43 protein-coding genes and 3 pseudogenes are annotated in these 44,528 nt (G+C 37.7%); 5 read left to right on the top strand and 41 right to left on the bottom strand.

Annotated features, from left to right (window positions below; all coding sequences use genetic code 11):
- Positions 1-270 precede the first annotated feature (270 nt).
- Positions 271-504 carry a DUF3892 domain-containing protein gene (locus J7E77_RS19925; protein ID WP_214716649.1) on the top strand — a complete coding sequence of 78 codons (234 nt, stop codon included), beginning with the start codon at positions 271-273 and terminating at the stop codon, positions 502-504.
- 405 nt (positions 505-909) lie between these two features.
- Here J7E77_RS19925 and J7E77_RS19920 read toward each other — a convergent pair whose 3' ends face one another.
- The 9 genes from J7E77_RS19920 to J7E77_RS19880 form a co-directional block, all read right to left on the bottom strand.
- Positions 910-1,272, bottom strand: a complete 363-nt coding sequence (locus tag J7E77_RS19920) for a P-II family nitrogen regulator (protein ID WP_214716648.1) — start codon at positions 1,270-1,272, stop codon at positions 910-912.
- A gap of 21 nt (positions 1,273-1,293) precedes the next feature.
- Positions 1,294-2,514, bottom strand: coding sequence for an ammonium transporter (locus tag J7E77_RS19915; RefSeq protein WP_214716647.1), 1,221 nt, complete (start codon positions 2,512-2,514; stop codon positions 1,294-1,296).
- 434 nt (positions 2,515-2,948) lie between these two features.
- The gene (locus J7E77_RS19910) at positions 2,949-3,470 is read right to left on the bottom strand and encodes a hypothetical protein (protein ID WP_214716646.1); all 522 of its coding nucleotides are present in this window, start codon (positions 3,468-3,470) and stop codon (positions 2,949-2,951) included.
- 197 nt (positions 3,471-3,667) lie between these two features.
- Positions 3,668-5,008, bottom strand: coding sequence for a TrkH family potassium uptake protein (locus tag J7E77_RS19905; RefSeq protein ID WP_214716645.1), 1,341 nt, complete (start codon positions 5,006-5,008; stop codon positions 3,668-3,670).
- A gap of 180 nt (positions 5,009-5,188) precedes the next feature.
- A complete protein-coding gene (locus J7E77_RS19900; protein ID WP_214716644.1) occupies positions 5,189-6,766 on the bottom strand; it encodes a Na+/H+ antiporter in 1,578 nt (525 codons plus the stop codon).
- Positions 6,767-7,266: 500 nt separating this feature from the next.
- A complete protein-coding gene (locus J7E77_RS19895) occupies positions 7,267-7,680 on the bottom strand; it encodes a CBO0543 family protein (protein ID WP_214716643.1) in 414 nt (137 codons plus the stop codon).
- A gap of 218 nt (positions 7,681-7,898) precedes the next feature.
- Positions 7,899-9,002 (bottom strand): Ger(x)C family spore germination protein, encoded by a 1,104-nt coding sequence (locus tag J7E77_RS19890; RefSeq protein WP_214716642.1) that lies wholly within the window; start codon positions 9,000-9,002, stop codon positions 7,899-7,901.
- Complete coding sequence (locus tag J7E77_RS19885) at positions 8,999-10,099, bottom strand: GerAB/ArcD/ProY family transporter (RefSeq protein ID WP_214716641.1); 1,101 nt, start codon at positions 10,097-10,099, stop codon at positions 8,999-9,001. The genes J7E77_RS19890 and J7E77_RS19885 overlap by 4 nt, the downstream gene beginning before the upstream one ends.
- A 4-nt stretch (positions 10,100-10,103) precedes the next feature.
- Positions 10,104-11,651 carry a spore germination protein gene (locus J7E77_RS19880; protein WP_214716640.1) on the bottom strand — a complete coding sequence of 516 codons (1,548 nt, stop codon included), beginning with the start codon at positions 11,649-11,651 and terminating at the stop codon, positions 10,104-10,106.
- Positions 11,652-12,177: 526 nt separating this feature from the next.
- Between J7E77_RS19880 and J7E77_RS19875 the strand changes: the two genes are divergently transcribed.
- Positions 12,178-12,594, top strand: a complete 417-nt coding sequence (locus tag J7E77_RS19875; RefSeq protein ID WP_374102992.1) for an MFS transporter — start codon at positions 12,178-12,180, stop codon at positions 12,592-12,594.
- Positions 12,595-13,227: 633 nt separating this feature from the next.
- Here J7E77_RS19875 and J7E77_RS19870 read toward each other — a convergent pair.
- From J7E77_RS19870 to J7E77_RS30800, 20 genes and pseudogenes are all read right to left on the bottom strand, one after another.
- On the bottom strand, positions 13,228-14,226 hold the full coding sequence (locus J7E77_RS19870) for an NADP-dependent oxidoreductase (protein WP_214716651.1): 999 nt from the start codon (positions 14,224-14,226) through the stop codon (positions 13,228-13,230).
- A 620-nt stretch (positions 14,227-14,846) separates the two neighbouring features.
- Positions 14,847-15,425 carry a TetR/AcrR family transcriptional regulator gene (locus J7E77_RS19865; protein WP_214716638.1) on the bottom strand — a complete coding sequence of 193 codons (579 nt, stop codon included), beginning with the start codon at positions 15,423-15,425 and terminating at the stop codon, positions 14,847-14,849.
- Between the two features lie 640 nt (positions 15,426-16,065).
- A pseudogene (locus J7E77_RS19860) lies at positions 16,066-16,200 on the bottom strand (carboxymuconolactone decarboxylase family protein); the annotation flags it as partial.
- A 145-nt stretch (positions 16,201-16,345) separates the two neighbouring features.
- Positions 16,346-17,116 (bottom strand): 3-oxoacyl-ACP reductase, encoded by a 771-nt coding sequence (locus J7E77_RS19855; RefSeq protein ID WP_214716637.1) that lies wholly within the window; start codon positions 17,114-17,116, stop codon positions 16,346-16,348.
- 12 nt (positions 17,117-17,128) lie between these two features.
- Entirely contained in the window at positions 17,129-18,148 is a 1,020-nt protein-coding gene (locus J7E77_RS19850; protein ID WP_214716636.1) for an ABC transporter substrate-binding protein, read from the bottom strand.
- Entirely contained in the window at positions 18,145-18,900 is a 756-nt protein-coding gene (locus tag J7E77_RS19845) for an ABC transporter permease (protein ID WP_214716635.1), read from the bottom strand. Before J7E77_RS19845 ends, J7E77_RS19850 begins: the two co-directional genes overlap by 4 nt.
- Positions 18,897-19,643: an ABC transporter ATP-binding protein gene (locus J7E77_RS19840; RefSeq protein ID WP_214716634.1), complete on the bottom strand. Its 747-nt coding sequence runs from the start codon at positions 19,641-19,643 to the stop codon at positions 18,897-18,899. The genes J7E77_RS19845 and J7E77_RS19840 overlap by 4 nt, the downstream gene beginning before the upstream one ends.
- 14 nt (positions 19,644-19,657) lie before the next feature.
- Positions 19,658-21,106, bottom strand: coding sequence for an acyl-CoA reductase (locus J7E77_RS19835; protein ID WP_214716633.1), 1,449 nt, complete (start codon positions 21,104-21,106; stop codon positions 19,658-19,660).
- A complete protein-coding gene (locus J7E77_RS19830) occupies positions 21,103-22,191 on the bottom strand; it encodes a LuxE/PaaK family acyltransferase (protein WP_214716632.1) in 1,089 nt (362 codons plus the stop codon). The genes J7E77_RS19835 and J7E77_RS19830 overlap by 4 nt, the downstream gene beginning before the upstream one ends.
- 447 nt (positions 22,192-22,638) lie before the next feature.
- Positions 22,639-22,989 (bottom strand): annotated as a pseudogene (locus tag J7E77_RS19825) (prolyl hydroxylase family protein); the annotation flags it as partial.
- A gap of 110 nt (positions 22,990-23,099) precedes the next feature.
- Complete coding sequence (locus J7E77_RS19820; protein WP_214716631.1) at positions 23,100-23,669, bottom strand: dihydrofolate reductase family protein; 570 nt, start codon at positions 23,667-23,669, stop codon at positions 23,100-23,102.
- Between the two features lie 456 nt (positions 23,670-24,125).
- Positions 24,126-24,662 carry a cyclophilin-like fold protein gene (locus J7E77_RS19815; RefSeq protein ID WP_251028130.1) on the bottom strand — a complete coding sequence of 179 codons (537 nt, stop codon included), beginning with the start codon at positions 24,660-24,662 and terminating at the stop codon, positions 24,126-24,128.
- Between the two features lie 80 nt (positions 24,663-24,742).
- Entirely contained in the window at positions 24,743-25,486 is a 744-nt protein-coding gene (locus tag J7E77_RS19810) for an SDR family oxidoreductase (RefSeq protein WP_214716630.1), read from the bottom strand.
- A gap of 50 nt (positions 25,487-25,536) precedes the next feature.
- A complete protein-coding gene (locus J7E77_RS19805) occupies positions 25,537-26,715 on the bottom strand; it encodes a MalY/PatB family protein (RefSeq protein ID WP_308160710.1) in 1,179 nt (392 codons plus the stop codon).
- Positions 26,705-27,565, bottom strand: coding sequence for a DUF3737 family protein (locus J7E77_RS19800; protein WP_214716628.1), 861 nt, complete (start codon positions 27,563-27,565; stop codon positions 26,705-26,707). The genes J7E77_RS19805 and J7E77_RS19800 overlap by 11 nt, the downstream gene beginning before the upstream one ends.
- 112 nt (positions 27,566-27,677) lie before the next feature.
- A complete protein-coding gene (locus J7E77_RS19795) occupies positions 27,678-28,211 on the bottom strand; it encodes an MFS transporter (protein WP_308160711.1) in 534 nt (177 codons plus the stop codon).
- Positions 28,212-28,421, bottom strand: a complete 210-nt coding sequence (locus tag J7E77_RS19790) for a hypothetical protein (RefSeq protein WP_214716626.1) — start codon at positions 28,419-28,421, stop codon at positions 28,212-28,214.
- A 373-nt stretch (positions 28,422-28,794) separates the two neighbouring features.
- Complete coding sequence (locus tag J7E77_RS19785) at positions 28,795-29,199, bottom strand: cupin domain-containing protein (protein WP_214716625.1); 405 nt, start codon at positions 29,197-29,199, stop codon at positions 28,795-28,797.
- Between the two features lie 35 nt (positions 29,200-29,234).
- Positions 29,235-29,327: pseudogene (locus J7E77_RS31815) on the bottom strand (oxidoreductase); the annotation flags it as partial.
- A 165-nt stretch (positions 29,328-29,492) separates the two neighbouring features.
- Positions 29,493-29,840 carry a carboxymuconolactone decarboxylase family protein gene (locus J7E77_RS30800; protein WP_308160709.1) on the bottom strand — a complete coding sequence of 116 codons (348 nt, stop codon included), beginning with the start codon at positions 29,838-29,840 and terminating at the stop codon, positions 29,493-29,495.
- Positions 29,841-30,222: 382 nt separating this feature from the next.
- On the opposite strand from J7E77_RS30800, the gene J7E77_RS19770 reads away from it, so the two are divergent.
- The gene (locus tag J7E77_RS19770; protein ID WP_214716624.1) at positions 30,223-30,762 is read left to right on the top strand and encodes a TetR/AcrR family transcriptional regulator; all 540 of its coding nucleotides are present in this window, start codon (positions 30,223-30,225) and stop codon (positions 30,760-30,762) included.
- A gap of 466 nt (positions 30,763-31,228) precedes the next feature.
- Here J7E77_RS19770 and J7E77_RS19765 read toward each other — a convergent pair whose 3' ends face one another.
- The 5 genes from J7E77_RS19765 to J7E77_RS19745 form a co-directional block, all read right to left on the bottom strand.
- A complete protein-coding gene (locus J7E77_RS19765) occupies positions 31,229-32,092 on the bottom strand; it encodes an aldo/keto reductase (protein WP_214716623.1) in 864 nt (287 codons plus the stop codon).
- A gap of 388 nt (positions 32,093-32,480) precedes the next feature.
- Positions 32,481-33,113: an NAD(P)H-binding protein gene (locus J7E77_RS19760; protein ID WP_214716622.1), complete on the bottom strand. Its 633-nt coding sequence runs from the start codon at positions 33,111-33,113 to the stop codon at positions 32,481-32,483.
- A 43-nt stretch (positions 33,114-33,156) separates the two neighbouring features.
- Positions 33,157-33,696 (bottom strand): FAD-dependent monooxygenase, encoded by a 540-nt coding sequence (locus tag J7E77_RS19755; protein WP_214716621.1) that lies wholly within the window; start codon positions 33,694-33,696, stop codon positions 33,157-33,159.
- A 548-nt stretch (positions 33,697-34,244) separates the two neighbouring features.
- Positions 34,245-34,985, bottom strand: coding sequence for an MMPL family transporter (locus J7E77_RS19750; protein ID WP_214716620.1), 741 nt, complete (start codon positions 34,983-34,985; stop codon positions 34,245-34,247).
- Between the two features lie 151 nt (positions 34,986-35,136).
- Positions 35,137-35,997: an MMPL family transporter gene (locus J7E77_RS19745; protein ID WP_214716619.1), complete on the bottom strand. Its 861-nt coding sequence runs from the start codon at positions 35,995-35,997 to the stop codon at positions 35,137-35,139.
- A gap of 515 nt (positions 35,998-36,512) precedes the next feature.
- On the opposite strand from J7E77_RS19745, the gene J7E77_RS19740 reads away from it, so the two are divergent.
- On the top strand, positions 36,513-37,394 hold the full coding sequence (locus tag J7E77_RS19740) for a processed acidic surface protein (protein ID WP_214716618.1): 882 nt from the start codon (positions 36,513-36,515) through the stop codon (positions 37,392-37,394).
- Here the strand turns inward: J7E77_RS19740 and J7E77_RS19735 are convergent.
- From J7E77_RS19735 to J7E77_RS19705, 7 genes are all read right to left on the bottom strand, one after another.
- A complete protein-coding gene (locus tag J7E77_RS19735; protein ID WP_180247642.1) occupies positions 37,386-37,535 on the bottom strand; it encodes a hypothetical protein in 150 nt (49 codons plus the stop codon). The two genes, J7E77_RS19740 and J7E77_RS19735, sit on opposite strands and share 9 nt — an antisense overlap.
- Before the next feature lie 464 nt (positions 37,536-37,999).
- Positions 38,000-38,740 carry an esterase family protein gene (locus tag J7E77_RS19730; protein ID WP_214716617.1) on the bottom strand — a complete coding sequence of 247 codons (741 nt, stop codon included), beginning with the start codon at positions 38,738-38,740 and terminating at the stop codon, positions 38,000-38,002.
- Positions 38,731-39,927: an ATP-grasp domain-containing protein gene (locus tag J7E77_RS19725; protein ID WP_214716616.1), complete on the bottom strand. Its 1,197-nt coding sequence runs from the start codon at positions 39,925-39,927 to the stop codon at positions 38,731-38,733. The genes J7E77_RS19730 and J7E77_RS19725 overlap by 10 nt, the downstream gene beginning before the upstream one ends.
- Before the next feature lie 158 nt (positions 39,928-40,085).
- Positions 40,086-40,916, bottom strand: a complete 831-nt coding sequence (locus J7E77_RS19720) for an alpha/beta hydrolase (protein ID WP_214716615.1) — start codon at positions 40,914-40,916, stop codon at positions 40,086-40,088.
- 32 nt (positions 40,917-40,948) lie between these two features.
- Positions 40,949-41,371 (bottom strand): DUF7878 domain-containing protein, encoded by a 423-nt coding sequence (locus tag J7E77_RS19715; RefSeq protein WP_214716614.1) that lies wholly within the window; start codon positions 41,369-41,371, stop codon positions 40,949-40,951.
- 187 nt (positions 41,372-41,558) lie between these two features.
- Positions 41,559-42,272: an NAD(P)H-dependent oxidoreductase gene (locus J7E77_RS19710; protein ID WP_214716613.1), complete on the bottom strand. Its 714-nt coding sequence runs from the start codon at positions 42,270-42,272 to the stop codon at positions 41,559-41,561.
- Positions 42,269-43,147, bottom strand: coding sequence for a DMT family transporter (locus J7E77_RS19705; RefSeq protein WP_214716612.1), 879 nt, complete (start codon positions 43,145-43,147; stop codon positions 42,269-42,271). The genes J7E77_RS19710 and J7E77_RS19705 overlap by 4 nt, the downstream gene beginning before the upstream one ends.
- Positions 43,148-43,276: 129 nt before the next feature.
- On the opposite strand from J7E77_RS19705, the gene J7E77_RS19700 reads away from it, so the two are divergent.
- Positions 43,277-44,146, top strand: a complete 870-nt coding sequence (locus tag J7E77_RS19700) for a LysR family transcriptional regulator (RefSeq protein WP_214716611.1) — start codon at positions 43,277-43,279, stop codon at positions 44,144-44,146.
- Positions 44,147-44,528: the final 382 nt, after the last annotated feature.

Raw genomic sequence — 44,528 nt, 5'->3', positions numbered from 1 at the left:
ATCTACAGGAATGCTAACCTGCTTTGTTAGTACAATAAGAAAAAGGAATTGCTACCGCGACCCCATTTTAAATTAATACACGCGTTATTGTAAATGAAACTATTCACAACTTATAAAAGCGTCCGCTACTACGAATTGATTACATTATAAAATAAGGTCCGCAATCATTGGGCTAAAGATTTACACAGCTAATCTTCGGCTGCAAGGTTCATAAAATATGAATTTTTTTATTTTTTTAAGTCATCCTACTTATATATAGGAGGCGAAATAATGGAAAAACGTCAAGAATCTGTCATCGCCGTCCGTAAGAATGGAGATGACGATATTATTGAATTAAAGTTGTCAAACGGTCAAGTTGTTGATTACAAAGAAGCACAACAGATGGCAAAAAGTGGGATGATTGTAAACGTCAATGTTTTCAAGGGTGGCGATGGAGAGGAACATCTTCGGAGCAATCCGGACGGTGATCCGACCAACAACCTTGATAATCTCCCTCAGTTCTGACGGAAATATTAAAAATGAGTCTTTTAGTAACGGGTTCTGTTATGAAGTACAAAATTCCAATTAGCGGTTAAAATCACGGGAGAATTAACAATTAGGATTAACAAGAAAATTAACAAAATAATCGGCATATAAAAATATGCTCAGGGCATATAAACTCTGAGCATTTTTCTATATTTTGGCTTATTGAATTATAGCACCCGATAGTTTAAGTACAAATATTTCACAATCTTGTTGCCGGAGCCTCTTCCACATAATTTCCATTTTTTTATAAGGGATATAGTTATTAGACCGTCATTTTTATTTACTTACCAATTATCCAAAAGAAATTATTGATCAAACTAGACTACACCTTTAATACAATAAATAAAGCCGCCTAATATGGCGGCTGTCGGTAAGTAGAAATTACTATTTAGTGTTTTGTAGTGCATCATAACCTTCTTCACCAGTGCGTATTTTAATAACATTGGCGATTTCATATACAAAAATTTTCCCGTCACCTGGCTGTCCGGTATTTAACACTTTTCGTGCCGTATCAATTACTAACTGTACAGGAACCTTGCAAACCACGATTTCAACCTTTATCCGTTCGTACATATTAACATCGAATTTCCTGCCCCGGTATGTTTCGGTATACCCTTTTTGAAAACCTGCACCCAGAGCATGGGTTACTGTAATTCCACTCACTTCGATTTGAGCCAGGGCTTGTTTCAATTCTTCAAATTTTGTTGGACGTGTAATAATTTCAATTTTTGTTAGAACTTCGCTCATACGATCACCCTTTTAGGAAAATTATGCTTCGTGATAGGCTTTTTCTCCATGCAGTGTAATATCTAATCCGAGAGATTCTTCATGTTCATTTGCCCGGACAGGGACGAAGACTTTTACAACTTTAATAATTATATATGATACTATCCCAACAAATAGATATGTTGCAACAATTGCAATTAACTGCTTTAATACTAAGCTTGGATCTCCATAAAATAATCCATCTGCTCCGGCTGCATTCACGGATTTTGTGGCAAACAAACCAGTCGCAATTCCACCCCATGTTCCGCCGATTCCATGCAATCCAAACGCATCTAGAGCATCATCATATCCGAATTTTTCTTTTACCCAGAAGACTCCCCAATAACAAATCGAACCTCCAAGGAATCCAATAAGAATAGCGGAAGCCGGTGTAACAAATCCTGCAGAAGGGGTGATCGCAACAAGTCCTGCCACTGCACCTGAGATAGCTCCAAGCATCGTAGGTTTTTTATTTATCAGCCATTCTATTACTAACCAGCCAATGATTCCAGCTGCAGCTGCCGTATTCGTATTGATAAATGCGTACATCGCCACATCATTAAGGGTTAAAGCACTCCCAACATTAAAGCCAAACCATCCAAACCAGACTAAGGCTCCTCCCAAAATTGTAAGTGGCAGGTTGTGAGGAGTCGTGGTGACAGCATCTTTTCTTTTCCCAAGAACGATCGCAAGCACCAGTCCGGTAACACCGGATGTAATATGCACGACGTTTCCTCCGGCAAAATCGAGTGCTCCGAGATTACGAATCCATCCTCCTACTCCCCAAACCCAGTGGGCTACAGGAGAGTATACCAAAATGGACCATATGACTGTGAAGATAGCAAATGCAGAGAAACGCATACGCTCTGCGAAGGCACCTGAAATAAGCGCTGCCGTTAAAACGGCAAAGGTTAGCTGGTACATCATAAACAGATTATGAGGAATTGTTGCACTGTAATCATTATTAGGTTTAAAGGTTACACCTTTTAATCCCACCCAATCGAGACCACCAATAAATGGATTTCCATGCGTTGAAAAAGCAAGTGAATAACCAAATAGAATCCAAATAATAGAAACAATTGCAATTGAGCCAAAGCTGTACATCGCAGTGCTTAACACGTTTTTACTTTTTACCATTCCTCCATAAAAAAGAGCAATTCCGGGTGTCATAATCCAAACGAGAATCGTTGATAAAAACATAAATACTGTATCCGCCATCTGCATGTTTTTCATCTCCTTAGTAAAATCTTTATGTCAGGTTTTATAACATGTCTTTGTTAATAAAGATATCATATTACACAACCTCTTAATTTTCAACAAAATTTTTAGATAATTCTCATTGTTAAATTCATACATGCTAGGTTATGTAACATTGACAGTAATATTCAGGAACCGAACAATGCATCTGATTGTTAACCCAGTGTATTAATTGAGTGGACCAAATGTTTTTTTAGACAAATGGGGGATCTTTTTTATTCTCTTCATTACCATTCCCACAAATTTTACATACCTGTTCCATATGCCACACTCCTAAATTACATTTATATTGATATTTTTTCCTATCCCCTCCTTTTTAATCGTTTATATCAATAACATCTATTAATAATAAAAAAGCCCAATGAATAAATCATTGAACTTTTGCATTAATTAATATGGTATCAATCCTTTAAATGAAACGGAACAGTTGAAACCACCACATCTTTTCTATTCAAAAGTATTAAACGGATACGAAATGCTGATTGATTGTGTAAAAGACGGTGCCACCACTTATGGGTAATAAATTCAGGTAATAGCACCGTTAATTTCTTCTCATGTTTATAATGGTGGTCAATCCGCTCTATAAATTCAATTAATGGCTTAACTAATGTTCGATAACGTGAGGTAACTACAAATAATCGAACATCTGGATTCCATTCTTCCCTTCTTTCTTCCATTTTTTTAGCATCTTCAGAAGAAAAGGCTACATAAAAAGCTACAACATTTGGAGTAAGTGATTTTGCATATGAAATTGTCGAGACAACCACCTTATGAATACCGGCAACAGGTATAATTATTATTGTATCGGTACTTTGAATAGGCTCGGCTAAATCAAATTTTAATTGTTTGCCTACACTGTCGTAATGTTTACTAATTTTTGTAATTCCCATAACATTATAGGAGTTATAACAACAACAATTCAAGCGCCTTCTTCAAATTTGGTAATACTGAATATAATTACAACAAAGAAAGTTACTACGGCACCTATTCCATTAATAATTGCTTTCCTTTGCTATCCTTGTGATTTATCTCTACGCCATTTCAAGACAAGACCTATTTGTGCCATCATAACTTTGTTTTGTCATTTTTTAACATTCGCCCCAAAAGAAATAATTTTCATCTAGCCAATTAATATTTTTTCTTCTGCATATCTTACCTTGGCTTCTTTTCGTGTATTCAAAAGTGCAAAAGCCATGGTTAAAGGTCCTAGTCTTCCAATAAACATCATAAGAGTAATCAATAATCTTCCTACTGGCGATAGATCAGCTGTTAAACCTGCTGATAACCCAACCGTACCAAAGGCAGAAATGGTTTCGAAGAGAATTAAACTCATGTCTGCATCTTCTGTATATGCCAATAAGAAGAAAATCGTAAAAATAAAGATAATAGCAGCAACGACGATCGATAGTGCTTTATTAACCAATCGCCATGAAATTCTTCTTTTAAAAATATTCACATCGTCTCGATTTGAAATCACAGTCCAAAAGGCAAAAATGATAATAGCATAGGTAGTTACTTTAATCCCCCCACCAGTAGAACCGGATGATGCTCCGATAAACATTAATGCCATCATAAACACAAGAGATGATGTGGTCATTTGGGTAATATCAATCGTATTAAAACCTGCAGTACGCGGGACGACTCCTTGGAAATAGGATGCCCACAGTTTATCTCCTAACGGAAAGTTTCCGATGGTCGCAGGATTATTAAATTCTGTGCTCAATATCACTAAAAACCCTACAATATTTAAGATAAGAGACATCAATAAAGCAACTTTAGAATGCAAGGATAATTTGCATAAAGATTTTTTATAGAAAAGATCGAGAATGACAGTAAATCCAATACCACCTGTAATAAAAAGGAGTGTAATTACAATGTTTACTGTTGGATCGCCTACCCATTTACTTAAACTATCAGGTTCAAGTCCAAAACCAGCATTATTAAAAGCGGAAATAGAATGAAAAATGCCGTAGTATATGGCTTTCTTCCAAGGCATCTCAAAAGACCAGTTTATCGCCAAAATGATTGCACCAAGCAGCTCAACAATAAAAGTAATGAGAATGATCCGCTTCACTAGGTTGACTACTCCTGAAAGAGAAAATACATTTAATGAATCTTGCAATAACAAACGTTCCTTTAATCCAATCTTTTTTCCTAAGATTATAAACATAAATGTTCCCGTGGTCATAAACCCCCAACCGCCAATTTGAATTAAACATAGAAGAACAATTTCTCCAAATAAAGTAAAGGTTGTTCCCGTATCCACAACAGCCAGCCCTGTAACACAGACAGCAGACGTTGCCTCAAATAAAGCATCGATGAAGTTAAGTCCACGTCCCTCTTCATAGGTAGCAATTGGCAGCATAAAAAAAAAAGTCCCCAATAATATTAGACTACCGAAACCCAAAACAAGGATTTGGGCAGGATGCTTTTGGTTTCTTTTTAGAATAAAAATTATCATGCCAAAAACAATACATAGAAATTCTCTTTTTAGGATTCGCCCTACTGTAATTGTTTATGAATGTAAAATAGAAAACTAAACATTAAACTAAAAATAAAGGCGATGTCTTCTCCAAGCATCGCACATTACTATTATCTATTTCTTCTTCTAGATAATATAACATGAGAATATTTTTAATTATTAATGTAAATCTTCTAATTTCACTAGTTGGTCAGTAATTTGATTGTATTCGTGCTCAGCTACTTCGTTAGAGATAATTTCTTCTTTGTTCAGTTTTTCGATGGCTTCGTGTTGTGCGTATAATGCGTGTTTTTGTAAGATGGTTTGTTCTTTTTCTTTTAGTCCTGGATACTTCTCAAAAAGTTTCTCTATTTTGTTCTGCAATGCAGTTAGTTCTTGTTCATATTGTGTAATGATCTCTTTGGCTGCGGTTTCCGTAATTAATAATTTTTTTCTAACTGTTTGTATTTCCGTTATGGCTGTTTCAAATCGGTGTCCCCTAGCTATTATTTCTTCATATTCCTTAAATGCTTCTTCTTTTCTATTAACCCCTAAGAGGGATAATAGCGGTTTTATAGATAGTCCTTGAACCACCAATGAGAACAATACCACACTAAAAGCTATAATCAAGATTTCCTCCCGTCCCGTAAAATCACGAGGAAGACTTAAAACAAGAGCAATGGATAAAGACCCCTTAAGACCTCCCCAGTTGATAACGTGCTTCCAGGAAGTTGGAAAATTCTTGGTAAATAATAGACTTGCATAGACTGCAATACTTCTTGCAATAAGCACAATCAATAAGGCAAAAAATACTAAGCTCCATTTGTCCGCTAAGTTAATGTTGGTTATTTCCAATCCTACCATTAGAAATACGATTGAATTGGCTAGCAGTGCAGTAACTTCCCAAAAATTATTAATATTTAACTTCGTCGTCGGACTCATGCCAATTTTTGCTCCGTAATTTCCAAAAATCAGGGCAGCAACAACAACAGCAATGACACCAGAGGCATGAACCGCTTCAGCTAGTAAGAATGAACCGTAAAATAAAATAATACTAAAGATAATTTCTAACGGATAATCGTCGAAGTATTTGGTTAATTGTGAGAACGCATAACCAAGTGCACCACCAATGATGAGCCCAAATGTGATTACCTTAATAAATTCCCATAATCCATAGCCAACACCTACAACTCCAAGGTCAAGATATATAAGTAAATAAAAAGCGGAAATTTTAAAAAGGACAACCGCAAGTCCATCATTAAATAAACTTTCTCCTTCAATAACAGTTGCCAGCCTTTTATTTACCCCGACACTTTTAAAAATTGATATAACGCTTACAGGATCAGTAGCACTCATTAAAGCAGCAAAAACAAACGCTGTAGGAATCGAAAAACCTAAAAGCCATATCGTAGAAAAACCGACAATGAGAAAGGATAAAAGAGTTGCTCCAAAAGCTAGAGCTAGAATGGGTTCTTTATTCTCCTTTAAATGGGAAAAAGGCAGCTTTAAAGCCGCTTCACCTAATAAAGCAGGCAAGAACAGCGTAATGATGACAAAGTTGAAAACTTCACCTTCTGTAATCAAACCCTTTAATGGCTCTAAAGCAGGAATGTTTACAAGACCAATAATAGTCCCAACAATTACCAATGCAATTGGGTAAGGTTGCTTTAATTTTTTGGCGATGGCAGTAATACCAGCTGCAATCATAACTAATATAAGTCCAAGTTCGAAAATATGGTGTAGCTCTAGGTCATTCACTTTTTATAAAACCTCCTTTTAAGTTCCTAGTATTCCTTATGAGAGTATTTCGTATCATCAATTTTTCGATTTAAACAAAATAAATAGCACCATTCTTACAATTGATGGTGCCTGTCTTTATAAATGCTTAACAGTACGGTTTTTGGTTGTTTTTTAAATAAAAAACTGTAGCTTATTCCACTAACCTGCCCCGTTAGCACAATAAGAAAAAGCCACCAAGGATGGCAGCTGATTGTTCAACTCAAGCACCCGTTACTTTAAGTACAATTCTTCACAAACTCAATATCTATAAACAAGAAAATGCATTACCCTTGGAGTAATGCATCAAAAAGTAAGAAAGATTGAATTTTACTATTTTTACCCACCTATTTCACGCCATTATAAAATTTAATTAATAGGTTCAAAATTTTTCAATTTACTAAGGCGATGGCTTATTAAGTAAATAACAAAGTAAATGGGGAAAGAATAAAATTCATTCCAATTAGTTGAGACATAAAGACCTAACCATTTAAAAAGGGCTCTCCAATGAATGCGCTTCCTACTGCAAAAATTCCTCCTTTAAGAATAGGAGATACATGCGGCTTAAGTTGAATAAGAAACATAATTGAGACAGGTATAAGCACAAAATCCCAAGGAACGTAAGAAGGAATAGTTGGAAAAACTTTCCCCGTATAATACCACTTTCCATATTGCACTCCTAAAAAATCAAGCCATGAAGAAACAAGTGCAGCAAAACAACCAACAAATAAAAGACGGTTTGTACTCTCTTTCTTACGAAACTTGACCCATATGAGTAAAGGTATGATTGTAAAAGCCAGTGATACAAAAAAATCCCAATGTAAAAAGGTATTTTTTAACCAATAATCAAAATAACCCCTTCTTGCTTCGGTAACTTTATTATGAAATTCCCCCATCTTATTTATTTTTTCTGGATCTTGTAAAGTTTTATAATCCCAGGCTAATTACCATTCCATTGGAATTTTTAATCTTTTGTGGTTGGAATTAGAAAATCTATTTTCCTTTGTTCTATTAGTTGAAAACGAGTAAGATGCACCATAACCAAAAAGCTATCCTTTATGTAATCATTCACAAAAAGAATAGCCTTTTTTAAATAGAACATCATTGGCCCGTGTTACTTAATCGTTCCCATCCCGCCAATGGTTACACGTACTTTGACGTTTACATCAGCCTTCGAAAAGGCTTTCCCCCATTGATTTTGGACTTTTTTCCACTCTGGATACGTATAGGCTCTTGCATAAATCCCAAATCCAAACGGGTCAATGGAGGCGGTTTGCGTTTTCTTTATTAAGCGCTCGAAATCTGCTTGCAGTTTCGTTTCTATACTCTTTTGCAGTTTCGCTGTGTCCTTCCTTACATTGAATGGAAAAAGCCGTTCTGTAATGGCAATTCTCATTCTTACGTCTGTGTCAAAAATAAAATGACCGTCATACCTTACCTTTGTTTTTACCTTGACGTTCGGCGTACTAAAGCTGATCCAATGTTTATCCCGTCCATTCGATTCCAAAGGGACTGAAATGGTAAATGGGAAATCACCTTTTGTTTTATTCTGCAGGATGCGTAATAATTTGTTTTCATGTGGTTTTATGCTTAACTTATATCTGCTCTGTTCATCTAGCAGAGCCGTGCCGGTCAACATGATTTTGTGGTCTTTTTTCATTTCGGTGATGCTTGCTGTCATCCCTTTTTCCGTCGTTTGCTCATGAAATTCTTGAATGGTGGTTTTTACAGTGACATTTCTTCTGTATGCCGTATCCACTAAATTTGCCAAATACAAAGGTAGACGCGGCTTGTCTTTTGGCCTAAAAAAAATGACGTCCGAAACAGGCCCATCTACGGAGACAACTCGTGTGGTTACCGTATTTTTGGGGTCCCGATAAAAGGGATCGATATAATTGATCCAATTTTTTCGTTTAAGCAGCTTTTTTCCGATTAAGATTAATTGCGTTTTGCTTCCCGATGTCAAAGCCATTACCGTCATATCAAAAAGTTCCCTGGAATTTCGAATCGTAACAGCTTTCACTTCGACTTTCTCCTCTTTTACCTTTGCTTCTTTATTAAACACCGGACTGGACATGTACACCACTAAATGATCATCCTCATCCAGGTCTAAACCTAGTATAAGTGACAGAGTGACATCTTCAACATTTATTTGGTCCACGCATCCGGTCATCATCATAGCCAAGAGCGATAGGCAAAGTAGTATCTTCCTTTTCAATGGCTTACCCTCCGACGGAACTTTTCATATATCCAGCTATAGATCCATAAAAAGGGAGGAGCTATGAATGCCAATTGCAGCCCTCCTTTGGCAACCATTAGCTGCCACTTTTCCGATTCAATCCAAGTAGGATCACGCCAAAAGACCAATCCAATAATGATCAATAATAAAATAATGACGTGCTGGCTGTGATCCTGTTTTCCCAGCAATTGACTAGAACAAAAGGCAGTAATGAATACACAAGGTATCCAGGCTGTGGAAACAACAATCAGATAAACAGCCAATAAAACCATGTCAAAACGCTCCAAAAAACGAAATTCAATTAGTTTAAGCAAATTCAGGACGGGTTGATTAAATTCGATAATCCCATCGGGACTAAAATAGGCAAAGCAGGCAATCGTCACTAAAACATAAAACAACATCGTTAAGGTGTTCGCAATCGTGATTCCGAGAACCGCATGCTGCTTTTTTTGCAAAAAGGGGTACAGGAAGAACGCGACTTCAAATCCCAAAAAGGAAAAAACAGTGGTCGGCACAGCGGATAATACTGGTCTCCACCCTTCTTTAAGCACCGGAAGAAAGTGCAGCCAATTTCCGTCCCTTAGCGGTATCAGGAAAAACAAAGGAATCCAAATGACCATGTAAAAAGACAGCTCGGAGTATCTTGCTAAAACGCGAACCCCGTTACGGGCTACAAAAAAAGTAGGAACCGAAAATAACAGTAAAATGATATAATTAGGGGTTTTAGGCAGGAACCATGCTTTGATATATAGACTGCCATTCACAAGAATGGCCCAAGCGTAAAAAGCAAAGTACACCATGTAAACGATGACGACTGCTTTTCCCACAATTTTTCCGAATAAACGGATAAGAATTTCGATAAGGGTTTCATCAGGATATTTTTCGCACGTTTTAACCAAAAAAATGCTGGCAGCGGCAGAGAAAAACCAGCCAATCAGGATAGCGATCCACCCGTCGGTACCTGCTTTTTCCGCAAGTATACGTGGGAGGGATAGGACCCCAGTTCCCACCTGTGTTCCATTAATCAAAAAAATATATTGCATGAGAGTGATTTCGTTATAGGCATATTTTTTCATCGTTTCACCTTTTAGTGCGATTTCTCCCTTGTCGAATAGTTGGAATAGCTCCTGTGCCTTTAGGGCGGCTTTTCATTGTCCATAAAGGGAAGCGCAGAAACGCATCCTTCATATCGGCAAATCGGAAAGGAGCCAGAGGAGTTCCATAAGGCGTGCCTAGTGATTCAAGACTAATCAGGTGGCCGACTATGGTCATCCATCCGATGACAATCCCTACAATTCCAAACATGGCAGCGGATAGCATCATAGGAAATCTTAACAGTCTGATGGATGAACTCATATCATAATTAGGGATGTTATAAGAAGCGATGGCTGTAACGGCAACGACTATGATCATAATGTTGCTGACAATTCCCACCTGCACAGCCGCCTGGCCAATGATAATGCCGCCAACAATGCCAATGGTCTGACCGATTGGAGTCGGCAGCCTTAATGCAGCTTCCCTCATCAATTCCAGGATCATTTCCATAATCACAGCTTCCATTACGGGTGGGAACGGAACTTGAATCCTTGATTCTGCAATCGTAAGCAAAAGCTCCATCGGGATGACTTCAAAATTATAGGAAATAAAGGCAACGTAAGTGGCAGGCAAAAATAAGGCAATCATAAAGGCTATAAAACGCATGACTCGGATAAAGGAAGAAACTAACCAACGGGTACCGTAATCATCCACAGCCTGAAAAAAGGACATAAAGTTTGCCGGAGCAATCAATACGTTCGGAGAATGATCCATAATAATCACAAATCTTCCCTGAAGAATATGGGATACAGCTGTATCTGGTCTTTCCGTCAACATCATTTGCGGAAACGGTGAATAGGGATTATCTTCAATGAACTCGATAAGTTCGCCGGTATTAATGACCGCGTCTACTGTAATATTTTGAATCCGCGTTTCCAGTTCTCTTAGTACGTCTTTAGAAGCTACATCTCTCAAATATAAAAGGGAAACCTTTGTTTTCCCTCGAATACCGACGGTCATCTCTTTTAAGATTAATTCCTGATGGGGAATATACCTGCGGATTAGGGCAATATTTTGACTCCCTGTTTCTACAAATCCTTGATTAGCACCTTTTAGAGATATTTCATTTTGAGGATTATTAGGCTGTCTTTGCGGCCACCCTTTTGTATCTAATTGATAACCGGTGATTTGCCCGTTTATCAATAAAACGCTATCTCCTCCTAGAATCGCATTTTCGATTTGCCCCCACGTATAGACCATTTCGATTTCTCCTATTGTGACTGGCAGTTCCTTATTAGGATCGAAGGAACTATGCATCAATGGCTTTAGAACATAATTATGGATTGCATCTTTATCCGTCAAACCGGACAAGTACGCCAAAGCGGCCTCCGTTTTACTCGGGGCGATGAGAAAGCGACGAATCACTAAATCCGGTGCTTGAGAAAATAGCAGTTGGAGATTCTCTGTATTTTGGGATAAATCAGAGTCCAGGACATCATCTTCCATATTTTTTTTCTGAAGATTAGAATTATAGCTTGTGTGATGGAACCGAGAAGAGCGCTTTCCTCTTAAAAACTTCAGAAAATAAAACATCAACTCCGTCCCTTTCTGCATTTGCTATAAATTATGTTTTTAGTATGCCTTGTCTAAGGAAAAATATTCTAATCCTTCCCCTGATTCATCATTCAAGAACAACAGTGAGCAGTTGACAAGTCTACTATTTTAAACCGCAAACAGAACAGCTATTGGTTTTATTCTAACCATCAATTAGAAGCATGGTTTGTCTGATAAGAGAGAAATAAAAGGCTTATATGACTATTTAACTATCTCTTCAAAACTATATATTGGATTAAATTTTCTTCCTTATTTCGGCATAAAAATACCCCTACAATGATAGACAGTATCGGCTTTTTTTTTTACCGTGTCTACACTAGAGGATATATCACGGAGACAGCTCCAAACTGTAACTCTTGCACCCGTTACTTTAAGTTATCATGAACGAAACTAGCTCCTTACTCGTAACACCGTAGGTTAATTTGGTTACACTGTTTACTGGAAAAACAAACCAAATCAGAGCTACATTACGAAAGGAGCTAGCTATTATGAAGGATACCATTAAATATGTAGGTTTAGACGTTTCAAAGGAAAAAATTGCAGTATTTTTGGGCAGTTATTGTTATTAAGTGCCTCAATCTTATTTGCTTGGTTCTCTTCTGCAAATCCCTATTTTATCCTTTCCATTTATATGTTTGCTAGCGTTGGCTTTACGGCAATTTCTTCGAGTATTTCGAACGAGATAACAAGGATCTTGCCAATCAATCAAATTGGTTCGGGGATAGGAATCGTCCAATTAATGCAATTTTTCGGTGCGGGTCTCGGAGTGACTATTTCTGGATTACTCATAACCATTCAAGAAGGTTTATCTTTGGAAATGGTTTATCGAAATATTTTTATATGCTTCTCGATTGTTAACATTATGACTGGTTTCATATACGGCTTCTATCTTCGTAAAGCTAGGTTAAAGGAGCAAAGTTAAATTCTTCATCGCTTGAATAGAAATAGGACGTCCATAATAGGTTTCCACCACTCTTAAAAGGGATTTTAATAATGATACTTTAAGTTTCTGTTAATAAATTAAGCTACTTGCTAAAAAAGGTTCAAATTCAGATAAAAGGGGGCATTTATTTGTTGGTTAAAGGTAATAAAGTAATATTTGAGTCAAAAATTTATGTAATTCATTGGATATACGATAGCGGTTACTCCGAAATTAAAAATGATAATCATATTAAGTTAGTTAAACTTTCAGACCTTACTACACAATAATAAGCTTTTATCCCTGATTTGGGATTCATCCAGCACTCTTCCAAGGGGTGCTGTTTTATTTCCAAAGAAGGTCAATAAAATAATTTTTTCTGTTGTGATCCATTTCATATTGAACTAACCTCACCCGGTAGTGGAACAAGAAAAAGAGCTGCCGCAGCAACCCTTTTTTACACTAAAGCCACCGTTAACTATTTTTTCACAAACTTATACATTTTGGTTTTATTCATTACTCGAATGCTTCCCCGTTTGCGACATAAATAAAAAGCTACCCTATTGGCAGCTAGATCTATAAAAGGAAAGCACTTTATAGTTTAACAAGAGTTCTTCCACGTACTTAAATTTTAGATTAGAAGGTTAAAATAACTTTGCCTTGTGAGTGTCCAGTAGAAACTTTTATTAATGCTTTGTTAATGTCATTAAAATTATAAATTGAATCAATAGAGGGCGTGATATTTTCTTTTTCAACAAGATTAGTGATTCTTTGTAATTGACTGCCATTGGCGTGTACGAATAAAAAGTGATATTCATTTTTATGTTTACGTGCTAAAAAATCTACACGAGCACCCACTAAACCAAACAATAATTTTTTCCACATTGGAAAATTATTGTCAACCGCAAACCGATAATTAGGTACGGCTTTTAATGATACTAACTTTCCTTGAGGTTTTAAGATACCAAGTTCTGCTTTTATCTCTTTTGCTCCCAAGGTGTCGATAACATAATCTATATCAGATAAAATGTTGGCATAGTTTTCCTCATGATAATTTATGAATCTATCAGCGCCAATCGACAGTGTACGTGATCTACCTCTTTCACTGCCGCTTGTTATAACATATAACCCCATTGATTTGGCGATGGGGATTGCCATAGCACCAAAGCCACCAGTTCCTCCAGGGATAAATAACTTTTTGTTAGGCTGAGCATTGAGTACGTCATTTAATGCTTGATAAGCAGTCAAAGCTGTGAGAGGAACAGCGGCTGCTTCAATAAAGGATAGATTTTTAGGCATTAAGGCTATAGCATCTTCATTGACGACCGCATATTCAGCAAAAGCTCCAATTTGATTAACTGGCAACCTCGTATAAATGTGGTCACCAACGTGGAAGTTCTCAACATCTTTTCCAACAGCCTCAATAACGCCAGATAGTTCATTTCCTAAAGTTAATGGTAAATCATAATCAGATATCATTCGAATACTTCCATTTAAAATAAGGATATCTAATGGATTAACACCTGCTGCTTTTACTTTAACGAGTACCTCCCGGCTATTAATTTCTGGTATTTTAACATCATTCAATTCCACTTGAACTTCTTTTGAATATTTCTGCATTTGAGCAGCTCTCATTTTTTCATCCTCTTCCTTTACAATGTTTTGGTGGCTTTTCATGAAATGCAATCTCTAGCGTTGAATGTAGGTGACTCAAAACAAAAACCAGTGCTTGAAGGGTATAGCCCAAGAATGCACTAAACGCCTGCAAATACACGTAATTCATGCGTCAAGCACTGATTTTCAGGTTGAGCCAAAAAACGGCACAAACTTTTATTATATTAATTACCAAGACAGCTGTTTCCCACAATTTCTTTTTCTGATGAAAGAATGGCGTACAATTTTTCAGTTGTACGCCATTCTTCATTCTATAAGCTATACTTACCCCTCTTGATCCCTTCATGGAAAGAGCTTTAAGTAAGACAAGACTCATCTACGAGAACGACCATTCTAAAAAACACAAAAGAATGATCCCTTCATGGAGAGAGCTTAAGCAAGGAAAGACTCATATACGAGAACGATCATTCTAAAAAACACAAAAGAATGATCCCTTCATGGAGAGAGCTTAAGCAAGGAAAGACTCATATACGAGAACGATCATTCTAAAAAATGCATAAGCAATGATATATTCTTAGGAGTAAGCTTTACTACAGCTCAGACTTACTCATATAGGAACTATAATTCTAAGAATAAAATAATTATTTATCTAAAAGTTTTATGGATAAATTGGCTATACGGTGTAGTTTTTCTTTGGGAATGGAGGTTCTTGTCATTACCCTTAACCCAACACAAACAGTATGCAGATGTTCCGCCAGTTCGCCGGCATCGTAATCTGAGGTAAATTCTCCCTCCTCCTGCCCCCACAGAATAATATCCTTGAATAGCTGCTCTGATAGTGTGAACGATTCAGTGGACTTTGAATCCACATCGGCATCGCGCATTGCCAATTCCACCGCCGAATTCACCATTAAACAGCCTGAAGGCGAGTTCTCTTCACCATTTATCATGAAACTAAAAATAAACTGAAGAGCCTCCGCTGCAGTCTTGGATCGTTTAACTTCTCCCGTAAGCTCAGCACTGACTTTATCGCGAAATCGATCCATTGCTTTCAAAAACAGCGTATGTTTGTCGCCAAATGTGTCATACAAACTTCTGCGATGGATTCCCATATACTCGACCAGATCGGTCAAGGATGTCTTCTCATAACCTTGTGCCCAAAAGAGCTTCATCGCCTTGTCTAATACTACGTTCTCTTCGAATTCTTTACTTCTTGCCATACTATTTTCCTCCTCCCATCGTCAATATAACATATTGAGAACGATCGGTAAAGAAAATAAATCCTTTCCACATAAATGCTTGTTATAAAAAGAATACCTAGTAAAATGATTAAAAAATCGTTTTGAGATCTCCCCAACGTTATCGAGGAAAAAATGACAAATACGACATAAATAGGCAGGACGATATGATACATTAAACGAAAAAACATAAGTTTCTCTCCAATTCACTTATCTAATGGTTATCCAACTCATTATACACAATTTTCCGTTCAAAAAACCTCACTCTTAGCGTACCTTTACAAATAAAAAAGACTGTCCTGTTGTGTTTAAGGACGGTCTAAGAAACAAAGTTATTCGCTATTAAATCCCAGGAGTAATATTAAATCCCCTTCCGAGATATATGACCAGTTTTTAAGAAGCAATATTTGGATGAATCTTTTAAAAAATGGTTTGATGGTCCCGAAGATCCCAACTATGTGTTTCTCGAAATTAAACCTGAAACGGTCCGCATTCTGAATCTAGATGGCGAACCACCACAAGAATTTACCCTATAGTTGGTCATAAAAAAACACTATGGGAAGATACTTGTCAGCTTAAAGGTGACTTGTACTTGTCATAGCGTTTTTTTAACTTACTTCCATTACTGCTTCAGCTGATTTAATTCTAGTATACATTCTTGGACAAGAGTAACTGCCTGGCTCATTGCCGCCCCACCGCCAAAGGCAGCAGTCACTCCGATTGCTTCAAGTATTTCTTGCTCCGAGCAACCTTGATCCTGTATTAATGTTTTTACATAATCTTCCTATAAACGTACTAATAGCAAAAGAGTGAGTCCTTATCTGACAGTAATGACACTTTATACGACAGTAACAACGGCCTATCCGACACTACACACTGCCCCATCCGATACTAATATCTCCTTATCCCATCACAAGGCCGCCATCGACAAACAATGTTTGTCCGGTCATAAATTGACTCCATTCGGAGGCCAGAAACATAACAGGTCCTGCAATATCTTCAGGAGCCGCAAGTCGTCGCAGAGGTGTTTGTGCTATAATCATTTCCTTAACTTCTTCTTTCGTATGTTTACTGGCATCTGTTGGGTAAACAAGTCCCGGCGCAACACAATTGACCCTGATTCCAAAAGAACCAAGCTCCACCGCCAAATTGCGGGTGTAGCCCGTCAGTGCGGTTTTCGCCGTATTATATTCGTGATAGGGAACAATTGGTCTTACCACTAGGTTGCTGGTCACATTGATGATGCTGCCCTGGCTTTGTTTTTTCATCACAGGAAGTACAGCCTGACACACATAATGGGTTGATCTTAATGCTCCATCAAGCTGGGCTTGATAGTCCTCCCATTTAACCTCCCAGGCCAGCTTCCGCTGATCCGGATCAAAGACATACGGTTTGAAAGCATTGTTTACGACAACGTCTATTTTTCCTGCTTCCAATACAACTTGGTCGATCATTTGATTAACAGCCGTTTCGGAAGTGACATCTGCCTGGATGGCCCAGGCATCCCCCCCTAGTTCGATACAAGCGGATGCCACTTGTTCAGCGGCCGTATGATTTTGCAGATAATTAACGATGACAAAGGCCCCTTCCTTTGCAAAGGCACGGGCAATGGCAGCACCGATGCCGCGGCTGGCTCCTGTAACAAGTACGGTCTTTCCTTCAAACTTTTTCATTTTCGGCCTCCATTACTTCTTTGGAATCAATTCCTCCGTCACGACCTCCTCCAATTTAAGTCGGTTTTGGATTAATCCCAATTTCTGATAGGTATCTGCCCCTTGCTGTAGGACATTGACATCCATAGTCCCTAAACCTTTTTCATTCGTTTCTTCAGAAACACTTGAAGCATTTCGCAATTTAATAATTTGTAAATTCTGTTGTTCATCTTTTCCATCAATTGCATACTTCATCGCTAGAGAGGCGGCTTCTTCTGGATTTTCAATCATCCACTCGGCACTATTGCGATAAGCCTCTAAAAACTTTTTCAGCTCGTCTTTCTTCTCTTGATATGTTTTTTCTGTAACCACAAATACGTCACTTGGAACATTTAAATAATCTTTTACATCCATGACATTGACGTCACCCAAACCTTTTTGTTTGCCAATCACCAAGCCCGTATCAGTTGCGGCTGTGGCATCCACCTGCCCCTGCATTAACGGAGCAAAATTCAACAGACCAGTTTCGACAATTTTGACATCTTTTTCAGATAGACCGACCTGATGTAAAAGAACGAGTAAATTTTGACGGGTTCCGCTTGTTAAGCTATATACCCCAATGGTTTTCCCTTTTAAATCTTCCGGTTTGGTAATGTTTTTTTCCTTCAGTGATACGATATTGAACACATTTTGCGGATAGATATTATAAATTACACGCAGCTTTTCACCTTTATCCAGTGCAAAGAACAGGGATCCCGGGTCTGTAAACGCAATATCTGCCTGGCCCGAGAGAATATTCTTGATCGCATCTCCGCCGCCGGCGCCAGGAATCACCTCCACTTTTAATCCTTTATCCTTATAAAAACCTTTTTTCTCATCCACTAATAAATTGGTTTGCTCGGTAATCGGCTTGCTCCAGTTGGCTACACGAATCGTTTTCAGCTGTTTTTCGCCAGATGCCTTGCTAGTTTTTTCTTGCTCCTTTGTCCCGCATGCTGCTGTAAATGCTAAAACACATGCCAATAAAATTGTTAAAATAACTTTTGTTTTCATTTTTCTGTCTCCTTTATATAGCGTCTTACCCATTTCTTTTCCAGTAAATATACAACCTGATAAAGCACCATTCCGATAATGGTTAATAAGATCAATACAGCAAACATCAATGGTGTATCCATCATTCCCTGGGAAGCAATAATCAACGCACCCAACCCGTCACTGCCGCCAACGAATTCTCCTACCACGGCTCCAACGATGGCTAATACCACGGCTACGCGAAAACCGGCAAGAATTCCTGGCAGTCCGGCCGGTATCTTTAAATGGACTAAGGTTTGCCAGCGGCTCGCCCCAAGCATTCGAAACAGTTCCTGCTTCTGCATATCTGTATACTGAATGGACGTGACGGTGTTTTCCAATAACGGAAAAAAACAAATCAATGCCGTAATCACAACCTTGGAGGTCATGCCAAAACCAAACCAAAGAATAAATAATGGCACCAGCGCCAGTTTGGGAACAGCTTGACTGGCAATCACATAGGGAGCCAGGAGCTTTCTAAAAAACTCCACTTCTCCCATGAGAATCCCAGTAATAAAACCAAATAAGCCCCCAAAGAACAGGCCGAGCAGCACCTCTTCTAGCGTCCGAACGATATGCGGCCAAAAATAACCGCTTTTCATCCCCTCCACAAGAGTGGCGAAAATGACAGAAGGAGCCGGCAAGACAAGCTCTGACATGGAACCTGCTGCCATTTCCCATCCCAGAAGCAAAAGAACAAATAGACTGATAGAATAAATCGGCATTTTCTTCATGTGTATACCCCGCCCATTACTTGACGAACCTTAAAACAAAGCTCGTTAAAATACGGCTCATATCTCATGTTCATCGTCCGCGGCTTTGGAAGCTGGACCTCTGTGTTATAAATAATTTTTCCCTCCGCCATGACGGCGATCCGGTCGGAGAGATAAACTGCTTCCGAAATGTCATGCGTGATAAACAGAACGGTTGTTTGATGCAGTTGGCAAAGCTTTAAAAGGTCGTCTTGAAGCTCTTCTCTGGTAATCGCGTCCAGCGCCGCAAAGGGTTCATCCAAAAACAGCATCGACGGCTTTTGAATTAGCGCCCTGGCAATGGCTACACGGCTTTGTTGCCCTCCTGATAATTGCGTAGGGTATCTATCGAGATAGGCCTCTAGTCCAACAAGTCCCAATAATTCTATAGCATTCCGGCGATCCTCCGCTGTTACCCTTCGTTTCAGGGAAACAGGGAGCAGAACATTGTCGATCACCGTTTTCCATTCCAATAATGTCGGTGATTGAAAAACAAATCCGCATTGTTCGGATGGCTTTACCACTTCGGTTCCATTTAGTGAAATCATTCCCTCATCCGAACGAAGCAAGCCGGCTGCAAGCTTCAACAACGTCGTCTTCCCGCAACCGCTTTTCCCCAGCAAGCTATGAAACTCCCCTTGGTTAATGCTCCAGTTTACCTGGTTGATGACTGGTTCTTTTCCTTGGTACCTGTATGTCACATCTTGGATTGTCAAAAAACTCATCGTTTACCTCCTAATCAATCAACATAAGGAGCAAATTTTTCACAAAATTCTTCAGCGGATGCCTCAATATCCACCATTTGTATCAAGTCAAGCAAATTAAAACGGCCGTCGTGATGCCAGCCGGCTTCCGGAGAGGTCATGGCTCCCAATGCCGTCATCCTCGTTACTCCAATTTTCCCCAATAAGCCGCCCCATTGAAAAAGCTCTTTCGGGCTGGCGGCAATACCGGCTGTTTGGAGATAGGAGCGATAGGGTGCGATAACGGGAATTAAATCTTCTATTCTATCAAATGCGATTACTTTTACCACTCGGTTTAAACAGCTTGGGTGGAAGCTGGTCTCTTCTTCGTAAACAACTGTCCATTCATTCTCTCCATATCCTAGCACTTCTTTTTTGGGTTGCGAGAATATACTCATTTCTTCTTTTTGCCGCCACGAAGCGAGTGCAGCCGACTCTTCTATTGAAAGCTTTCGTCTCGGATACCTTTTTGCAAAGTTGTCCAGTTCATGGGCCAAAAAGCCTACAAACTCCTTTGGCGAAACCTTTCCTCCATTTTGAACATAAAAGGTCTGCGGGGAATAACAGCCCTGCTGGTCATAACGAACCACATCAATTGCGGCCTGATGGGCGGATTGTACCGCTTTCCGCGAATCCAGACTCGAGCAAGAAACCACTCCAAAGCTGATTTTGTGGCCAAAGGGCAGGAAACGGGTGGTAATTGGAATCCGGCTTTTTAATGCCTCCAACGACTCGTTTCCACCATATCCAACGGCCACATCGGTTAGTCCAAAAACAGACCTCTCCCTTTCTTCGTCTCCTCCTTTCCACCAAACGACGGCAAAGCAATCTGCCAATTTTGGTTCTACCTCGACCATCAAGTTGGCAAACCAACCGGCAAAAAGAGGTTCGGCACTTGAGACCTTTCCGATATTCCCTGCTTTGACTAGCAAACCGGAAATAAAGCTCCATAATGGAAGTGCCGGAACATTTCCCGCCCAAATATGGGTAATAAGATCGGGTCCAACTGCCTGGGAAAAGCCGCCTTTTACCCGGGGCTGAAATTCATCAAGCAATAACGGATTCCCTAAATCTTCGACAAGAAACCGCTGCAGCTCATGTTTCCGAAAGGTTTTTAAATAAGAGGTAAGTCCAAGACGAATGACCTCTTCATCATAGCCCGTTACGATGGGTAGAAGCGTTTCTGCTTTTTGGCGATAGACCGATCGCCTGTCTAGTAATCTCTCAATTACTTGGTCGATGATATTGACGATTTCAACAACCGTAAAGGACTTTAATGCTTCCGCACTTGCCTTTTTGACTTTTTCAATGACTTTTTTTAGCTGTTCCGTCGTAAGGTGCGGGATTTCTACCTCTAGGCTTCCCTTTCTTCCTTGAAAAAGAAAAACCTTCTTGTCAAATTCCTCTTCGCCTATATCCGGGAGATAGCCTGCCACCTCTATCATTCCTCTGCCCCCTTGGCTGCCTTTAAAAAATCCTCAACAGCGATCGAGCAGCCCTTGGCTTCCGTTCCCTGCACACGTCCTAATAATAGAAAACCGTTGTCTACCTCTACCCCTAAATCTTCTGTTAAAATGGTCGTAACTGAGTTAAAGTTAGCCAGGTCACAGTGAACTAGAACACCTCGTTCACCCGTTGGGACCTCTTCACCCGTTAAAGGGTTGATCACTCTTGTGCGAATCCAGTGCGGGCCGGACTTAACCGATGGAAATAATTGATTCCCATTGTCATAAAATTGCGTGCTCAGCTCTGTCATCCCATACATATTGAGGCAATCTGACCGGTCTACACCTAAGTAAGTTGACAGCAGCTGATAAAATTCATCCAATTCCAATTCCTTTGATTGATTTTTGAACCCGCCAGTATCTAAGATTCTGCTTCCTTTTGGCAAGGAGAAGGTTCGCCCAAGGCGTTCGAGTTCCTCAAGCATGTGAACCAAGCTAAAACTTGCTCCTATGAGGGCATAGGGATCCCCTGTTTTCTCGGCATGCTCCAATTCTTTTAGCAAGCGTTCGAAGTCGATACCATTGTTGGTGATCAAATAGTGGCTATCCTCTGTGCCAAACTCCTTTACGGCCAGAGCCAAGTAATGAGCTAGTGACGAGTTGGGCATTTCTGTTTCGGTAGGAAAAAGGACGCACATTCGGATTTTTTCCGTGTCCTTCATCACTCTTTGTTTAAAATTAAGAATCATAGATTGGTCATAAATATGTAGGGTCGGATGATAATGCTTGCCCCGGATCCCTTTTGTGGTACCACTTGTCATAAAAACGGCCTTAGCGTCTTCAGGAGGGGTACAGCTTAATGTTACCTCTTTAAAGGCATTGATCGGGACGGCCGGAATATCCCGCCATGACTTCACCACTCTTGGTGTCTTTCCTTTTTGCATACAAAAAGTCCGATATGGAAGGTTGTATTGATATTGATAAGAAAATAATCTCAAGGCTTGTTCATTAAACGCTTCTTCTAAGGTAGAATCATGTTGCATCCATTTAAGAAGGTTTTGGATAATATCATGCTGCTGATTCATCTTCATTCAAATCCTTTCATAAATAAAAAGCACTTTGCGTGAGCAAAGTGCATAATAGTTCGTCGTCACTCTCCCTACGCTGGCATTACCCAACAGGTTCATTCGGTCTACGACAGAATAGCCGTACTCTCAGCCTGATTCCACAGGCTCCCGATTAGGTGTATTATTTTACATAGTTTACTCCTACTTCGTTAGAAATGCAATCCTCATCGGTTTTTGTCATGGAATGTCAATTTTTGTCATGGAAACTACTAAATGGCTAAAATGATCATAGGTGACCTTTACCCATTATCCATAAAATTACCACCTCTATAGTTACCGACAATATCTGCAGATCCTCTCTTAAAAAGGTCTGCAGAGTATTAGTATTGTGATTTTTTTATTTCAACGGTTAAACTTATCGTCAAAATATTTGGATTGGTGGATTTGTCAACCTTCAAAGCTTGCCTAGTTTACTCTTTTTCTTCTTATCCATTGTGTTGCCGCCCATTTATCTCCAATGATAACTGGTGCTCCGCCATGTAAAGTTAACTCGTTTAACGTATGATCATTATAAAAATATTCGAAGTACACTGCCATACCCTTTTGTGGAGAGACTGAAAAATTAAGTTTTGGAAAATAAGTTTCTCCACCATGCTCTACATCATTCAAGTACATGACGAGTGTGCTAATTCTGGGATTATTAACTGCTTTAGAAGGTGAAAAAAAATCAAAATGAGCTTTAAACTCCTGACCAATTTTATAATTAAGGACTTGAAGACCTTCTCCATGTTCAACAGGAATATGGAACGCATGGCTCGTGATGTATTGTGGAGACGCACTCCGTTAGTTGAAGAAGTGACAATTACTATCAAGTATAACCTTATGATATTTATTGCATTTTATCTTTGGAAGAATGTGCAATATTATTAATTCCCATTCAAATGATAGATTAGTTGCACAACGCCAGAGGAGAACGTTCTTGTATTAACCATTTTTAAATTCAACCTCTGTTTTATATCAATAAACAACGGTTTTCCTTCTCCCAAAATAACTGGGTGAACAGATAATCTAAATTCATCAACAAGCCCTAAATTGATAAAAGATGTAATAAGACTTGCCCCGCCATATAGCCAGATGTCTTTACCAGGCTTATTCTTTAATTTATTTACTTCTTCAAGAATATTATCATTTATGAATATTGCTTTATTATCAGTCCCTTTTTGCGTTCTGGAAAACACATATTTTTCTTTACTATGAACTAATTCCCAAATTTCTTTTTCAGTATTAATATCTTCATTTTCTGGAGTAAATTGTCCCCAAAAATCATAGCTTTTTCTTCCATATAAAATTGTATCAATTTGATTTAAGAAATTAATAAACCCCATCTCAGAGCCCATAATGCACCAATCAACTTCCCCATTTTTCCCTTCAATAAAACCATCTAAAGTAACTGCTAAATCTAAAATTATTCTTCTTAGTCTTACGTTATTGGACATTATTCTTCCTCCCTTTAATCATAACGACATTAATACTGACAGTAGTTTTGGCATTCTTTTTTAATTGTACAATACTTATTATCCATTATAAAAATTGATGTCAATTGTTATGTCAATGTTCATTAAAAAGTCCTAAAAACCTTGATAAATAAAGAAAATGACGTATGCCAATTCATACGTCATTTCTTATGTCATTATTAAGAAAGCACCTCAAAACGGAACCCTCTAGTCTTGGATATAGACTTTTAACTTGTTTCACTAACCTGCTTCGTTAGCGGAATAACAAAAAGAGCCACCATAGAAGATCTTTATTAAACATAAGCACTCGTTAGTTGAAGAACTTAATCTCCATCGATCCGTTGCGGGCGAATCTACTCTCGATAAATTAGAAATTTCAGCATACATTTCTGTTGTCATGTTAAAATCGGCAGCCGCCAATGAATCTTCCAACTGGTGTTAATCAATTCTTTCAATTTTAACTTTAAAATCACCATGATTATTTGCAAGCTTTTCTGTTCCGGACTCTATCCTACCTAATTTAATAAGTCCCTTTGCAAAACCAAAATCCCTATAAAATATAGCCAAGTTTCCCCAAGGAGCATAATACGTAATATCTCCAATCGAAGCTGCGGTACCTTCTGGAGAACCGGTAGTTGACAATCTTTTTGGAAGGTCGCTAATCTTTTCCGTTCCCGCATAGTCTTCAAGTGTTAACGTCATAGGAAGAAGGTCTATAAAATCACTCGCAGTCTTACTGTCATTCAAACTAGCAGTATATTCGTCCTGCCCAACAGTTAATTTTATTTTCATTTCCTTTACACCCTCTTTCTGTTTTTTTAGATTCTTTTTTTCTGAGACAGGTGAACTTGTTCTCGATGTCTCATTTAAATCAACTTCCGTTTCGGTAGTTGTTGTATTTCTTTGCATATTGGTACATGAAATTAACAGCATAACTGCCAAAAAACTCAGAAACAAGGTGATTATCTTTTTCATAATCTTCACCACCTTTTGTAGTGTTTTACCACTTTAAGTCACCATTTTATCCTTTGTCTCGGTAAATACTTTACCTATATTCATTTCACTGATTTCGTTGGGCGAATCAAGATTTCACTTACCGCAACAGTTTCCGGTGTGCTAATGGCATAAGCCACTGCATCGGCAATGTCGCTTGACTTCAATCCCAAACCTTCTATTTTAGCATTACTCTTCACTCGTTCACGGTTTTCAGGTTCATTAATCGTTGTATAAAGTTCGGTATCTACTAATCCTGGGGAAATAATAGTTGAACGAATATTATTTTCTCCTTCTTCCTGACGAAGCCCCTCCATGATAGCCCGAACAGCAAATTTTGTGCCACAGTATACAGCAGAACCTGGATAAACGACATGTCCTGCAATAGAGTCAGTCGCAATAATTTGACCGGATTGCTGCTTTTTCATAATCGGTAAAACAGCAGCAATCCCATTTAACACACCCATGATATTGATGTCTAACATTTGGCGCCATTCATCAAAGCGCTTTTCTGAAAGTGGAGCAGTCGGCATGACTCCAGCGTTGTTATAAAGTACATCGACACGACCATATTTTTCGACCGCCAAATTGACAACGGCTTGTACTTCCTCTTTATTCGTTACATCTGCAACGGCGTATGAGATTTCAGCATTTGGTAATGATTCAATAAGAGCTTCCAAACGATCTTCGCGACGAGCCGCAATGACAAGTTTTGCTCCCTCTTGTGCAAGTTTCTTGGTAGTCGCTTCTCCAATCCCACTTGATGCACCCATAATAATGACAACTTTTCCTTCAATATTTGTCATGATAATTTCCTCCTTAAATATTTTTATTAATTATCGGATAACCCCATTAATCATATTGGATTGTCTAGAAGTTGAAATGCAGCAATCCCTTTTTTCAAACGCTGTAATCCATTTTCAAGCCGCGCTTTCGGGCATGCGTAGTTTAGTCTAATAAAGTTATTACCATTGCCACCAAAAATAGCACCCTCTGAAATGTACAACCCTGTTTCTTTCCTAATAAATTCACATAGATCTTTGGTATTATTCGTTACAGCACTACAATCAATCCACGCTAAATAAGTTGCTTCTGAATGAATCACTTTAAAATCCGGAATGTTACTTGTGATAAAGTGTTCAATCAATTGCTTGTTTCCCATCAGATAATCCAATAATGCTTCCAGCCAAGGTTCACCTTCTGTAAACGCTGCGATCGCCGCTTCAATGGCAAAAACATTAGGTTCAGCCACTTCATCGGTATTAATTCCACGATTCACGAGTTTTCTTATCTCTGGATTTGGCACGATAATACTAGATGTCTGAATCCCGGCAAGATTGAATGTTTTCGTCGGTGCTACACAGGTAATGCTATTTTGAGCAAACTCTTCTGAAACAGATGCAAATGGAATATAGCGATATCTCGGATGTGCTAAATCACAATGAATTTCATCAGAAAGGATAAGAACATTGTGTTTGATACAAAGGTTTCCTATTCTCTCAAGAGTTTCTTTATCCCATACTTTACCAATTGGGTTATGGGGATTACAGAAAATCATGAGGGTTGTGTCATGATCAGCTAATTTTTCTTCTAAGTCACCAAAATCAATGGAATATAGATTGTCTTTATAAATCAATTCACTTGTGAGAACTTTTCGTTGATTATTGACGATTGAGTTGTAAAAGATATTGTAGACAGGTGCCAACACCAACACTTTGTCGCCGACCTTCGTCATTTTGCGCACAATGGAAGAAATCGCTGGCACCACACCGGTACAGAACATTATCCATTCTTTTTCTATATTAAATTGATGTCTATTTTTCCACCACCGGGCAACTGCGTGATAATATGCATCTGGTACGCTTGTATAACCAAAAATGTGGTGGTTTAATCTCTTTTGCATTGCCTTAACAATAGCTGGGGATGTCTCAAAGTCCATATCTGCTACCCACATCGGGAGCTCCTCGTATCCAACATCCCACTTATAAGAGTTCGTGTTAAAGCGATTCGTCATTTCATCAAAATTAAAGGTCACAGGGTTCACCTGCTTTATCCAGTTCATACTGTGTATTAGCTGAGATAATTTCTTGGTCATCCAATATTAATTCGCCAATGTTCTTCGCTTTAATCTTTCCGTTAATCGGATTTTTCACACTGTCAATCACTGTTGTTGCTTCCACGTCTACTGTTGAATATTCAAATGCTAAATCCGTATTGATCATTTTCCCATTTTCGATCACCAAATGATCCATGTAGCACATGCCTTGGTTGCTTTCAATGGTACAGTTAATAAACGTGATATTTTTTGAATTCCAACCTAGATATTCACCGATAATGATAGAATCGTAAACAGTGACATTTTCACAATTCCAAAAAGCGTCTTTCGAAAGTAACTTCGCATTTCGGATTTCAATGTTTTTCGCCCCATCAAAGGCATAGTTTCCTACCAATCTGAAATTATCGATTTTGATATTTTCACTATTCATTGCAAAGTAATCGCCTTTTGCGGTCACATTTGTTAAGTAAACATCTTTACAGCTCCAAAAGGACTCTTGTGCATTTGGCATATCAACGTTGGTCAGGTGTATATCGCTTGAACGTCGAAATGTTTTTGGTGCTTCAATGATGCTGTCACTGATTGAAATATGATGAGTATACCAAATTCCGGATCGTGCCATTTCAAGAAAACTACTATTCTTTACACTGATATTTTTGCTATACCATAAAGGATACTTCCACTTAAAAATACTATTATCGATGGAAATATCACAACTTTCCTTTAGCGGTGACTCTCCATCTGCAAATACTGAATCCTTAATGATAAGATCTCGACTCTTAAAAAGAGCGCGTTCCCCGGTTAGCATTTGTTGATTAATTGATTCCATTGTTTCTCCTCCAATTTTAAAACAAGTTAAAAATTATGTGACTTTTAAGCGAATATCTATCAAATTTACTGTTCTAAAAACAAATAGAATTCTCAATCATGGTGAGAGAATTCTATTTTGTCCTTTGTGATAAAAGCAGTGGGGTAACCTGAATATTGTAATTAATAAAAATGGTTACAATCACAAAAAGCAAAATACCATAACCAAAGACCGAGCGATAGGATCCTACGTCGTTGTGACTGTCCGATACAGTTCCTTTTGGTTCTGCTTTTCTTTTTGCCATTTTCTTCTTGTCATTTGGAACAAAGAAAAGGAATCCCAGAAAAATTGGAAGCGCAAGAGCATAAATAAGAAACGATGTATACCAGTTGATTTTCAACAACTGCCCCACTATAAACGTCAAACAAATGCCACCCAATCCTTCAAAGGCACTTTCCAATCCAATTACAATTGCTTTTCTGCGGGGATCATCCTGAAATATATCACTAATCATTTGAATGACTAAGCGGTTGAATAAACCGATTCCTAAACCAAAGAAGCAGCGTGAAAGAAATAAAAACGAAAAGATATCATGTTTTAGTACCGGAAAAACCCCTGCTAGAAAAACAAGCGCTAAACCAATCAATATTGTTCTTTTCTTTCCAATCTATAGTTCCAAACGATTCGCAACTAAGATACCTAGAATGACAAACAGTGAAGGAATGGTTGTTAAAAGCCCTACATGGGTTGGATTTACTGTCGGAAATTCCTTTTCGATTGCAGGAATGTTTGCGGCAATCAATGGACCGGATGAGATCAACAAAGCAACTGACAGCAAAGAATATATCTTTAACCTGTCCATACGTATAATAACCATCTCCATTCCCCGCATTTTTTGATGCAAGTTCAATTTTCAGGTCTGACCTGAACATAAAACCCTTAAAAAAATCAATGTTAATTCATTAATCAACATCTGTTTATTATTATAAAGAGAAACTGAATGCATTCAATGATTAAATTAACGCAATTCGTTGATTACTCAACAAATCAACCAAAATTGTTGATTATCTATAAAAAGGTTGGTTAAGGCAGCATGTCTAATATGCATATCATCAACTCAATGGCTGCATTTTTAATAACTTCTTGGCTTAAGGTAACGGCTGTACCATTTTCAATACTGTTTCCGCCCTTTTGTTTGTATGACCGTCATAATTAACGCATCGAATCAAATGATTCGATGCGTTAGTTTTTTACAATTTGTTATAGGTTTCATCATCGACAGGTTCTAACCATTCCGGCTTACCTGCAGTGATTGCAATGTGTACAAACCAGCTATCTTTTGTAGCACCATGCCAATGTTTAACACCATCGTGAGTGACTATAACATCACCAGCTTTTAAGAATTGAGCAGATTTTCCTTCTTCTTGGTACCAACCTTCACCACCAGTTACCAATAAAATTTGAAATCCATCATGATGGATATGCCAGTTATTTCGGCATCCCGGTTCAAAAGTCACATTCCCAACACCAACGTTGACTTTAGGGTCAGACACTAATCCTTTAAGATAACTTTGACCCACAAAAAATTGTGAAAAAGGATTTTTTTCGCCCGCTGGGAAAATAACGCCATTTTTTACTTCTTCATGTTTTGCCATTTTTAATTCCTCCAATAAACTTTATTTTTTCATTATTAACCAACTTGAACAGTTGGACGAATAATCATTTCATTAATAGCTACATCTGATGGCTGCTCAATGGCGAATGCAATTGCACGAGCAATGCGGTCAGCATCAATTGCCACCTTGTAAATTCTTCTAATCCTGCTTTCGCCGTTGGGTCAGTTGTTGTTTCTAAACGTTCGCTGTAACTGCCAGGAGAAATATTCAAGAAGCACCCGTAATAATAACAACTTTATCTTGAATATTTGACATAAAAATATCATCCTTTCTTAATTTTCAGGAATAATTTCATTAACGTCACCCACTGTCTTCCATATATGGGCTTTCCAAGAACACTGAACGTGGTAAACTGCCTCTTTGATTTCCACAGGTGTCAGCCCGACGTTCAAAGCGGCACCAACATGTGCCTTTAGCTGGGGCAACGTCTGGTTGGTAGCAAGCACTACCAGGGTGATAAGCTCACGTTGCTTGTCATTCAGTTTACCCTGATAAAAAACTTCCCCAAAAATGAAGCGGCTCAGGATGTCCTGAAAATCAGGATCAGTAGCGTATGCGGCAGGTACTCCATTTCCAAAAAGCTGTTTGTATTTTTCCTTGCTCTTTTCAACACGATTCACTTAAAAAACCTCCTGCTTGAATTTATTTTGCTTCTAGTATTCCAAAAAGTAGATAAACATGATGTCTGTAAAAAATAAATATTGATTGATTAATCAACACCTGTTTATAATTATAAAAAGAAATAGGATGCTTTCAATGATTAAATTAAGGTGATTCGTTGATTATTCAACATATTAATCAAAAATGTTGATTATCTAAACAAATTTACTGAGCTATATTAAAACCAATGGATAATCTCCTTGAGTTTCTTATACCCATGAGTTTTTGCTTTTTTAACCTTTTCCTTTCAATTGTTTATAGTAAATTTAATGCGTTTCGTTGATTACTCAACAAATCAATAAAAATTGGTGATTATCTTTAGGAAAGATTGGTGATTTTATAATGTCTAAAGTGGATAGAAGAATAACCAAAAGTCAAGAAGCCATCAAAAAGGCTGTAATTGAACTGATGACTGAAAAACGTTTCGATGACGTTACCATTCAGGACATTTCTGACAAGGCAAATGTTAATCGAGGAACCATTTATCTGCATTACACGGATAAATTTGACTTGCTTGATAAGATCATTGAAGAACATATAGACAAACTTAGGGAAACAAGAGAATGGGCATGTGAAATGGAATGGGTAGAAGCAACTGAAACCTTTTTCGAATACTTTGAAAGTAATTATTTATTCTTTTCGACAATGTTAGCGAGTAAAGCGGCTCCTTCTTTTCGCAATAAGTTCCTAGAGTTTCTTATAGAAGCTTTCAAGGTTGAAGTGGACATAACGAAAAATCAGGGTCTAAAAGAAGATGTTATTGTTAAATTCGCCGCAAATGCTTACGTAGGGGTTTTGGAATCATGGTTAAAAGAAGGAATGCCTTATCCACCTAAGGTCATGGCAAAAGAATTGGGGATATTGTTAGAGAGGATTGTATAGGGTTTTAGAAAAAAGAAGAAAATTTCTTAGAAGAAACTTGAAATAGGAATTTTCTTCTTTTTTCTATTTAATTTGAATTCACATATAGCCAGCGAAATGCCCTAATTCCGCCGTGGCGCATTGATGCTGAAATGTTAGTTTATATGGAACCGTATAGACTAAAGATTCGGGCGGTGCATGCCCTGCCGTAGGACACAGGTTTTTATCTCGGTCGATTCATATTATCTTAATACATAGGCTTTTCCCACGCGCCTCTGACCACAACATCGGTTTCTTTTGCCGATGCTTCAAGATCACGGATTTCCTGTGCTGTCAGACTAATCAAAATGGCTCCATGGAATATCTCACCTTTAGCTGGTCAAATTTCTCGAATGTTGACTGAGAGATTACTCGATGAAACAGACGCAGAAATTGTACTTTATGCAAGACGCGCAAATTCTAGTTTAGTGCTTCATTCATTACCTGTTTATTTTAATTTCCCGCCAAATACCGGGAAGAAGCTATGTTCACCATAATTCTGGATGTGCTCTACATTCTTCAAAGTTTCCATATCTGCATCGGTAATAGCAAAATCAAGATCTGCATTGTTTCTCATGTGATCCGGATTTGCCGTCTTAGGAATTACTACAAGACCAAGCTGGATGTCATAACGTAGGCAAAGCTGAGCAACAGATACTCCATACTTATCAGCTATTACCTTAACCTCTGCATTATCCAGAACTGCACCGTGTGCAATTGGTGAATATGCCTCTACCAGGATGTCATTCTTCTGGCAGAATTCAATTAGTTCAAAAGGAGTATTGCTCACATGTGCCAATACCTGATTTACCATAGGCTTGATCTCACAGCTTGCAAGAATATTCTCTATATCATCCTGAAGGAAGTTAGAAAGACCAATTGCCTTTACCTTGCCTGTCTTATAAGCATCCTCCATTGCTTTCCATACTTCTTTGTTTTCCTCGAAGTAACGGTTCTCCTCACGAAACTCCATCCAAGGCTGTGGGCTGTGGATAATCAGAAGGTCAATGTAATCCAGTCCCATTTTTGTTAAAGACTCAACAATGGACTGCGAAACTGCATCATAGGTCTTTGCTTCTGCAGCAACCTTTGTCGTGATGAAAAGTTCTTCTCTTGCAACACCGCAGGAACGGATTCCTTCACCTACACCAGCTTCATTCATATAAGCCTGAGCAGTATCAATATGACGATATCCGATAGATACCGCATCACGCACTGCCTGTGCTGTCTGTGCATCGTCAAGCAGCCAGGTACCAAGACCTAATTTTGGAATTTCTACACCATTTGATAATTTGTAAGTTTCGTTAAACATGCTTTTGTCTCCTTTGCATTGTTATATTTTTGTAGTACCTAATTGACTTTTACATCTTATTAATAAAGTTTGCACATGTGGATATCATTATCCCGTAAAAAATCCATGCATCGCTTATACCAGATTAATCAACATCTGTTTATTATTATAAAAAAGTCCTTTATACTTTCAATGGTTAAATTAACGCAAATCGTTGATTACTCAACAAATCAATTAACATTGTTGCTTATCTTTTGCTAGAGAAGCCATTTTCTCGACAAGGAAACGGCTTCTCTTATTATTAATTCATATTTTTTTCGAGTTCTTTTCCCCAATAGTCTCTGTTGAACGGTACGGATTGATTTAGAAACAAGAGTTAACCGTTACAGTGTAGTCCTCTTTTATGAACCTAATAGAATGAAGGTTTTTCAAAATCGGTATTTGGTTCGCTTACACCTAAACTTTCACAAATATATTTCGTGTTATCAGCAAGTAAGTTCATAACCAAACGCGCAGCTGCTTGGCGTGTAACTTGTGCCCCAATAAACGGTTCCCCTTTTAAAGTTAGATGATAAGCTTCGTTACCTTCTTGATTATATAGCCATGTTAACCGGAGTAATGTGTAATCAAGGTCAGATTCTTCTACTACCTTCGCCGTAGATTTAAACAATGGTATGTTTGATCCGACCATTGCATCATTCCAGCTACCAAACGGACCAGGGACCTCATCATAAATACCTAAAGCTGTTGCACCAATAAGACGTTTTACACCAGCCTCACCCATTGCAGAAACAATAGATTGGGTTGCACGAACGTCAAACATATCATTTAAATAAACAACATCTACTCCAGACATTGCACTCACTAGTTTAGATTTCTCTTGAAAGTCTCCAGAAATAATTTCTACTCGTTTACTTGTCACTTTTAAACGAGAATGTGCGCGTCTTGCATAAAGAACAATTTCTACGACTGTTTCATCGAGTAATCTCTCAGTCAGCATACGAGAAATTTGACCAGCTGCGCCTAAAATCAAAATTTTCATCTTCATTTCCTCCATTTCATATGGTTGCAAAATATCAATACATTTATCGTCCAAAAGATCGACTAAAAGATTGTCCAGATTGAACTATTTGACGTGCATTTTTTAAACGGTGAGATTCATATTCCAAAAGTGACTCAGAAGCCGCAGATCCTTTTATTCCTTTTTCAACACATTCGGCTAAGGTAGCAGCATCTTGTAAGGAAGCATTAAATCCCGATGCAGTTAATGGTGTAGGTAGATGTGCAGCATCTCCAACGATAGCTATACGTCCTTTCACAAGATTGTCAGGAACGTATTCGGCAATTGGAGTTCCGACAAGATTACGTGTTTGAATACTATGAAGAATCGCGTCTAGCCATGGTTGAGCCCATCTAACAGAAGCCTTTTCAGCCAGCTCATTCAGTGTCTGTTCCGGGATGTGAGGAGCATGAAGCGCATGTCGAACAAGGTTTCCTTCCACACATCCAAGACGACTTAACAAATCATTTTGAGTGTTATCGTACCAAGCCCATCCCAGTCGTCGATCTCCTAGAGCGGTAGAACCGTCCACTCCAGCAATAATGGAACCCAGTAAAAAGTGCACAAAATCAGTGCTGCACCACAGAGAATGAAAATGGTTAGGAAGTGTCAATACTGTTACTGACCTTAAACCAGTCAACCCTAATCCATAGACTTATTAATTATCGCTCTCCTCTTTTTTTTAACAATTGAGAAGGGTCTTCTTAAGTATTGTCATTTTTCTAATCTTGAAGAAACTTATTTTCATGGTAGTTTAAGTACATTCCTTCACAATACTGCTATGTAATCATAAAAAAAATGAAACCATTTCGATTCCATCCTGATATTTTTTTAATTCCATTGTACAAATGACGGGATCCGGAGGAACCCAGCTTTAGTTAGGTTCCTATACTTTACACGGCACTTAATGGGTTCTATAAATATGAATTTATCATCCTCTGAAAACGACTTTCTTCATTCGCTAGAGGTTTTTACGTTCAGCAGGAGGCATAAATTCAATAAGTCCTGCCGCAAAAGGTTGCGTACCGATACGGAGCTAACCTTTGTATCGCTTAGTTCGTTACCTGAATGCTCAGCGATATAATAAATCTACTTTTTTAACCACTCCAAAAATCATTTTCCTAGAATCCATCTAGGAGCCCACCAGTTCGCAGGACCGAGCAGTTTCATTAATGCGGGAACCACGATAATTCTAATCAGGGTAGCATCAATAAAAATAGCACAAAATAAACCAACACCGAGTGCTTTTGTAATCTCAATATTGGTAAAAATGAATGAACCAACAACTACTAGTAAAATTAATGCAGCACTACTGATAAGACGACCCGTTTTCTGGAGTCCTGCGGCTGTGCTTTTTTCATTATCACCTGACCTATCGTATTCTTCCTTAATCCTTGATATTAAAAAGACTTCATAATCCATTGAAATACCAAACACAATACAAAAGATTGTTACAGGCATAATGATACTAACATAGCCAGTAGATGTAATATTTAGTAAATTAGTGAGCCATCCATACTGAAAAATAATTACCACTATTCCTAGACTTGCTCCAAGGCTTAAGACATTCATCATAACCGCTTTAAGCGGAATTAGAACCGACTTAAAAGCATACAACAATCTCAAGTAAGTCACAGATATAATAAATAACATCATCAACGGTAAACCGAAATTTATTCGATCCATCATATCCACAAGCAAAGCGGTTTGCCCAGTAACATACGTTTCCAATTCATTTGTTGATACATTTCTTATCTGGTGAACAAGATTGGAAGCTTCGGTCGAATCTGGCCTTGACCGTGGTACAACTGTAAGCAAAGCAAAATTCCCTTTCAATAAACTTTCATTTAACATTCGGTCATATGTACCCTTTAACTTAAGTAGTTGAAAGGTTTCTTCTGGTGTACGGTTTCCAAGAACATCGATAAAACTTTGAACCGAAAGCACACCAGGTAATTGGTGAATCTTATCCTCATATTTCTTTATGCTCCTAGTGGATGATACTTCAGTGACATTTTCCTTTGCCTTCTGTTGTTTGTGTAGCCATGGCCACAGCTTCCTTTACTGATTCCTGTCTCTTTAATTCCTCTCGAAAACGGCTGACAAGAAACAGTGCATAATCAACTCCGATCGCAAGACCCAGCATCATAACTATATTTGGAAGAAAATTTGAGAACGAGTAATAATCAGTAAGATAATAAATTTTTCCAAGTGCCAGTGATACACTCATTATCCCAACTAATAGAGGCGGAATGGCTGCCCACACTGTCCCAAAAATAAATAATAGGACAAGTAAGGCAATTGGAAGGCCAATCTTTTCTGAATGTGCCATGTCTTGTTTTGTTGCCTGCTGTACTTCATGAGTTGTCGCAATTTCCCCATCAACATATGTATCCATTCCCTGGGGCTTCCCTATTAGCCTTTTCATCTCTGGAAAATGGTTAAGAGCCTCTTGATTCTTTAGTTTTAGTTCAACAACAACAGACTGAATTCCCTTATCCTCTATTAAACGAGTTGTTGAATTGATGTGAATTTTTTCAACATAGTTTCGTTTTTTTAATTTATCTAATGAATGCAGTATGTCCTTCTTCGCTTGTTCACTTGTTAAGTCAGTATCATGACTTGTATAAACAATAGTGACTGTAGACGGTGACGTCCCAAGTTCCTTTTTCATTAATGAAAATCCGAGGTCCGATTCGCTTCCCTTCGAATTGAATCCACTTTCCTTAAGCCTATCAGGTAGTTTTTGGACAAAATATGCAGAAACTATAAATAACAATATCCAAAAAATTGTTACTGCCCAGCGCAATCTGTACATCCTTATTCCCCAATGCCAGAATAGACCTTTTTCTTGAATCTCTCTCATTTATAACATCCTCCATTTTGTTCCAGTGATAATAGGATTTCACATTACACACGTTTTTATGAAAGTGAACGATTGGGAAGAATAGCGATGAAATTTTCCCTATCCTCTACGTCAGGAACTATTAAATGGTTTTAGAGTTTATCCTATAGGAGGGCATACACTTTCTTGTAAGACACCATGTGCCCTATGAAAGTCTTTACATTTATTTTAGGTTCCAATAATTATGCTAACGATTTTTTAGGAGAAATTTTATAAAAATAAAAAATAAAATATTGCTTAAGGACATATTTTCCACATTTATTTGGCCTATTAGTGAGTTTAAAACAAAATTCCTTGTCTAATCATATTCACTAAAAAAAGCGAGCTCGTCCACTACGGTATGTATAACTTTCCATTCATCTGCCTCAGTTCTGTGTAATCTTGGTGTTACTTCCAATAGAATTAGGTATGTTTATACTTCTAAGTATCCCTTATCAGGGTAAATTATAATTGCACCAAATTAAAGGAGGGTACCAATGGTCCGTATTAAGGTTTTGTTAGTGCTCATGCTCATGCTGCCATTCCTATTGAATGTTCCTTCAGCGAATGCTGCTCCACCAGAAAATGAATTGAACCAATATTTAGCGGAAATAGGATGGACTAAACAAGACTTATTTGACTATCTTTCCTACTATGAAATTCCATTAGATGATTTTAACACAGTGGAAGAACTTAAAGATGTCATGGGTACCCCAATTAACTCGAAAAATTTTCAGGAGTTATTAACTAAATATGGTCTTACCGAGAAAGAATTTAATGATTTAATGGACCATTTTGGTGATAACTTGAATGACTATAAATTTATAGAGGATTTGGATGCATCAGTTGAATTCTATGTAAACAACGATGAGTATATGGCGGAAACCGAAAAAGCATTAGGGGAATTTGGCATTACTGAAGAAGAAGCAGAAAGATTTTTTAACTACTTAGCTGAAGTAGAAGAAAAAAATAAAGATCAACTCGACCAAATAGCAACAAACGATACCCTTTGGGAAAAATTCACCAATGTAGAAGATCCTAGTCAATTAAGCGATGAAGAACTTAATGAAATGGTTCAAATTTTAGAACAAACAATTGCGTTGTATGAAATTAAAATGAACTTTAAGGTTAACGGCCAACCAGTAACCTTAAATGATTTATTAAAAATGCAAGAACCTCCAAAAGGTAGTTTATCTGGCAGTGTTTACAGTCCTTCAGGGGAACTTCTGATTGACTTTAATATACCTCAAGAGTTTTTTGAATCACTGGAAGTTGTAGACAACGGGGAGGATTTACTTCATTTAGGTGAAATATCAGATGATTATGTTGATCATATGCATGAGGAGAAATATGAACAAGGACGAAAAAATTTAAAATAAAACATTAGCCCTTCTCCATTGGGGAAGGGCCTTTGTAAAAGGCACCGATATGATTGGAACAGGATTTAGAAATGAACGTGATTCTTCAAACTGTATTTCCATTTCCTCAATAATATCTTTCAATTTGACTTGTATACTCATTATTAGATCACCTTTTGATATTTTTACTAATCCACCCGTTAGTGTAAGTACATTCCTTCACAATCTTCCAACCGAAAAATATCAAGAGCTGTCCAAGAATAGGACAGCCCCTCGTTTTAAATATTTATTTTCGTGGACGATGCATACTCTAACTCAAATTAATAAAGCGAAGAACTTATGAATAGTGGGGTTTTTGTCTCCTGAATAGACACAGAAGGTGTCTATTTTTATATTAAATGGTTTTATATGTTTTGTGAGAATATTGTCCATAATATATTATATGGGTTTCTTTTAACGACGACAGTATATTGTTATTTTATTGCCTTTTTATCACCACATTTAAGTGTTTATTACCACTTTATTGCTACTTTTAATACGACATCAATTATTTATTACCTAAAAATCAAAAAATCCCCTGTCAAAAAACACCAGCGACTCAACCGTACTGATGTTTTTTTGACATTTTATTTAAGTAATTTTCCTAAATAATACGGCATTTGGCGTCGCCACCAAATCCAATCATGCGAAACATCTTCGCCCCACTCATCAAACCATGCTGGAATTTGTTTTTCTTCAAAGGCTTCTTTTAATGTATAGTATGAAGGCAGCCCATCCTGTTCCCAATCACCCAGCCCGGTACAAATAATGATATCTGCTGAACGATATCGATCAATTAACCAGCCGTCCTTTTGATTCCATATGTAATCACTCGGTGAATTTTCGTATACAAGCGGATCATTTCCGTAATCCCCAAAAAAGAAACGCACATCGTAAACACCGCTTAGTGCAACGGTTGTTTGGAAGACATCCGGATGTCTCAAGAAAAAGTTCAACGCATGATATGCCCCCATACTACACCCCGTTGTCATCATTGGATCAAACCAACCTATTTTATGTTTAATAAATGGAATAGCTTCTGAAATCACATAACGGTCATATGCCTCATGAGCTAATGCACGGTCATGCGCCGGTTTTGAGTCGTGCAGCCAACTTTCGCTATCTATACTAGCCAATGTAAAAAATTGAACTTTTCCGGATTCAATAAAGTCATGACACACATCAATCATTCCAAAATCATAGTATTCAGAATGCGTCCCTCCAGATGAAGGAAAAACTACGATTGGCATGCCACTGTGTCCATATCTGTTTAACAGCATTTCACGTCCTAATTCGCCACTCCAATGGTTTAACTGTTCTATATGCATAGAAAAATCTCCTTTCCCAAATTTTTTCGTTCATGTACAAAACGGATAATGTCATCCACTTCTTCATGCGAATCTGCATTAATCGCATAAAATTGATTTCCTTGGAGTTCCGCAAACGCATCTGGCATGCGCTGTTCAAACTTCACACGGTCGCCAAATCGTTCATAAATAGCATTCGTATCATGTTTATACTCATACGCATCACGCTGTGTTACACCGACACAAAACTTGTTTTTGGAATCGGACTTCTTAAATTCTCCTCCTGTCACAAGAGAAGCATACTGAGCAAATAAATCAATGGAGTACGCGAAATTGTACATATCAATCGTGTAGCCGCCAGCCAAGCGGTTATTGTATTCAAGTGCAACATAATCCCCATTTTCTAATTTAAAAAACTCAATATGGAAAAAGCGTTCTTTCATGCCAAAAGCTTTCACAATCGCCTTTCCATAAGTTTCGAGCTTTGGATCAATTTCTTTTTGAATCACATAAGCTAAATCCAACTGACCATTAACGAGTTCCAGAGTTGGCACATTATATGTAAAGCTTGTTTGGAAAACAATGTTCCCTTTCTGATCCACTAAACCATCAAATGTACAAAGCACGCCTCCTTCGACATATGGTTCTAAGAAGTACACTTGTGCTTCTCCCCATTCTTCTTCAAAATGAAGTACAGCCTCTTCTGAACTTAATTTAAAGGTTGCAGCTGATCCAACTCCATTATCCGGTTTAGCGATAACTGGCAGTCCTAATTCATCAATGGCTTTAGATAACTCCTTTTTAGTTTTAACGATTCTTCCTTCTACAACAGGCACATCTGCTTTTTTAAACAGCTTCTTCATTTCAGATTTATACTTAACTTTTTTCAAGTCATTCGTTTTATTGCCGTACACGTTAAATTGCTCACGCAACTGCGCATCAAGTTCTAACCAGTATTCGTTATTGGATTCAATGCGGTCAATTGGACCATGTTTATAAAATAAAAATGCAACAGCACGTTTCACTTCATCTACATCTTCTAAATTATTCACACGATAATATTCTGTTAAAGAGTTTTGTAATTCGGAACCTAATTGGTCATATGGCTCTTCGCCAATTCCTAAAACATTGACACCTGCGTCTTTTAAACGATGAGCAAATGACTGAAAATTACCTGGATAATATGGTGATATCAAAATATAATTCATAAAAAAAGCTCCTTTTTCAGAATCAAAAAATTCATTATTTTTACGACTAAGGTACAATTATTTCAATTTATAATCAATCTAAACTTCCAAAAATATTCAAAAAAAGTGATAGATTCCTCCCATGATCAAATTCAGTCAAATATAATTATTCAGTTCATTCAAGACCACTTCTCACTTAAGAAACGTAAACATTCTGGCAAGTGTTTTGCCCAAGATTTTTCATTATGTTCTTCATCCGCAAAAATATTTAAACGAATGCTATCAATTGGAACAGAGCCTTTTATCAGTTGTTTATAATACTTAAGCGAGCAATCGATATATGCCTGCTTCATATTACCATACATCAATTGTCGATCGGCATCATCGCCTTCCTGAGTCCCAACTTGAATGTACACGCGTTGTTCAGGATCCAACTCTTTTCTAGCAATATAACTGTCAAAGGCTTCACTTGTAATCCAATTGGCTAAAGAAAAAATGCCTAAACCACCAATTTGATCTTTATATTCAATACCCATAAAAGCCGAAATATTTCCTCCAAGTGAACTGCCAATCATCGCTGTATGATATTTATCCGATTTAGTTCGGTAATGCTTATCGATAAACGGTTTCACGACTGTCATGACAAACTCAGCAAACTCCGCGCCTCTTCCGCCTAGTTCAATATCTTCAGGAAGTGGGCTTTCAGTAATTTTCCAAGGCGTATATTCATTAATTCGATCTTGTTCAGCGTTATCTATCCCAACAACAATCATCTTCGGAAAATCGGGGTTTTGTTTAATTGCCGGAATAACTTTCCATGAATACCCGCTATAAGCTTCACTACTGTAGAAAACATTTTGTCCATCATGCATATAGACAACTGGATAATTTTTAGCCTCATCTTTATCATAATTTTTCGGCAATAAAACACGCACGCGACGTTTTTCATTTTTATAAGACATATGTAATTGATGTGTTTCTAGTTTTAAATAAAAATAGGATTGATTCATTTTACCTTCCTCACCTCCTTTGATATTACTTACTAAAGGTACTTATCCAGAGTAACAAAGTAATCAATTGAGTGAAGTTCCTTATTCAATTCGTGAAGATAATGTGTTACAGCTTCTACTAATACAGTTGTGGAAATGTATTTGTCTGTTTCAAACTCTTGCCAAATTGAATAAATTCTCCAATTAACTTCACCCTCATATAGAAAGTTGATTATAGCCTCGTCATGGTCAATGGTATCAAAGTCCATATTCTCTCTAACACCACGAATCTTTTGTAACCATTTGCCCAGTTTCCATCCTAGTTCTGCTAGGTTGGTAAATGGTTCTTCGAAAAATAATTTTTCATCTATATAAATATTTAAATTACCTGTTATATAACCATTCATATAAGATCCATAATATTCTGGTCCAGTTGGTACATCTGTGTCTAAAACAAACGAAAATCTTATATCCATAGAATCACTCCTCAGAGAAATATTCTACATTAAAATCACGATTCCTTCTTCCACTAACCTGCCCGTTAGTGGAACAAGAAAAAAGAGCTGCCACCGCAACCCTTTGTTAAACATAAGCACCCGTTACTTTAAGTACAATCCTTCACAATCTCACTTCCAAATAAGAAAAGAGCTTCCATTCTAGTCCTTATCTATACTTCATTTTTAATTGGTGATTTTCGTCATAATGAGAAGAAGGATGATACGGAATAGAAGGAATTTCCGATAGATTATGGAGGCGCTTTTTATATTCCTCAAAATATCGCTTCCTAGTATCCTCATCACGTGCTGGTGTCCAAGCTATAAATGGCTCAACAGGTTCTAGTCCAGCGAAATAAAGCATTCCGTGATTTATATGATAAAGTATCTTTTCATGAATATCTCCATCCATTCCATACGGAGTATATGCGTGATGAGGAGAGCCTGTTGTGGTTGACAACATAGCTTTTCTGCCTCTAAGTCCACCAGTATCATATCTTCCAATATCCTTCCCATAAACAAAACCAGATGCAAATACTCTATCGAACCAACCTTTTAAAATTGCAGGAACAGAATACCACCAAAGAGGAAATTGGAAAATAACAAAATCTGCCCATAGAAGTTTTTCTTGCTCTTCTTGAATATCAGAGGAAAAACTATCCGTTTTCGATGCAATTCCTTGCTCTATCTGGTACTTAAAAAATTCCCTGTTATGCAATCTATCGAAATCATCAGGGTCTGCTACTGCTTTAAAATTCATAGCGTACAAATCCGATACTTTGACTTGATGACCTAAAGAAGTTAATTCTGAAACAGCGAGGTCCTTCAAAGCACCATTAAATGACTTTGGCTCTGGGTGTGAATAGATAATCAATACATTCATAATTTCATCTCCTTAAGTATAAATTGATTTTTAGGTGTAGAGTTTGCAATAAAAACACCAGCTAAAATAATCAATGCACCTAAATATCCTTGCAGACCCATATTTTCATGCAGAAAAATAAAGGCAAATATGGCTGAAAAAATTGGTTCAAGCGAAAAGAGAAAACCAGTGTTTTCAGGTGTTGTATACCTTTGAGCGATCGGCTGCATGACAAAACCATAAGCGGAGCAGATTAGTGCTAGACCAAGTATTGATAGCCAATCAATCATATCGTGAGGTATAACAGGAGTTTCAAATATTAAATTTCCGAATGTTCCATAAAGGCAAGCAAATCCGAGTTGAAAAATTCCGAGTTGTAGGGCATCAACCTCTTTAACAAAGAAGTTTGTTACTATGATATGTACCGCATAAAGGAAGGCGGCAACCAAACAATAAAACGAACCTAATGCAAAAGTAAAATCATCTTTAATAGTCAGGAGAAGTAAGCCAATTGAAACAATTATAACTCCATAGATTATTTCTTTATGAGGCAATTTTCTTGTGATTAATGTCTGCAAAATTGGCACTAGAATAACTGTTGTACTCACCAAAAATCCTGCTGAAGAAGCAGTGGTAGTTTTCATTCCATAAATAAGAGCGATGAAAATGCCGCATAACAGAGCTCCAATAATCGCACTGAATTTCAATGTTTTAGTGTCTACACGAACTATTTTTTTGTAGAATATCGCCATCATAACGATAAATGCAATTCCAAATCGCAATGCTACTATTGTAAATGGAGAGATTGAATCCGCACAAAGTTTCATAAAAATATAAGATGTCCCCCACCCCATAGAGACAGTAGCTAAAATCAAGTTAGCTTGTTTTTTTGTCATAAAAGTAAACACCAATCTTTCATGAGTTTCTTTTAAGATTGGCTATATCGTATCATCTGCTTTTACATTAGTAAAACCAATATTTATAATAGAAGTATTAGAATTTCTAATACAAAGGGGTTCATGAGCTTGAATCATTATTATGCGTTTATAAAAGCGATAGAAACAGGTAGTTTTACCAAAGCGGCTGAAGAACTAGGTTATACTCAATCCGCTATTAGTCAAATGATTCATTCATTGGAGGAAGAACTTTCAACTACTCTAATTATACGCTCACGAACGGGTATTACCCTCACACCAGACGGAGAGGAGTTTTTGCCATACATAAAAAAAATCTGTAATTCACACAGGGAACTTCGAGAAAAGCTCAAAGAGATGGAAGGTATCCATAGTGGTCTTATTAGGATTGGCACCTTTACCAGTGTTTCATGTCATTGGCTTCCAGAATTGTTTAGAGATTTTAAGGAACAGTACCCATCTGTTCATTTTGAATTACATCAAGGTGATTATACGGAAATAGCTAATTGGATAAAAGAAGGAAGTGTAGACTTTGGTTTTGTTAATCCAAAAGCTGTATCGAATCTAACCACGAGTTCCTTGCAAGAAGATGAAATGCTTGCTGTATTACCAACAAATCATCCTTTAGCAACCCACAACAAAGTCTCTCTCAAAGAACTATCAAAAGAACCTTATATACTTTTAGATGAGGGCGAAATAAGTGAACCATTAACTATTTTTAGACAGAATAACTTTGAACCTAATATTCAATACCGAGTACATGATGATTATGCTATTATGTCCATGATTGAACAAGGGCTTGGCATTTCAATTTTGCCGAAACTTGTGTTAAGTCGATGCCCTTATAATATTGTAACAAAATCAATCTCTCCCTCTGTTGTTCGTACAATTAGTCTGGCATATAAAGACAAAAGGGTATTGCCTATAGCAAGTAGGTATTTTATTGACTTTATCATTGAAAAATTTAGAAATCCTTTGTGAGGTACAATTATACTTGATACACACATAATAACAGTATAACTTTAAATAACTGCTTAAAAGACATTCCTTTAGAGAATGTCTTTTTTGCTATTGACTCATTTTATCCAACTAATTCTTATTGAACTCCCTCAGTTTGATATGAGTATCTCTTGAATGCTCACTTATTCGCAGGATTTCATAACCTCTATAAATAGAATGACGGGTAATTGGAATCAATTCAGATCATTTGGCTTCGTGAAGGCATAGTTAAATAAAGGAGTTAGCTACTACTCCATATTTTACCATATAATGTACATCTCCACGCCGCCCCTGGAGGCTTTCCCTCCCATGTCTCAACGGGTCAATTGCCCTCTCATTCCTTCGTCATGCCTATCCAAGGGGT

It is taken from the genome of Bacillus sp. ISL-77 (assembly GCF_018613105.1).
Note: the sequence above shows the minus strand (reverse complement) of the source record. Positions and strands in the feature narration are given on the sequence as shown.

Excerpts from the sequence above, each read along its gene's own strand:
- J7E77_RS19925 (WP_214716649.1), top strand. The coding sequence starts at position 271 with ATGGAAAAACGTCAAGAATCTGTCATCGCCGTCCGTAAGAATGGAGAT.
- J7E77_RS19920 (WP_214716648.1), bottom strand. The coding sequence starts at position 1,272 with ATGAGCGAAGTTCTAACAAAAATTGAAATTATTACACGTCCAACAAAA.
- J7E77_RS19915 (WP_214716647.1), bottom strand. The coding sequence starts at position 2,514 with ATGCAGATGGCGGATACAGTATTTATGTTTTTATCAACGATTCTCGTT.
- J7E77_RS19905 (WP_214716645.1), bottom strand. The coding sequence starts at position 5,008 with ATGATAATTTTTATTCTAAAAAGAAACCAAAAGCATCCTGCCCAAATC.
- J7E77_RS19895 (WP_214716643.1), bottom strand. The coding sequence starts at position 7,680 with ATGGGGGAATTTCATAATAAAGTTACCGAAGCAAGAAGGGGTTATTTT.
- J7E77_RS19885 (WP_214716641.1), bottom strand. The coding sequence starts at position 10,099 with ATGAAAAAATATGCCTATAACGAAATCACTCTCATGCAATATATTTTT.
- J7E77_RS19880 (WP_214716640.1), bottom strand. The coding sequence starts at position 11,651 with ATGTTTTATTTTCTGAAGTTTTTAAGAGGAAAGCGCTCTTCTCGGTTC.
- J7E77_RS19870 (WP_214716651.1), bottom strand. The coding sequence starts at position 14,226 with ATGAGAGCTGCTCAAATGCAGAAATATTCAAAAGAAGTTCAAGTGGAA.
- J7E77_RS19865 (WP_214716638.1), bottom strand. The coding sequence starts at position 15,425 with ATGGCAAGAAGTAAAGAATTCGAAGAGAACGTAGTATTAGACAAGGCG.
- J7E77_RS19855 (WP_214716637.1), bottom strand. The coding sequence starts at position 17,116 with ATGAAAAAGTTTGAAGGAAAGACCGTACTTGTTACAGGAGCCAGCCGC.
- J7E77_RS19850 (WP_214716636.1), bottom strand. The coding sequence starts at position 18,148 with ATGAAAACAAAAGTTATTTTAACAATTTTATTGGCATGTGTTTTAGCA.
- J7E77_RS19845 (WP_214716635.1), bottom strand. The coding sequence starts at position 18,900 with ATGAAGAAAATGCCGATTTATTCTATCAGTCTATTTGTTCTTTTGCTT.
- J7E77_RS19840 (WP_214716634.1), bottom strand. The coding sequence starts at position 19,643 with ATGAGTTTTTTGACAATCCAAGATGTGACATACAGGTACCAAGGAAAA.
- J7E77_RS19835 (WP_214716633.1), bottom strand. The coding sequence starts at position 21,106 with ATGATAGAGGTGGCAGGCTATCTCCCGGATATAGGCGAAGAGGAATTT.
- J7E77_RS19830 (WP_214716632.1), bottom strand. The coding sequence starts at position 22,191 with ATGAATCAGCAGCATGATATTATCCAAAACCTTCTTAAATGGATGCAA.
- J7E77_RS19820 (WP_214716631.1), bottom strand. The coding sequence starts at position 23,669 with ATGTCCAATAACGTAAGACTAAGAAGAATAATTTTAGATTTAGCAGTT.
- J7E77_RS19815 (WP_251028130.1), bottom strand. The coding sequence starts at position 24,662 with ATGAAAAAGATAATCACCTTGTTTCTGAGTTTTTTGGCAGTTATGCTG.
- J7E77_RS19810 (WP_214716630.1), bottom strand. The coding sequence starts at position 25,486 with ATGACAAATATTGAAGGAAAAGTTGTCATTATTATGGGTGCATCAAGT.
- J7E77_RS19800 (WP_214716628.1), bottom strand. The coding sequence starts at position 27,565 with ATGGAATCAATTAATCAACAAATGCTAACCGGGGAACGCGCTCTTTTT.
- J7E77_RS19790 (WP_214716626.1), bottom strand. The coding sequence starts at position 28,421 with ATGGTTATTATACGTATGGACAGGTTAAAGATATATTCTTTGCTGTCA.
- J7E77_RS19785 (WP_214716625.1), bottom strand. The coding sequence starts at position 29,199 with ATGGCAAAACATGAAGAAGTAAAAAATGGCGTTATTTTCCCAGCGGGC.
- J7E77_RS19770 (WP_214716624.1), top strand. The coding sequence starts at position 30,223 with ATGTCTAAAGTGGATAGAAGAATAACCAAAAGTCAAGAAGCCATCAAA.
- J7E77_RS19765 (WP_214716623.1), bottom strand. The coding sequence starts at position 32,092 with ATGTTTAACGAAACTTACAAATTATCAAATGGTGTAGAAATTCCAAAA.
- J7E77_RS19760 (WP_214716622.1), bottom strand. The coding sequence starts at position 33,113 with ATGAAAATTTTGATTTTAGGCGCAGCTGGTCAAATTTCTCGTATGCTG.
- J7E77_RS19750 (WP_214716620.1), bottom strand. The coding sequence starts at position 34,985 with ATGTTAAATGAAAGTTTATTGAAAGGGAATTTTGCTTTGCTTACAGTT.
- J7E77_RS19745 (WP_214716619.1), bottom strand. The coding sequence starts at position 35,997 with ATGAGAGAGATTCAAGAAAAAGGTCTATTCTGGCATTGGGGAATAAGG.
- J7E77_RS19740 (WP_214716618.1), top strand. The coding sequence starts at position 36,513 with ATGGTCCGTATTAAGGTTTTGTTAGTGCTCATGCTCATGCTGCCATTC.
- J7E77_RS19735 (WP_180247642.1), bottom strand. The coding sequence starts at position 37,535 with ATGAGTATACAAGTCAAATTGAAAGATATTATTGAGGAAATGGAAATA.
- J7E77_RS19730 (WP_214716617.1), bottom strand. The coding sequence starts at position 38,740 with ATGCATATAGAACAGTTAAACCATTGGAGTGGCGAATTAGGACGTGAA.
- J7E77_RS19725 (WP_214716616.1), bottom strand. The coding sequence starts at position 39,927 with ATGAATTATATTTTGATATCACCATATTATCCAGGTAATTTTCAGTCA.
- J7E77_RS19720 (WP_214716615.1), bottom strand. The coding sequence starts at position 40,916 with ATGAATCAATCCTATTTTTATTTAAAACTAGAAACACATCAATTACAT.
- J7E77_RS19715 (WP_214716614.1), bottom strand. The coding sequence starts at position 41,371 with ATGGATATAAGATTTTCGTTTGTTTTAGACACAGATGTACCAACTGGA.
- J7E77_RS19710 (WP_214716613.1), bottom strand. The coding sequence starts at position 42,272 with ATGAATGTATTGATTATCTATTCACACCCAGAGCCAAAGTCATTTAAT.
- J7E77_RS19705 (WP_214716612.1), bottom strand. The coding sequence starts at position 43,147 with ATGACAAAAAAACAAGCTAACTTGATTTTAGCTACTGTCTCTATGGGG.